The organism is Drouetiella sp. (genome assembly GCF_059504425.1).
Map to the genome: position 1 here is coordinate 1 of NZ_JCACIN010000022.1, position 57671 is coordinate 57671.

The 57671-nt window shown below is 50.6% G+C and carries 57 protein-coding genes (1 of these 57 running past the window's edge); 29 read left to right on the forward strand and 28 right to left on the reverse strand.

Annotated features, from left to right (window positions below; translation table 11 throughout):
- The first annotated feature begins 36 nt into the window (after positions 1-36).
- Complete coding sequence (locus AC5JMP_RS04665; RefSeq protein WP_495850270.1) at positions 37-1722, forward strand: GMC oxidoreductase; 1686 nt, start codon at positions 37-39, stop codon at positions 1720-1722.
- Between the two features lie 15 nt (positions 1723-1737).
- Complete coding sequence (locus AC5JMP_RS04670) at positions 1738-3018, forward strand: glycosyltransferase (protein WP_495850271.1); 1281 nt, start codon at positions 1738-1740, stop codon at positions 3016-3018.
- A gap of 118 nt (positions 3019-3136) precedes the next feature.
- Here AC5JMP_RS04670 and AC5JMP_RS04675 read toward each other — a convergent pair whose 3' ends face one another.
- Positions 3137-4021, reverse strand: coding sequence for an alpha/beta fold hydrolase (locus AC5JMP_RS04675; protein WP_495850272.1), 885 nt, complete (start codon positions 4019-4021; stop codon positions 3137-3139).
- Positions 4022-4027: 6 nt separating this feature from the next.
- Positions 4028-4879, reverse strand: a complete 852-nt coding sequence (ypfJ, locus tag AC5JMP_RS04680; RefSeq protein ID WP_495850273.1) for a KPN_02809 family neutral zinc metallopeptidase — start codon at positions 4877-4879, stop codon at positions 4028-4030.
- A gap of 121 nt (positions 4880-5000) precedes the next feature.
- Between ypfJ and AC5JMP_RS04685 the strand changes: the two genes are divergently transcribed.
- Complete coding sequence (locus AC5JMP_RS04685) at positions 5001-5435, forward strand: NUDIX domain-containing protein (protein WP_495850274.1); 435 nt, start codon at positions 5001-5003, stop codon at positions 5433-5435.
- Positions 5436-5470: 35 nt separating this feature from the next.
- A complete protein-coding gene (locus AC5JMP_RS04690) occupies positions 5471-5857 on the forward strand; it encodes a RidA family protein (RefSeq protein ID WP_495850275.1) in 387 nt (128 codons plus the stop codon).
- 17 nt (positions 5858-5874) lie between these two features.
- Here AC5JMP_RS04690 and AC5JMP_RS04695 read toward each other — a convergent pair whose 3' ends face one another.
- A complete protein-coding gene (locus tag AC5JMP_RS04695; RefSeq protein WP_495850276.1) occupies positions 5875-6243 on the reverse strand; it encodes a response regulator in 369 nt (122 codons plus the stop codon).
- 291 nt (positions 6244-6534) lie between these two features.
- Positions 6535-8688 (reverse strand): glycosyltransferase 61 family protein, encoded by a 2154-nt coding sequence (locus AC5JMP_RS04700; protein WP_495850277.1) that lies wholly within the window; start codon positions 8686-8688, stop codon positions 6535-6537.
- A gap of 189 nt (positions 8689-8877) precedes the next feature.
- Between AC5JMP_RS04700 and AC5JMP_RS04705 the strand changes: the two genes are divergently transcribed.
- Complete coding sequence (locus AC5JMP_RS04705) at positions 8878-9531, forward strand: chorismate lyase (protein ID WP_495850278.1); 654 nt, start codon at positions 8878-8880, stop codon at positions 9529-9531.
- 119 nt (positions 9532-9650) lie between these two features.
- On the opposite strand, the gene tkt is transcribed toward AC5JMP_RS04705, so the two are convergent.
- The 4 genes from tkt to AC5JMP_RS04725 form a co-directional block, all read right to left on the reverse strand.
- The gene (tkt, locus tag AC5JMP_RS04710; protein ID WP_495850279.1) at positions 9651-11663 is read right to left on the reverse strand and encodes a transketolase; all 2013 of its coding nucleotides are present in this window, start codon (positions 11661-11663) and stop codon (positions 9651-9653) included.
- Between the two features lie 329 nt (positions 11664-11992).
- Entirely contained in the window at positions 11993-13246 is a 1254-nt protein-coding gene (gene fabF / locus AC5JMP_RS04715; RefSeq protein WP_495850280.1) for a beta-ketoacyl-ACP synthase II, read from the reverse strand.
- A 193-nt stretch (positions 13247-13439) separates the two neighbouring features.
- Complete coding sequence (acpP, locus tag AC5JMP_RS04720) at positions 13440-13685, reverse strand: acyl carrier protein (protein ID WP_495850281.1); 246 nt, start codon at positions 13683-13685, stop codon at positions 13440-13442.
- A gap of 178 nt (positions 13686-13863) precedes the next feature.
- On the reverse strand, positions 13864-15060 hold the full coding sequence (locus AC5JMP_RS04725) for a homocysteine biosynthesis protein (RefSeq protein ID WP_495850282.1): 1197 nt from the start codon (positions 15058-15060) through the stop codon (positions 13864-13866).
- A gap of 753 nt (positions 15061-15813) precedes the next feature.
- Between AC5JMP_RS04725 and AC5JMP_RS04730 the strand changes: the two genes are divergently transcribed.
- The 9 genes from AC5JMP_RS04730 to AC5JMP_RS04770 all read left to right on the forward strand — a co-directional run bounded on the left by AC5JMP_RS04730 (position 15814) and on the right by AC5JMP_RS04770 (position 27021).
- On the forward strand, positions 15814-17076 hold the full coding sequence (locus tag AC5JMP_RS04730; RefSeq protein WP_495850283.1) for a glycosyltransferase family 2 protein: 1263 nt from the start codon (positions 15814-15816) through the stop codon (positions 17074-17076).
- A 139-nt stretch (positions 17077-17215) separates the two neighbouring features.
- Positions 17216-18463, forward strand: coding sequence for a DegT/DnrJ/EryC1/StrS family aminotransferase (locus AC5JMP_RS04735; protein ID WP_495850284.1), 1248 nt, complete (start codon positions 17216-17218; stop codon positions 18461-18463).
- Positions 18464-18560: 97 nt separating this feature from the next.
- The gene (locus tag AC5JMP_RS04740; RefSeq protein ID WP_495850285.1) at positions 18561-19610 is read left to right on the forward strand and encodes a Gfo/Idh/MocA family protein; all 1050 of its coding nucleotides are present in this window, start codon (positions 18561-18563) and stop codon (positions 19608-19610) included.
- Positions 19610-20233: an acyltransferase gene (locus tag AC5JMP_RS04745; RefSeq protein ID WP_495850286.1), complete on the forward strand. Its 624-nt coding sequence runs from the start codon at positions 19610-19612 to the stop codon at positions 20231-20233. The genes AC5JMP_RS04740 and AC5JMP_RS04745 overlap by 1 nt, the downstream gene beginning before the upstream one ends.
- Before the next feature lie 107 nt (positions 20234-20340).
- Complete coding sequence (locus tag AC5JMP_RS04750; RefSeq protein WP_495850287.1) at positions 20341-21705, forward strand: NAD(P)/FAD-dependent oxidoreductase; 1365 nt, start codon at positions 20341-20343, stop codon at positions 21703-21705.
- A 5-nt stretch (positions 21706-21710) separates the two neighbouring features.
- Positions 21711-22721, forward strand: a complete 1011-nt coding sequence (locus AC5JMP_RS04755; protein WP_495850288.1) for a polysaccharide deacetylase family protein — start codon at positions 21711-21713, stop codon at positions 22719-22721.
- A 91-nt stretch (positions 22722-22812) separates the two neighbouring features.
- A complete protein-coding gene (locus AC5JMP_RS04760; RefSeq protein WP_495850289.1) occupies positions 22813-23814 on the forward strand; it encodes a class I SAM-dependent methyltransferase in 1002 nt (333 codons plus the stop codon).
- Between the two features lie 65 nt (positions 23815-23879).
- Positions 23880-25241 carry a protoporphyrinogen/coproporphyrinogen oxidase gene (locus tag AC5JMP_RS04765; RefSeq protein ID WP_495850290.1) on the forward strand — a complete coding sequence of 454 codons (1362 nt, stop codon included), beginning with the start codon at positions 23880-23882 and terminating at the stop codon, positions 25239-25241.
- Positions 25242-25539: 298 nt separating this feature from the next.
- Positions 25540-27021, forward strand: a complete 1482-nt coding sequence (locus AC5JMP_RS04770) for a glycosyltransferase family 39 protein (RefSeq protein ID WP_495850291.1) — start codon at positions 25540-25542, stop codon at positions 27019-27021.
- A gap of 5 nt (positions 27022-27026) precedes the next feature.
- Here the strand turns inward: AC5JMP_RS04770 and AC5JMP_RS04775 are convergent, their stop codons facing one another.
- Positions 27027-28118, reverse strand: a complete 1092-nt coding sequence (locus AC5JMP_RS04775) for a glycosyltransferase family 2 protein (RefSeq protein ID WP_495850292.1) — start codon at positions 28116-28118, stop codon at positions 27027-27029.
- Between the two features lie 204 nt (positions 28119-28322).
- Complete coding sequence (gene selD, locus AC5JMP_RS04780; RefSeq protein ID WP_495850293.1) at positions 28323-30584, reverse strand: selenide, water dikinase SelD; 2262 nt, start codon at positions 30582-30584, stop codon at positions 28323-28325.
- Between the two features lie 134 nt (positions 30585-30718).
- Between selD and AC5JMP_RS04785 the strand changes: the two genes are divergently transcribed.
- From AC5JMP_RS04785 to AC5JMP_RS04805, 5 genes are all read left to right on the forward strand, one after another.
- Entirely contained in the window at positions 30719-31261 is a 543-nt protein-coding gene (locus tag AC5JMP_RS04785) for a thioredoxin family protein (RefSeq protein WP_495850294.1), read from the forward strand.
- A gap of 80 nt (positions 31262-31341) precedes the next feature.
- Positions 31342-32070 carry a UMP kinase gene (gene pyrH, locus AC5JMP_RS04790; RefSeq protein WP_495850295.1) on the forward strand — a complete coding sequence of 243 codons (729 nt, stop codon included), beginning with the start codon at positions 31342-31344 and terminating at the stop codon, positions 32068-32070.
- The gene (gene frr / locus AC5JMP_RS04795; protein WP_495850296.1) at positions 32057-32605 is read left to right on the forward strand and encodes a ribosome recycling factor; all 549 of its coding nucleotides are present in this window, start codon (positions 32057-32059) and stop codon (positions 32603-32605) included. Before pyrH ends, frr begins: the two co-directional genes overlap by 14 nt.
- Positions 32606-32671: 66 nt before the next feature.
- Entirely contained in the window at positions 32672-33817 is a 1146-nt protein-coding gene (locus tag AC5JMP_RS04800; protein ID WP_495850297.1) for a geranylgeranyl reductase family protein, read from the forward strand.
- Positions 33818-33871: 54 nt separating this feature from the next.
- Entirely contained in the window at positions 33872-34468 is a 597-nt protein-coding gene (locus tag AC5JMP_RS04805; RefSeq protein ID WP_495850298.1) for a chromophore lyase CpcT/CpeT, read from the forward strand.
- Between the two features lie 3 nt (positions 34469-34471).
- Here the strand turns inward: AC5JMP_RS04805 and AC5JMP_RS04810 are convergent, their stop codons facing one another.
- Positions 34472-35323, reverse strand: a complete 852-nt coding sequence (locus AC5JMP_RS04810; RefSeq protein WP_495850299.1) for a LysM peptidoglycan-binding domain-containing M23 family metallopeptidase — start codon at positions 35321-35323, stop codon at positions 34472-34474.
- Between the two features lie 311 nt (positions 35324-35634).
- On the opposite strand from AC5JMP_RS04810, the gene AC5JMP_RS04815 reads away from it, so the two are divergent.
- Positions 35635-36840 (forward strand): HhoA/HhoB/HtrA family serine endopeptidase, encoded by a 1206-nt coding sequence (locus tag AC5JMP_RS04815; protein ID WP_495850300.1) that lies wholly within the window; start codon positions 35635-35637, stop codon positions 36838-36840.
- 4 nt (positions 36841-36844) lie between these two features.
- Here the strand turns inward: AC5JMP_RS04815 and AC5JMP_RS04820 are convergent, their stop codons facing one another.
- The 3 genes from AC5JMP_RS04820 to AC5JMP_RS04830 form a co-directional block, all read right to left on the reverse strand.
- Positions 36845-37213 carry a DUF760 domain-containing protein gene (locus AC5JMP_RS04820; protein WP_495850301.1) on the reverse strand — a complete coding sequence of 123 codons (369 nt, stop codon included), beginning with the start codon at positions 37211-37213 and terminating at the stop codon, positions 36845-36847.
- Positions 37214-37323: 110 nt separating this feature from the next.
- Positions 37324-37803 (reverse strand): SMC-Scp complex subunit ScpB, encoded by a 480-nt coding sequence (gene scpB / locus AC5JMP_RS04825; protein WP_495850341.1) that lies wholly within the window; start codon positions 37801-37803, stop codon positions 37324-37326.
- Between the two features lie 190 nt (positions 37804-37993).
- The gene (locus tag AC5JMP_RS04830) at positions 37994-38869 is read right to left on the reverse strand and encodes an ABC transporter ATP-binding protein (RefSeq protein ID WP_495850302.1); all 876 of its coding nucleotides are present in this window, start codon (positions 38867-38869) and stop codon (positions 37994-37996) included.
- Positions 38870-38998: 129 nt separating this feature from the next.
- Between AC5JMP_RS04830 and cobO the strand changes: the two genes are divergently transcribed.
- The 5 genes from cobO (at position 38999) to AC5JMP_RS04855 (ending at position 43382) form a co-directional block, all read left to right on the forward strand.
- A complete protein-coding gene (cobO, locus tag AC5JMP_RS04835) occupies positions 38999-39670 on the forward strand; it encodes a cob(I)yrinic acid a,c-diamide adenosyltransferase (protein ID WP_495850303.1) in 672 nt (223 codons plus the stop codon).
- Between the two features lie 106 nt (positions 39671-39776).
- On the forward strand, positions 39777-40532 hold the full coding sequence (locus tag AC5JMP_RS04840) for a pyridoxine 5'-phosphate synthase (RefSeq protein WP_495850304.1): 756 nt from the start codon (positions 39777-39779) through the stop codon (positions 40530-40532).
- A 64-nt stretch (positions 40533-40596) separates the two neighbouring features.
- Positions 40597-41046 (forward strand): NUDIX domain-containing protein, encoded by a 450-nt coding sequence (locus tag AC5JMP_RS04845; protein ID WP_495850305.1) that lies wholly within the window; start codon positions 40597-40599, stop codon positions 41044-41046.
- 196 nt (positions 41047-41242) lie between these two features.
- A complete protein-coding gene (locus AC5JMP_RS04850) occupies positions 41243-42616 on the forward strand; it encodes a CRTAC1 family protein (protein ID WP_495850306.1) in 1374 nt (457 codons plus the stop codon).
- A 31-nt stretch (positions 42617-42647) separates the two neighbouring features.
- Positions 42648-43382 (forward strand): hypothetical protein, encoded by a 735-nt coding sequence (locus AC5JMP_RS04855; protein ID WP_495850307.1) that lies wholly within the window; start codon positions 42648-42650, stop codon positions 43380-43382.
- A 32-nt stretch (positions 43383-43414) separates the two neighbouring features.
- Here the strand turns inward: AC5JMP_RS04855 and AC5JMP_RS04860 are convergent, their stop codons facing one another.
- The 12 genes from AC5JMP_RS04860 to AC5JMP_RS04915 form a co-directional block, all read right to left on the reverse strand.
- Positions 43415-44503, reverse strand: coding sequence for a peptidoglycan-binding protein (locus AC5JMP_RS04860; RefSeq protein ID WP_495850308.1), 1089 nt, complete (start codon positions 44501-44503; stop codon positions 43415-43417).
- Positions 44481-44648, reverse strand: coding sequence for a hypothetical protein (locus AC5JMP_RS04865; RefSeq protein ID WP_495850309.1), 168 nt, complete (start codon positions 44646-44648; stop codon positions 44481-44483). Before AC5JMP_RS04865 ends, AC5JMP_RS04860 begins: the two co-directional genes overlap by 23 nt.
- A gap of 386 nt (positions 44649-45034) precedes the next feature.
- Complete coding sequence (locus AC5JMP_RS04870) at positions 45035-45358, reverse strand: hypothetical protein (protein ID WP_495850343.1); 324 nt, start codon at positions 45356-45358, stop codon at positions 45035-45037.
- Positions 45359-45411: 53 nt separating this feature from the next.
- Positions 45412-45840: an SH3 domain-containing protein gene (locus AC5JMP_RS04875; protein ID WP_495850310.1), complete on the reverse strand. Its 429-nt coding sequence runs from the start codon at positions 45838-45840 to the stop codon at positions 45412-45414.
- A gap of 101 nt (positions 45841-45941) precedes the next feature.
- Complete coding sequence (locus tag AC5JMP_RS04880) at positions 45942-47435, reverse strand: AAA family ATPase (protein ID WP_495850311.1); 1494 nt, start codon at positions 47433-47435, stop codon at positions 45942-45944.
- A 22-nt stretch (positions 47436-47457) separates the two neighbouring features.
- Positions 47458-47967, reverse strand: a complete 510-nt coding sequence (locus AC5JMP_RS04885) for a YceD family protein (RefSeq protein WP_495850312.1) — start codon at positions 47965-47967, stop codon at positions 47458-47460.
- A 46-nt stretch (positions 47968-48013) separates the two neighbouring features.
- A complete protein-coding gene (locus AC5JMP_RS04890; protein ID WP_495850313.1) occupies positions 48014-48502 on the reverse strand; it encodes a Jag family protein in 489 nt (162 codons plus the stop codon).
- An 8-nt stretch (positions 48503-48510) separates the two neighbouring features.
- Positions 48511-49737: a membrane protein insertase YidC gene (yidC, locus tag AC5JMP_RS04895; protein WP_495850314.1), complete on the reverse strand. Its 1227-nt coding sequence runs from the start codon at positions 49735-49737 to the stop codon at positions 48511-48513.
- A gap of 199 nt (positions 49738-49936) precedes the next feature.
- Positions 49937-50332 carry a PH domain-containing protein gene (locus tag AC5JMP_RS04900; protein WP_495850315.1) on the reverse strand — a complete coding sequence of 132 codons (396 nt, stop codon included), beginning with the start codon at positions 50330-50332 and terminating at the stop codon, positions 49937-49939.
- Positions 50322-50735, reverse strand: coding sequence for a ribonuclease P protein component (rnpA, locus tag AC5JMP_RS04905; RefSeq protein WP_495850316.1), 414 nt, complete (start codon positions 50733-50735; stop codon positions 50322-50324). Before rnpA ends, AC5JMP_RS04900 begins: the two co-directional genes overlap by 11 nt.
- Before the next feature lie 111 nt (positions 50736-50846).
- Positions 50847-50990: a 50S ribosomal protein L34 gene (gene rpmH, locus AC5JMP_RS04910; RefSeq protein WP_495850317.1), complete on the reverse strand. Its 144-nt coding sequence runs from the start codon at positions 50988-50990 to the stop codon at positions 50847-50849.
- A 165-nt stretch (positions 50991-51155) separates the two neighbouring features.
- Entirely contained in the window at positions 51156-51698 is a 543-nt protein-coding gene (locus AC5JMP_RS04915) for a DUF2808 domain-containing protein (RefSeq protein ID WP_495850318.1), read from the reverse strand.
- A 503-nt stretch (positions 51699-52201) separates the two neighbouring features.
- On the opposite strand from AC5JMP_RS04915, the gene AC5JMP_RS04920 reads away from it, so the two are divergent.
- A complete protein-coding gene (locus tag AC5JMP_RS04920; protein ID WP_495850319.1) occupies positions 52202-52990 on the forward strand; it encodes an SAM hydrolase/SAM-dependent halogenase family protein in 789 nt (262 codons plus the stop codon).
- Here the strand turns inward: AC5JMP_RS04920 and AC5JMP_RS04925 are convergent.
- Both AC5JMP_RS04925 and AC5JMP_RS04930 read right to left on the reverse strand, forming a co-directional pair.
- On the reverse strand, positions 52962-54008 hold the full coding sequence (locus AC5JMP_RS04925; RefSeq protein ID WP_495850320.1) for a glycerate kinase: 1047 nt from the start codon (positions 54006-54008) through the stop codon (positions 52962-52964). The two genes, AC5JMP_RS04920 and AC5JMP_RS04925, sit on opposite strands and share 29 nt — an antisense overlap.
- Positions 54009-54023: 15 nt before the next feature.
- Positions 54024-54374: a DUF565 domain-containing protein gene (locus AC5JMP_RS04930; RefSeq protein WP_495850321.1), complete on the reverse strand. Its 351-nt coding sequence runs from the start codon at positions 54372-54374 to the stop codon at positions 54024-54026.
- Between the two features lie 221 nt (positions 54375-54595).
- On the opposite strand from AC5JMP_RS04930, the gene AC5JMP_RS04935 reads away from it, so the two are divergent.
- The 3 genes from AC5JMP_RS04935 to nusB form a co-directional block, all read left to right on the forward strand.
- The gene (locus AC5JMP_RS04935; protein ID WP_495850322.1) at positions 54596-55195 is read left to right on the forward strand and encodes a hypothetical protein; all 600 of its coding nucleotides are present in this window, start codon (positions 54596-54598) and stop codon (positions 55193-55195) included.
- Positions 55196-55416: 221 nt separating this feature from the next.
- Positions 55417-57192: an ArnT family glycosyltransferase gene (locus AC5JMP_RS04940; protein ID WP_495850323.1), complete on the forward strand. Its 1776-nt coding sequence runs from the start codon at positions 55417-55419 to the stop codon at positions 57190-57192.
- 74 nt (positions 57193-57266) lie between these two features.
- Positions 57267-57671 carry the 5' portion of a transcription antitermination factor NusB gene (gene nusB, locus AC5JMP_RS04945; RefSeq protein ID WP_495850324.1) on the forward strand. Its footprint extends 276 nt past the window's final position, so 405 of the gene's 681 nt are visible here — the first part of the coding sequence; its start codon is at positions 57267-57269; its stop codon lies beyond the right edge, outside the window.

A 57671-nucleotide genomic window follows, 5' to 3' on the forward strand; every position in this document is an offset into this window, starting at 1 on the left:
CAAAATATTTAATAAAGATTCTAGGAGACGATTAAATTGAGATTTAATGATCTTAGGCAATTTGAAGACAACTTGTTAATCGAGACAGACATTTGTATTGTCGGCAGTGGACCTGCAGGGCTATCAATCGCTAAAGAGTTTGTTGGAACTCCTATCCAAGTCTGGATTATCGAAAGTGGGGGGTTAGAAGAAGAACCTGAAACTCAGGCACTTTATAACATTGAGAGTGTGGGCGCTCCTAGAGTCATGCAACAGGAGATTATCCGCTCCCGTATTTTCGGCGGTAGTTCACACATTTGGACAGGGCGATGCGCTCCATTCGATCGCATTGATTTTCAAGCTCGTCCTTGGATTCCCCACTCAGGGTGGCCCATCAGTCGTGAGCAGCTCGATCCCTATTTAGAGAGAGCTGGGATCAATCTAGGTTTAGGCCCTCATTGTTATGAGGAGCAACTATGGGAACTCTTTAAAGTTCCACGCCCTACGCCTTTACTAAATGAACAGATCCTTAAACCTGCTTTCTGGCAATTCAGCAAAAGCTCTAAAGAACCGGGACAGCCTACACGGTTTGGACGACATTTCATGTCAGGCAATGCGCCCAACGTAAATGTTTTGCTGCACGCAAACGTAACACACCTCAATACTAATGAGTCTGGAACGCGTCTGGAATCTATTGAAGTGAGTACGCTAGAGAACAAGCGAGGCTGTATTAAGGCAAAAGCAATCATCCTGTGCTGTGGTGGCATTGAAAATGCACGCTTGCTATTAGCTTCTAACCGAACTCTTCCAAACGGCGTTGGCAATGAACATGATACGGTAGGTCGCTTTTTGATGGATCATCCAGGTTGCGTTATTGGCAGTTTTGATCCTCAGCATTCCTCAAAGGCTCGGAGTCGGTTTGGTCAGTACTGGCTTGATGACGCTCAAGGACGACATGTCTACTTACACGGAGTAGGCTTAAGTCCAGAGGTGCAGGCTAGAGAAGGTCTGCTTAATTGTGCCGCCTTTTTAGAAGAGTATTCAGCCCAAGACGACCCTTGGATTGCATTAAAACGGCTCAGGAAATCCTTAAGAAAACAGTCTGAAACCTCATCTCCAACGATCGACCAAGCCATGTTTTGGCGACGCGACAATGCTTCAGAAACGGCTCTAGAATCATCACCTTATCAAGATGCTCTGGCAGTTCTGAGTCATCCTCAAATTGCCTTTGAGGGAATTTACCGTCGCTTTGTTAAACATCGTCCTCCTTTGCCCAAAGCTGAACGCCTTGATCTGTACTGTTTAGTAGAGCAGTTACCCGATCCTGAAAGCCGCATCACTCTCTCGGCTACCAAAGATGCGCTGGGGATGCCTATCTCCAAGATTGACTGGAAAATCAGCGATCGAGAAATGCAGACAGTCCGTAGGTTAAGCCAAGTCCTTTGTCAGGAGTTCCAACGCATGGGTCTCTCGCCGCCTACCCTCGCAGATTGGCTAGACACCAGAGAAGGCTGGCAGTCTAACTTTACAGATAGGGCGCACCCCATCGGCACAACTCGCATCGCAGAGAATCCTAGGGAGGGAGTCGTCAATTCTAGCTGTCAAGTTCACGGGGTAGAGGGGCTATTTGTTGCAGGAAGTTCTGTATTTCCGACAGCTGGTCATGCCAATCCCACATTAATGATTGTTGCCATGTCTATTCGGTTGGCGGATTGGTTAAAGGTCAGCTATTTTAATCAATAGGGGAGAGCCATACAGGTGATACAAAAAACAGCCTTGCATAACTTTACGACTTGCGTCACACCTGCCCCCAAAGGGATGCTTCTAGTTCTGCATCCCCCCCTACGCGTCCAGCACGGAAGGCTAATGTGGGATGCTCAAGCCTGCAATGGGCTAGAGCAATGGGCTGATAATTTTGGGTCAATTGTTGTGGCTGCACCCGCTATTCCTGAAGCCATTGCCGAACGAGACAAAACCATTGTCTGGCGAGACACTGCTACACTGCAAGACCTAGAAAGATTTCAGTTTGTTCAGTTGCCTTGGGCTTATTCGCTGCCAGAGTTCTTCAGAACCTACAACGCTACCCGAAAATTGTTTGCTGAGCTGATTGGGCAATGTCAATACTTGCAGTTTGCAATTGGTGGACTGGTGGGAGATTGGGCGGCGATTGCAGCCTTAGAAGCGCAAAGGCAGGGAAGAAATTACGCTATTCATGCCGATCGCGTTGAACACCAAGTGGTGCTGCAAGTGGCTAAAAAGGCGCAATTAAAATCTCGCTTGGTTGCCAACATCCGCTCTCCTTTGATGGCTCAGCTTGAGAAGTGTGTGATTAAACGTGCCAGCTTGGGATTATGGCATGGTCAAGATTGCTACACTGCCTACAGTCCGTTGTGTCTGAACAGCCATGTTGTTCATGATGTTCATACCAAAGTGAATGACGCGATTGCACCCGCAGCCTTGGCAGCAAAAGTGAAAGCGGCTCTGAGTGATCCAGTTCTGCGGATTTGCTACGCTGGAAGAATCTCAGCGATGAAAGCTCCTCTAGAGTGGGTACGAGCGCTGGGGGTAGCCAGAGATTTGGGCGTGAATCTACAGGCAATTTGGTTTGGCAATGGCGACCTGATTGAGGAGATGAGTGCTTTAATCTCTGCGTTGAATCTGGACTCCTGTGTCGAGCTATATGGGCTAGAGCGCGATCGAGGAAGGCTGCTGCAAAAGATTCGGGAGGCGCACCTGATGCCCTTCACGCACATTACGCCTGAGTCGCCTCGTTGTCTGATTGAATCGCTTGTCAGCGGTACGCCAATTGTGGGTTATGAAAGTCAGTATGTGGAAGAGTTGACGGAGAATTATGGGGGAGGCGCATTTGTTCCCGTTCACGGCTGGCAGCCCTTAGGGGAGTTGATTGCGGCACTGTATCACGATCGATCTCGCCTTGCCCAGTTGATTCAAGAAGCAGGCACCAATGGCGCTCGATTCAATGATGAAGCGGTGTTTCGAGAGCGTAGCCAGCTGATCAGACGGCATTTAGCCCATTAGTGAAGCTTGGAAGCAGAGCGTTCCCAAATAATTCATTGATTTAGAGCAATGGAGGAATGGAAGATCAATTGCCCAAGCTGCTCAGATATCGAAAGGTGATTGAGACCTGCCTGTTTTTCTACTTAACAGCGCTGTCTGCCAAAAACTCTCGCATGTACTGATTCACCAACTGCGGCTGTTCCTGCTGCACCCAGTGGCTACAGTTGGGAATATAGCGAATGGTCAGATTCTCAACATATTCTTCAGTGCCGTAGGTCAACTCAATGCCCAGAGCCATGTCTTGCTCACCCCAAATCAGTAGGGTAGGCACTTTCAGAATCCCCCACTGACGATCGCCTCCAGACTGAAGGGCATTGCGATAGTAATTCACCATCGCAGTCAATGCACCTCGCTTGGCAGCAGCATCTTTGTAGGCTTCTAAATCAGCGGGACTAAAGGCGGTTTTGTCGATCGCCATTCCCTTGAAAGCCTCAGCAATTAACCGATAGTCGTTGGCTTGTAGAAGAAGCTCAGGCAGTACCGGAATCTGAAAAAAGAAAATGTACCAGCTTTTGAGCAGCTGTTGCGGGGTCATTAGACCCGACGCAAACTTTGCTGGATGGGGCAGATTCAGCACAATCAGCTGATCGCATAGCTCAGGATGGGCATAGGCAAAACTCCAGGCAATTGCGCCTCCCCAGTCATGCCCGACAAGGATACAGCGATCGTAGCCTAGCCCTCGAATCACACCCTCGACATCGGCAACCAGATGACTCATGCCATAGGCTTTGGGGTCAGCAGGCTTATCGCTGTCATTGTAGCCGCGCAGATCGATCGCCACAACCTTATAGTTTTGAGCAAATTCTGGAATCTGATGCCGCCAGGAATACCAAAACTCTGGAAACCCGTGCAAGAACAACATCAGCTCCCCTTCACCCTGAGTCACGTAATGTAGCCGCACACCCTTCGTCGTGATGTAGTTATGCTGCCATGGCAGGTTTTTAGAGTCTGTTACAAGTTTCATGAAGGACTAAAGGCTCTTGGTATCAAAGGTATTGCACTGATTGATGTCACCCGTCTGAATGCCCTTCTTAAACCAGCGGACGCGCTGAGCCGAAGATCCGTGGGTAAAAGACTCTGGCACCACATAGCCCCTAGATTGAGACTGGAGGCGATCGTCCCCGATGGCAGTTGCCGCATTTAGAGCCTCCTCAACGTCACCCTCCTGCAAAACCTGGCGCGATCGTTGGGCATCATTTCCCCAGATTCCGGCAAAACAGTCGGCTTGTAGCTCTAGCCTCACGGAAAGCTGGTTTGCCTGAGCTTTGCTAACCCGCTGCTGCAAGGACTGCACCTGACCAGAAATACCCAGCAAATTTTGCACATGATGCCCGATTTCATGGGCAATCACATAGGCTTGAGCAAAGTCTCCGGGCGCATTCAGCTCATACTTCATCTGTTCATAAAAACTCAGGTCGATATAGACCTTTTGGTCACGGGGACAATAAAATGGCCCCGTAGAAGCTCCTGCATTACCACAAGCTGACTGTACAGAACCTGAAAACAGCACCAGCTTTGGCTCTACGTAGCGCTCACCCATTTGCTGAAAAATTCCGTTCCAGGTGTCTTCAGTGTCTGCCAACACGACCGAAACAAATTGCGACATTTGGTCATCTGCTTGAACTTGGCTTACCTGACCCGGACGAGAATACTGATCTCCCGGAGCTGCCTGATTCAGGATCGCCGACGGATCGCCGCCCAGCAGCGTCACAATGACCGCCATAATGACCAGCCCAATGCCACCTCCCACTACAGGAGCAGATCCGCCCATACCCCGACGATCTTCAACGTTTCGGCTTCTTCGACCAAATTCCCAACGCATGACAACCCCCCAATCTGGGCTAGGAAACTCAAGATGACTTTACCACAGGTAAACTTGCTCCGGGTCTACATCTAGATAGGCTCTATTCTAGATAAGGAGCAAATTTGAGCCAGAATCTCCCATGACCTATCGAAATCCTGCGCCCACTGTAGATATTATTATTGAGCTGATTGATCGCCCGCAGCCCTCGATCGTGCTGATTGAACGGCTAAATCTGCCCTACGGCTGGGCAATTCCTGGCGGCTTTGTGGATTATGGCGAATCGGTGGAGACAGCGGCTAGGCGTGAAGCTGCCGAAGAAACAGGCTTGCAGGTGGAGCTAATTGAGCAATTCCAGGTCTACTCTGATCCCGATCGCGATTCCCGTCAGCACACAATCAGCATTGTATTTCTCGCCACTGCCAAAGGCGAACCCCAAGCAGGCGATGATGCTAAAAACTTAGGCACGTTTGAACTCTGGAATCTGCCTACTAATCTATGCTTTGATCACGATCGCATCTTGCGCGACTATTGGTACTATCGGCAGTACGGTCTTAGACCCAGAAGCTTCAGCTAGTTCCTCCTCATCTCAGTCCCTACTCCTTCTTCTCCATGACCCGTCAAATCATCCGCACCGAAAACGCCCCTGCTCCCGTTGGGCCTTATAACCAGGCGATCGCCGCCACAGGACAATTCATTTTTGTTGCCGGACAAATTCCGCTTCATCCCCAAACAGGCGAAATTGTGGGCGAAGACGTAGCTCAACAAACCGAGCAGGCGATCGCCAACCTGATGGCAATCCTGACTGCCGCTGGGGTGACGCTAGAAGACGTCGTTAAAACGACAGTTTTTCTTAAAGACATGAATGACTTCACGGCGATGAATGCTGTTTATGGCAAATATTTTCAGGAGGCGATTGCCCCTGCTCGTGCCTGCGTAGAAGTGTCTCGCTTACCTAAGGATGTCCGAGTTGAAATTGAGTGTATTGCGGTCAAATAGGTGGATCATTCCTTAGCCTAACGACCTCGGAGCAGTTGCTTCACCGTTTTTAGCAGCTCCGGTGGATGAAACGGCTTGGTAATGTAAGCATCTGCCCCTTGCTTCATGCCCCAGTAGCGATCGAATTCCTCACTTTTAGTCGAGCAAATTAGCACAGGAATAGTTTGCTTCGCAGGATCATTCTTAATCCATCGACAAAGCTCGTAGCCATTCATTTCTGGCATGATCAAGTCCGTAATCACCAGATCGGGGCTTTTTGCCTGAATTTTCTCTTTGGCCTCAACGCCGTTAGTGGCTTCAACGACTCGAATGCCGACACCCTCCAACAGTTCTGAAAGCATCGTCCGCAGTGTTTGACTATCATCGACAATTAGAACCGTACTCATGTCTCTCTTGCCCCACAGATCTTAAACAAAATTGCTAGCGATTGAGTCTTGCACTGCTCGTACCCCTTGTCAGCAGTATTCCCAGAACTCATTCTTCCTACAACGCCAAACGTGATTCCATCAGGAATCCCAGGAGCAGTTCTCAGTATCTTTGCGGCACAAAGAATTTATCTGTAGTTTTAGTGAATAGTGAGTATATTTTGAGACAAAAAGAAGAAGAGTGGGTACTGCTTGTCAACTTTCTCCTCTAAATTACCGTCTTCCTCTAAGGTTTAGTTTGATAGGGTCTTCCTATGAACTGAGCAAAAGAGCATGTAAGAGCGATCGCAGTTCCTCTAAATCAATCCAGATATCCTCTGTCCGCACATCGGCATAGAGGAGTCGATGCAGACCTCCCGCAGGGGTTTTGCCCACTAAATAAGCGTACCTTAACCCGCCTAAATTGCTGATAAACCAATAGCAAGGATAGACGTAGTGAGGGGCAAATAGCTCAATCACTTGAGTGCCTGATTGACAAAACACTAGGTTGGTCAATCCGCCGCCGTGAGGAGAAATCACCACTTCTGCGTTAGCTAGCAGCTCGGCTTGGGCACGGACTGAGAGTGACTCTAGCGTCACAGACTGAAAGCCCAAAGGCTCCAGCAGGTTCATCACTTCTGATTCGTTGATCAAGCGGCGGTGGGTCGCCTGACTGCGGCTAATGTAGAGGCGCGATCGCGTTTGTGAGGAGGGACGATGGCCAGCATTAATTGACAAAAGCCGCTGTAACCATGGGCAAACCCATGGCGGCATCCAGGCAGGGCTACCCGGATAGGAGGGAACAACGAGCCGATCTGCCTGAATGTGCTGTCCAGTGACGATTTTTTTAGCCGGGATGCCCAAAATTGCCAGGGTCTCCGCTTGAAAAGAGAGGCGATCGCTCACCACAAAGCCATCGATTTCATCTAGATCAATACCGCTCCGTTGTAGCAATGCCCATCTTGGCAAGACATCTAGCATCCAGTGAAAGTAAAGATCGTTTGCTAGACCCGATAAAACCGCCACGGTGCCGCTGATTTTCTGCACAGGCGGAAGATAGGGCAGAGCCAAAGCTGAATGACCGGAATAGCGATCGGGATGGTTTGGACTCAGCAACGGAAATTCGGCAGATAGATCGCCCAAGACACCATCTGACGCAATCACGGCACTACTCGTCTGATCGACACTAAGCCAAAACCGTCCCTGTGGGATTTCAGCCACAAAGGTTTCGGGGAGGACAATCGCCTCTCCAAACCGGAAGCTAAAGTGAATTTCGTCATCCAGGGTTTGGGGTGGCGTAAGCGAAACCTGGTGCGGCTGATCGAGCGAGATATATTTACTGCTGTCAGAGTGATTAGAGCCAGGGTGATCGGAGCCAGCAATCCAGCCGCAAGTCGTCTGATGAAATCTACTGGGCAGTGGCGGCTGAGTTGCAGAGACTGCCTCGGCAGATACGATCGGAGAAGTCAAGCTAGAGAAAGATTCAGCGATCGTCCCATTTTGATCCTCATGAAGATTTGCCCGCAGCAAATTTTCTAAAGCCTGGGAAAGCTCTACGGATCGAGACTCAGGATTGAGCAGATCAGGATTGAGCAGCGCCAGAAATCGAGCATTGAACACTCGTGTCATGTTGGGTTGCTCTAGGGAATCGACCCAGTAACAGTAGGTTTGGGCAAAGCGAGATTTAAGCCAAACAGCCTGTTGAAAAGAGGCGATCGCTTCTCCCCATTTTTTTTGCTGGAGGAGTGCCCAACCCAAGTCTCCGTAGAAGCCAGAATTCTCTGGATCAAGAGTGAGGGCTTGTCGAAACTGAGCTTCAGCAGTCTGCCAGTCTTCCTGCTGTCCTAGACACCAGCCGATGGCGCTGTGCACCTGCCCAGTAGACTGCCCAGTCGGATGCCAATGAATAGCTTGGGTGTAAGCTGCGATCGCTTCCTGCCACTGCCCTAGTTTCTGCCAGACTTCTGCCTGCCGCCTGTAGGTTTCCGCTAGATAAGGCTGAAGAGGATTCAGCGGGAGATCAATTGCGGTTTGCCAGTGAGCGATCGCTTCTTCGTATCTGCCCTGTTGCGACACTGCGCTTCCTAGGTTCAAAACTGGCTCTGCTGTCGCGTCGATCTCCAGCATTTGTAAATAAATCTGCTCGGCGGTGAAAAATTTGCCAAGCTGGAGGTATTCTTTGGCAGCGATCGCCAGGATGTCAAGCAACTCTGTCATCCCAGCTTCCATATCCCCTGGAGCGATCGCCGTTATTGTCGAAAACCAGATCGTTTGCGCTTCGATCGCGTCGCCCAAGACCAGCCAAGCCAGACCCAAATGCCAATAATTTGACAGAACTTCTGGGTAAGCTTCAATCTGATGACTGTAATGGGCGATCGGGTCAGCCAGAGCGAGAGAGTTTTGAGAACTTAGCGATCGATTAGACATAATATCCACTCCAAGAGCGGTGGCAGATATGATTCAATCATTCCCTCCATGAGGGTTTATGGAGCAGCGGACTATTCTTTTCTAGACCTCAGCTTCCCTCCGATCCCCAACCTTTCGCTGCTATGATCCAAAGAGAAACTTAAAGTTTTGTAACTAACCTTGACTTCAGCAAATCCAGCTTACGAATCTATGAATCTGGTACTGCCCACAGAGGCACTGCCCGCAGAGGGACTGCCTACAGCGTGGCATTCTCTGCATCCTCTCTGGCAAGCAGGTGAGGAAGTGATTCAGCTTGGCTTACCCCATCCGCAATTGGCTCCTCCGTGGCAAATGCTGCTTTTAGGAGACGGCTCTCCTACTCGACATATGCAGCTTCTCACGGGCGAAGCGATCGAGGTAGATGTGATTGATATGTCGCTGATTGGCAAAGGCTCAGATGGCGCTCCAGAAGCAATTTGTGCGCTGTCGGGAGCGTTACTGCGCCGACAGGTTTGGCTGCGAACCGCCTCTGGACAGAGAACTGCTTACGCCACCTCTTGGTGGGAGGCAAACCATGTGGACGAGTATCTGCAAAATCGATCGATACCGATCTGGGCGAACTTGGCGCGATCGCGTACTGAGCTGTATCGAGATATTCAGGGCGTGCAGTATGGTCATTCTCCAGCACTAGAGCTTGCCTTCGGACAATCTGGGCCTTTCTGGGGACGGCACTATTTATTCTGGCATCATGGTCGCCCGATTACGCTCATTTATGAAGTATTTTCGCCCTATCTAACGAAATATCTAGGCTCCACAGGATTGGAATGCCTGGAACAGACTAGGCTCACCTCAGCTCACCAATAGCTAAAATTGCAGCTCTGACGATAAAAAGCCCTCCACTTGGAGGGCTTTTTGTGCTGGCTCAAAATGTACTAGCTCAAACAGAGGGTCAGCAATGTACGCCTCTGCTCAGAATCAGCTCACTAGCCGAGCAACGCCTTCGCTTTCGCCAATACGTTGTCTACCGTAAAGCCAAACTTCTCCATGCACACGCCGCCAGGAGCCGATGCCCCGAAGCGATCGATGCTGACACAATCCCCTTCGGTGCCGACATACTTTGTCCAGCCAAAGCTGGTTCCAGCTTCCACGGACAAACGTTTGGTAACAGCTTTGGGCAGCACAGACTCTCTGTAGACTGCATCCTGCTCCTCAAATAGCTCCCAGGAAGGCATTGAAACCACCCGAACTTTCTTGCCTTCACCAGTAAGCGTTTCGGCAGCTTTGACGCAAAGACTTAGCTCAGAGCCTGTACCAATCAGGATGATATCGGGCGTACCCTCACAATCCACCACAGCATAAGCGCCCTTTGCCACACCCTCGATCGAGGTAGTGGAATAGTTGGGCAGGTTTTGCCGCGAGAACGCCATCAGGGTTGGACGAGCTTGGTGGGCATATTCGATCGCCATCTTATAAGCGCCCGAACACTCGGTACCATCCGCCGGACGAATCACCGTCAGGTTAGGAATGGCGCGGAGGGATGCGATCGTTTCGATCGGCTGGTGAGTTGGGCCATCTTCGCCCTGACCGATCGAATCATGGGTCATTACCCAAATACTACCCGCCTGGGAGAGCGCCGAAAGACGAATGGCAGCACGCATATAATCCGTAAAGATTAAGAAGGTTGCGCCGTAAGGAATCAGACCGGAACCATGCAGGGCAATACCGTTGCAAATTGCCCCCATGCCATGTTCCCGCACGCCAAAGTGGATATTGCGGTTTTGGTATTGACCTTTCTGAAAGTCACCAAAGCCCTTGATTTCCGTCAGGTTAGAGTGGGTGAGGTCGGCAGAGCCACCAATCAGCTCAGGCAGAACCGGAGCTAGCTTGTTCAAGCAGGTTTCAGAATGCTTACGAGTCGCCAGCGCTTTATCTTCAGCGGTGTAGGTGGGCAGCACCTTGTCCCAACCCTCCGGCAGTTTGCCTGAAATCAGCCGCTCGAATTCAGCCGCATCTTCAGGATATTTGGTTTTGTACTGTGCCCAAGTCGTTTCCCACTCGGCTTCATAGCTAGCGCCCCGCTCGATCGCCTTGCGCATATGGCTCAGCGCGTCATCGGGAATCTCGAAAGGCTCGTGGTTCCAGCCGAGGTTTTCGCGAGTGAGCTTAATTTCGTCGCCCCCCAGAGCCGCGCCGTGAATTCCCGCGGTGTTGGCTTTGTTGGGAGAGCCATAGCCAATCGTCGTCGTCACCTTAATCATCGTCGGCTTATCGGTCACGGCTTTTGCGGATTCGATCGCCTGAGCAATGGCATCTAGATCCGTGTTGCCATTTTCTACATGCAGCACATGCCAGCCGTAGGCTTCAAATCGCTTGGAGACATCTTCGGTGAAGGCAACATCTGTGGAGCCGTCGATAGAAATGTGATTGTCGTCATAGAGAACGATCAGCTTGCCCAAGCCCCAGTGCCCAGCGATCGAGGCTGCTTCACCCGAAACGCCCTCCATGTTGCAGCCATCACCGACAATGACGTAGGTGTAGTGATCCACTAGCGTCAGGTCGGGCTTGTTAAAGCGAGCTGCTAGATGAGCCTCAGCAACTGCCAGACCTACTCCGTTGGCAATGCCCTGTCCTAGAGGTCCTGTTGTCACCTCAACGCCGGAAGTCTCAAAGTTTTCGGGATGTCCGGGCGTTCTTGATCCCCACTGACGGAATTGCTTGATTTCCTCAATGGAGACGCTGTCATAGCCCGTTAAATATAGCAAGGCATACTGCAACATGCAGCCATGCCCTGCTGAGAGAACGAAACGATCGCGGTTAAACCACTTGGGGTTCTTGGGGTTGAACCGCATGAACTTGTCCCAAAGGACATACGCCATCGGTGCAGCGCCCATCGGCAGACCGGGATGACCTGACTTTGCTTTTTCAATGGCATCGATCGCCAGAAAACGAATCGAATTAATACAGAGTTCTTCGAGGGATTGGGTTGCAACAGCCATGGCTTCCTCTAAATCTAACGACGGTTTAATGCTCAGGTGTGACGGAGAAACTGATCGAAACAGTAAGTAACTATACCTACTGCGTATTGCTATTAGTCTATAACTTAAGCTGCGGTAGATCTATACTGCCGCTGCCTGAATTTAATAGATATTTTCAATGCCACCCTGCCAAGTCACCCCAAATTAGGCTTAGCCACAGAGAGGGAGCGCAGAGGCAGAGCAGCAAAAACAGACGCAACCAGAATTGCTCCACTTATAAAGCCTACCGCTTATGGGTAACGCTGAGCAAAGGGCGATACGCCCAGAGCCATTAGACAAACGTCATGCTCTCAAGGCCTGTATTTTCTGAAAGCCAACGTCACGTTGTGACCGCCAAAGCCAAAAGAATTAGACAACGCCACTTCTACCGGGTGCGATCGGCTGTGGTGGGGCACATAGTCTAAATCACAAGCTGGATCTGGGTTTTGCAAGTTAATTGTAGGCGGCACCCGATCATTAGCCACCGCCATCACTGCGGCAACGCCCTCAATGCCACCTGACCCTCCCAACAGATGCCCTGTCATTGATTTTGTAGAGCTGACGGCAACGCGGTAAGCCTGTTCTCCCAGAACGGTTTTAATGGCAGCTGTCTCGTTGGGATCATTCACAGGCGTACTGGTACCATGGGCATTGATGTAGCTAACCTGGTCTGGCGTAATTTCAGCATCCTTGAGGCACAGAGACATCGCTCTAGCTGCCCCCTCACCTTGAGGAGCAATATTAGTCATGTGGTAAGCATCGCAGGTCATGCCATAGCCCACCATCTCGGCATAGATTTTAGCTCCTCGGCTGAGAGCATGTTCTAGCTCTTCCAGGATTAGCACCCCCGCTCCTTCACCCATCACAAAACCATCGCGATCGCGATCGAAAGGACGAGAGGCATGCAGAGGGTCTTCGTTACGGGTTGACATCGCTCTACAGGAAGTAAACCCAGCAAACGACAAAGGCGTGACAGCTGCTTCCGTGCCGCCACAAATCATTGCCTGAGCATAGCCCCGCTGCACCAGACGAAACGCATCGCCGATCGCATTGGAACCCGCCGCGCAAGCCGTCACTGTGCAGACATTCGGTCCTTTTGCGCCCGTGTGGATGGCGGTTAGACCTGCCGCCATGTTGGCAATCATCATGGGTACCATAAACGGACTACAGCGGTTCGGACCGCGATCGAGGTAGATCGTTTGCTGATCTTCCATCACCTTTAAGCCGCCGATCCCTGTGCCCAGAATCACGCCTACCTGTTCGGCATTCAAATCATTGATGACAAACTTGGCATCCGCTAGCGCCTGTTGGCTGGCACAAACTCCAAACTGAGAAAAGCGATCCATCCGCTTTGCCTCTTTGCGATCGAGATAGTCATGCGGATCAAACCCTTTGACCTCTCCTGCAATTCGGCAGTCATGCTGAGAAGCATCGAATAGCGTTATGGGCGCAATCCCATTGCGCCCGCTCACTAACCCTTCCCAATACTCGGTCAATGTGTTACCCAGAGGCGTGATTGCGCCCAGCCCTGTAACCACGACGCGCTTTAATTCATAACTTTTCATGACGGCAACTTTGATGGGGTGAAATACCCAGAAACCACGATGTCAGCGCCCAGCGCTAAAAACACAAGCTAGACTGTGGCGCTAGTCTTAAGAGATAGGCGTAGGCAGGCATTCAGTATCGACCTCTGCCCAGCTTACTCAACTCCACTAGACCACAGTCTATTGAAATTACGGTCTAGAGAGCCTAATGAATTTAGGCTGCTGCTTTCTCTTGAATGTAGTTGACTGCGGCCTGCACGGTTGCAATGCCTTCAGCCGCTTCATCTGGAATTTCAATATCAAACTCTTCTTCTAGTGCCATGACTAACTCAACGGTATCGAGAGAATCAGCGCCTAGATCATTAGCAAAGCTAGCTTCGGGTGTAACCTCGCCTGGATCAACGCTCAGCTGATCGGTCACGATTTTCTTTACCCGTTGAAAAATTTCTTCCTGGCTCATACTGTCTCCCTTGCTTGTATCGACACAATAGCTATCTAAACTCATTTAACCCGACTGTGAACTTAGCTAACAGACAGTCGCAACTTTGTCACGCTGAGACTTGACCGAAAACCCGATCGCTATTTAGGCATTCCTTCATACTATCTGAAAGAGGATCAGGTTTGATCTCGGCAAGCTGCTACTCCAAACTAATCTGAGTGCCCCATCGATCCTGCGCCACAAGCAATCGATCCATGGGAATCGCTGCCACAGGTTCCGTTAGGGTAAATTGTCCTGCCTCAATCCACTGTTTTAGCTCTTGCGCCACCTGCCGTGACAAATAAATACTGGCGAGAGGAGCCACCCGTACTGCTTTACCATCGATCGCAATCTTGCCCGACTTAAGCTGAGCATAGCTAACCAAGCCAAAAGTGGGACGCACCCGGCGCGGAATTGAAAAATCCATGACAGGAGCCACTAGGTCTTGATCCTGCACGGCACAATGGACCACGACCTCCTCTTGCAAAACTGGAAAGGGTACGCCTACCCCTAGCATTAGAGAAGACCCGTAGCTTTTGAAATAGCAGCCGCGCACCCAGCGAGACTGCATTTGTTTAGCATCGCCAATCAGCGCCAAAGTTGCTGCCGGACCGATCGGCGTGTGGTTTGGTAAACGCTTTTGCATTGGGAAGTGCTGGGTCCCTTCCCAAGCAACGTAGCCGACGCCGCCCCCTAGAAATATTTTTGTACCAATGCCAACTAGCTGAAGATCGGGATCGTTCATCAGAGGCGAAATGGCCCCCGGATTGGAGTAAACCGCATTGCCGAGCTGCGGCTGTAGCGAACCCAGGTAGGTGTAGATGGGTCGATCGCCTCCATTCACGCCCACTATAAAATTCTGGTGAAGATTGCGAGGGTTAAACAAATAGAACTGATTAATCGTGTTGCGGCTGATAGTCGTCTCAAACGAGGCGCGAGGATAGCAGTCGGTAACTTGACCGATCGCCCGCAGATGCACGGGTTTTCCGGCAATCAAGTCAGCAATTACGTGCCCACCTCCCCGATCGCGCAGGTCTTGTCCATCGTTATCGCCAACGCCCCCATAGTCTACCGTCTGAGTTGCTCCTAAATAGAGATCAACGGCTCCAAACCCTGAATATGCCGGAACGCCATCAAGCCAGCACTGACGAATCTTGATCGGTGGATCGGTATGTCCAATATTGAGAATGGCTCCCGAAGACTCCATTGGCTCAAAGGTTCCTGTGGTAATCACATCCACCTGCTTTGCCGCCTGAGTCACGCCAATGTCCTGCACTTTAGCCTTCAGTTCTTCAACTGTCCAAACCACAGCTTTTTTGCGCTGAATTTTGTCGTTAATTTCGGCGATCGATCGCATGGGGCAATTAGGCTCGGCTTCGTTTCTGGTTTGCGAACTGTCCTGCTAATTGTAGTGAGATGTGCCTCAAGCCTGCAAAGGTTTGTGAGCCGTACAAAATCCTAACGGAATCGCGCTCAGGTAACATGTCAAAAAAATTAGCTTTTAGTGAAGATACTACGGATAGACCAAAGATGAAGCTCGATAGAACTCATACTCATATCCTTGGAAGATGTACTGAACGATCGCAGAAAAATGAGCCCAGCAGAAAAGAGGACTCGCTGTTTCTCCTATGAATCCGGATGTATTTCTCGTAAATTAGGCTGAATTTATATGAAATTTGCGTGAACTATGCTTAAAATTTCCATTGACTACTATAAGATTCATAATTAGTCAAACTCTATTGGTATAGTATATTTACAGAAATTCAGAAGTTTGTTTGATCTTTAATAAATGTGCAGTCGAGTCTTTATGTTCCATAACGATTCGGTAAAGTCCTCAGAATTACTGATGGATACTTTTTAGTCTTTAAGTATAAATAATCACTAGATGATTGATAGTTTTTGAGGCATATACTTAGCCGCTGAACGTTAGCTGTTTGATTGACATGTCTAGTGGGTCAGGCACAGAGCGATGCGATCGAGGTTTTGATTCAGGGCTTCTCTCTACTGGTGACTTGGCTGCAAGAAAGAATTTTGTGGGTTAGAAGATGTTTTCTCAGCTGAAATCGTCAGGCGTCAGCAGTCAGGTACTTCCCAAAACGAGGTTTGTGAAATGGTTTCAGATTCTACTCAATGGTCGGGTCAGTGGGCGGGGCAGTCCCCACTTGGTGGAGAGCCAAATGGGGGCGCGGACGCTCAGGTTCCCAGAAAACAGGGACTTAAAAATCAGGGATTTGATGAAGAAGTCAGATTGATGACCGCGCCGCTACATCAACCTGATTTATATCAGCCTGGTTCGACAGAGCAGATTGACAGGCGATCGTTCATTTCTGTGGTTGCCCCAGCGTATAATGAGGCCGCAATTCTTGAACGAAATCTAGGAATTCTCTATCAGTACCTAGAGCATCTGCATGAATATCGCTGGGAAATAATTCTGGTCAATGACGGCAGTAAAGATAATACAGGTGAAATTGCCGATAGCTTTGCCCAAAGCCATGCCAATGTCCGAGTCATTCATCACTTGGTGAATTCTGGCTTAGGGCAAGCCTTAAGAACGGGCTTTGAACAGGCTCAAGGAGAATTCATCGTCACATTAGATATTGACCTAAGCTATGCCCCTGAGCACATTGCAATGCTCTTGGCGAAAATAACGGAGGGTGGAGCAGACGTTGTCTTGACTTCCCCCTACATGACAGGGGGTCAAGTCTCTAATGTACCCTGGCTTCGTTTAGCGCTGAGTGTCTGGGCTAATCGCTTCCTCTCAACTGCGGCTCGCCGAAATGTTTCAACATTAACTGGCATGGTGCGTGCCTATCGGACGAGTTTTGTTCGCAGTCTCAACCTCAAGTCTTATGGCATGGAGATCAATCCTGAAGTAATCCACAAGGGTCTAGTCTTGGGAGCCAAGATTGAGGAAATTCCTGCTCATTTGAACTGGAGAACTCAACAGGTAAGTCGGCAGGTAAGCCAAGATCGTCCCAAGGCAAACAGACGCAAGTCGAGTATGAAAATTTTGCGTCATACCTGGGATGTTTTTTACTTTGGGTTTGTTTTTAGACCCGTGATGTTTTTTATTATTCCCAGCTTTCTATTTTTTTTACTCGCCGCCTTCTCTGGGTTTTGGGCATTCGTTCATGTTTGGACAAACTATCAACAGATGATTCAACCTGTTGTTGATCCCACTGAAGCCGTTGCAGCTGCCTTTCAACAGGCTCCTCATACCTTTATCTTAGGCGGTATGTTTCTGATGCTCGCTATCCAACTCTTTAGCTTGGGCATACTGTCTATGCAAAGTAAACGGTATTTTGAAGAGGTTTTTTATCTGGGTAGTGCTGTCTACAAAGCTTCACGGTCAGAACAAAAGCTAGATAGATAGACAGCCTCCTTTCAACTTTTCTCACTGTTGGGAAAAAATAGCTCTCAGTTTTCATTAAAACGCTTGAGCTAGGTCACTTGTTGAGTATTCAACTCATTGTAATCACTATCTAACTCATCTAATCAGGAGAAATAAACGCATGGTCAACACCCTTTCCGCTGCTCAAGCAGTTTCTCAAGCCCTGCTGAAATTGCCATCTGATCAGGATACTTCAGGGCGGACTCTAGGCGCAGAAGAAATTGCCCTTGTCACTGAAGCAATCCGTAGCGGTACTCTGACCAGTACCAAAGGCACTTTTGTCAAAGCGCTGGAGCAAAAGTTTGCTGACCTGCTGGGCGTGAAATATGCCTATGCCTGCACTTCCGGTTCTGCTGCGGTACACACAGCAATCGCCGCTATTGACCCTGAACCGGGTGACGAAATTATCACTACATCCATTACCGATATGGGTGCCCTGACCCCTATCCTCTATCAGGGTGCAATTCCGCGATTTGCAGATGTTGATCCGTGCACTTGGAACGTGACCGCAGAAACGATCGCTAAATGTATCACAGAGCGCACAAAAGCCATCATTGTTACGCATCTATTTGGTAATCCCTGTAATATGACAGAGATTATGGCGCTTGCCAACTCACGGAACATTCCGGTGATTGAAGATACGGCTCAGGCGTTTCTGGCAAGACATGGCGATCAGTATGTGGGAGCGATCGGGGCGATCGGTTGTTTTAGTCTTCAGCAGGGCAAGCATATTACCACAGGCGAAGGCGGCATTGTGGCTACGAACGATGATGCGCTGGCACGTCGGCTTTTCTTGTACATTAACAAAGCTTTTGGCTATGGCGATCCTAAGCCCGATCACTACTTCATTGCGCTGAACTATCGCATGAATGAACTAACGGGTGCAGTGGCGCTAGCTCAGTTAGGCAAACTGGAAGGCGTGGTGGAACGACGTTGGATAGCTGCTGTGAAGCTAACAGAAAAGCTGCAAGATATTCCTGGCATTGAGACTCCACACATTGATTCAAATAACGTGCATGTCTATTGGAAATACTGCCTACGAGTGGATGGCAGCGTTATCAAAGATGGAGCCGTGGGTCTAGCGAAGAAGCTGAAAGAAGAGAAAGGCATCTTCTCTGCGCCTCGCTATATTCAAAAGCCCGCTTTCCAATGCGAAATCTTTGAAAAACAGCGCACCTTTGGCAATTCCCGCTTCCCCTTTACTCTGGCACAGCCCGAAGCTGTGGACTACTCGCCTGCCCTCTTTCCTGGTACCTTTGAAGGCTTAGAAAAAGTCTTGGTACTGCCCTGGAATGAGGCTTACACCGACGAGCATATTGACTATATTGCGGATGCCATTAAGGGGGCGATCGCTCAGCTTCAGGCTTAGCTTCAATAGAGTTTCTCTCGCAAAAAACTTCTTTCAAATTCTGCTGCCAAGTCGTGGTTCCCTAATTCATCCATCCTCAGTTTTTAGGAAAATCGTCATGTCAGATTACGCTAATTCAAAAGTTAGATTTGGGCTGATCGGCGCAGGTGGCATTGCCCAAGCCTATGCCCAAGCCTTTGAAACTTCCACCACTGCCCAACTTGTAGCCGTTGCTGATGTCCGAACTGAAGCGGCAAAAGCCATGGCAGAAAAAGCTAAATGCCAAAGCTTTGATTCCTATCAGAGCATGTTAGAGGGCGCTCAACTGGATGCTGTGATTGTTTGTACACCGCCTTCCACCCATCCTGAGATCTGTGTTCATTTGCTAGAGCGAAAGATTCACGTTCTTTGCGAGAAGCCAATGAGCATCACGGCAAAAAGCGCCAGAGAAATGAAGGCGGCTGCCGATGAGCATGGGGTGATTTTGACCATGGCTTCTAAGTTCCGCTTTGCTGAAGATGTAGTGAAAGCAAAGAGCATTGTGGCATCTGGGATCTTGGGCGATATCGTTTTGTTTGAGAACGCCTTCACGGCTCGCGTCGATATGTCTACGCGCTGGAACTCCAATGCTGCCATCAGCGGTGGCGGTGTGCTAATTGACAACGGCACACACTCCGTAGACATCATGCGCTACTTTTTGGGGCCGATCGCTGAAGTTCAGGTCGTAGAGGGCAGGCGAATTCAAGGGCTATCGGTTGAAGATACGGTGCGTATCTTTGTCAAGAGTATGAGCGGCGTTGTCGGCAATATCGATTTGTCTTGGAGCATCAACAAAGAGCTGGATTATTACATCCGCATCTACGGCTCTCAGGGGACGATTTCGGTGGGCTGGAAGGAGTCCAAATATCGTCAGGCAACCAGTCAGGACTGGATTGTCTTTGGCAATGGCTATAACAAGGTGCAGTCTTTCCGTAGCCAAATCGACAACTTTGCTAAAGCCATCCGCAACCAGGAATCGCTGGTGATTACTGCTGAGGACGGCGTGGCTTCAGTTGAGGTCATTGAGGCAGCATATGCTGCCCTCAAACAAAATAACTGGGTACCGATCGCCCTAGCTCAAAACGGTGCTCAGTCTACAACCAAGATGGCTGTGGGAGGGAAAGCCTAGTGAACGCCCGCATTCACCCCACGGCAATCGTCGAGGATAATGTGGCGATCGGGTCAGGTACATCGGTTTGGGATAGCGTTCACATTCGTCACTCTGCCCGCATTGGCGAACAGTGCATCATTGGCGAGAAGACTTATATCGCTTACGGCGTAGCGATCGGCGATCGAGTCAAGATTAATGCTTTCGTCTATGTCTGCAATGCTGTGACGATCGAAGATGGGGTGATGATTAGCGCCGGGACGATCTTTACCAACGATCGCTTTCCCAGAGCTACGACCGTCGATCTTAAGCAACTCCGCCCTTCTGACCCAGACGAGCATACCTTACCGACTCTAGTACGGGAAGGCGCAACCATTGGCGCAGGCTGCACGATCGGCAACGACTTGTCCATCGGTCGATTTGCCATGGTAGGCATGGGTTCGCTAATCACCAAATCTGTCCCTGACTTTCACTTGGCGATCGGGCATCCGGCTAAGTCGATCGGTTGTGTCTGCCGCTGTGGGCAATTGCTGATGCGGTTCCCTGAGGTTGAGACGTTTGAGGAGCAGATAGCCTGTCCTGCCTGCGACTTGAAGTATGCCGTCAAAAACCGCGAAGTGATTGAGCTTACGCCTCCGATTTAGCTTGAAGCAGAGGCGCGATCGCGTCTCTGCTTCGCTCTTTCTGGTCTTGTCCAGTTCTTGTCCAGTTCTTGTCCAGCTCTTGTTTAACTTGTGCGTCTCACAAACCTATGGTTATTTCATCATCTCGCTCATCGTCGGCACAGGGTGAAGAACGTTATGCGATCGTCGGGGGCGGCATTCTGGGCATGACCTTGGCTCATCGTCTTGCCCAAGCCGGGAAACAGGTGACGTTATTCGAAGCCTCTCCAGAGCTAGGCGGGTTGGCAAGCGCCTGGATGCTGGGGGATATCACCTGGGATCGCCACTACCATGTCACCTTGCTGTCTGATCTCTGCCTACGCAACTTGCTGAAAGAGCTGAGGCTAGAGCAAGATATGCAGTGGGTGGAAACTAAGACGGGTTGCTATATGGATGGCAACTTATATTCAGTTTCTAACGCGATCGAATTTCTTCGCTTCCCGCCGCTGGGTCTGATTGACAAAATTCGGCTGGGGTTTACCATCCTTTACGCCTCCAAAATCAGAGACTGGAAGCAACTCGAAAAAATCTCGGTAGTGGATTGGCTCAGCCGCTGGTCGGGTAAGCATACTTTTCAAAAGTTTTGGCTGCCGTTGCTGCGAGCAAAGCTGGGTGAGAATTACAAGAAAGCCTCAGCCGCGTTTATTTGGGCAATCATCGCTCGCCTCTATGCGGCTAGACGGACGGGATTGAAGAAAGAAATGTTTGGCTATCTGCCGGGTGGCTACGCGCGGCTATTGGAACGCTTTGCGGAAGTTCTGACTGAGGAAGGAGTCGAGATTCGACTGGGGGCTGTTGTCCAGCAGGTGCAATCTGCGGAGGGGCAGGTCAAACTTCAAACGGCAGGCTGGGAAAGCTTCGATCGCGTCATCCTCACGACCGCCGCCCCAATTGCCGCCCAAGTCTGTCCGCAGCTTGATTCAGAAGAACGCGATCGCCTCAAAAATATTCAGTACCAAGGCATCATCTGCGCTTCGCTCCTGCTCAAACAGCCGCTCTCGCCCTACTACGTTACCAATATCACCGATACCTGGGTGCCGTTTACCGGAGTGATTGAGATGACCACTCTGGTGGAACCCGACTATTTTCACGGCAATACTCTGGTTTATTTACCTAAATATATTGCCCCAGACGATCCAGCATTCTCGCTGTCTGACTCAGAACTACAGGAAAAGTTTGTCAGCGCCCTCGAACGGATGTATTCTCACTTCGATCGTAGTGATGTCCTCAGCTTCAAAGTTTCGCGGGTGAAATATGTGCTGGCGATTTCTACGCTCAACTATTCTGAGCATTTGCCGCCGATGCACACCTCCATTCCAGGCGTTCACATTATTAACTCAGCGCATATTCTCAACGGTACGCTGAACGTCAACGAAACGGTGCAGCTTGCCGAGAGTGCTGCTGCCGAACTGCTGACCTTATCCAAGTCTTCCCTTGCCGTATCTACCCGCTAAACCTCATGAAGTTTAAGAAAAAACCGATCGCCAGTCTTTCTCTCGATCTAGACAATCAGTGGTCGTATATGAAAATTCATGGCGATCCAGGTTGGGAGGAGTTTCCCTCCTACTTAAATGTCGTCATTCCCCGCGCCTTGGACTTTTTGAAAGACCTCAATCTGACCATTACCTTCTTCATTGTCGGTCAGGATGCAGCTTTGGAAAAAAATCAGGAAGCGATCGCCTCTATATCGGCAGCAGGTCACGAAATCGGCAATCACTCTTTCCATCATGAGTCCTGGCTGCACCTCTATAGCGAGGAGGAAATTGAGCAGGAGATCGCGAGGGCAGAGGGTCATCTGAAGCGAGTCACCGGACAGCATCCCGTCGGATTCCGAGGTCCCGGATACAGCTTTTCATCCTCTGTCCTGCGAGTGCTGGCAAAGCGCGGCTACAAATATGATGCCTCTACGTTTCCTACCTATTTGGGACCGCTAGCACGGGCTTACTACTTCATGACCAGCAATCTTACCCCCGAAGAGCGAGAAAAGCGGAAGGCGCTATTCGGCGGTTTTAAAGAAGGCTTTCAGCCCCTCAAGCCCTATCGCTGGAGCCTAAAGTCTGACCAGCTAACGGAAATTCCCGTTACGACGATGCCGATCTTCAAAGTTCCTATTCATTTTAGCTATGTGCTATTCATTAGCGTGTTTTCGTCCACCGCAGCGCTGCTGTATTTCCGATTTGCACTTTGGCTCTGTAAACTGACGAAAACACCGCCCTCGTTGCTGCTTCATCCTCTGGATTTTCTAGGAGCTGAAGATGTGCCGGAGCTGGCGTTTTTTCCTGGCATGAGCTTATCCCACACTAAAAAGCTAGCGGTTCTCGGTAAAGCTCTCAAGATGCTCTCCAATCAGTTCACGGTGGTTCCTGTAGGACAACATGCTGAACTCGTTTCTAGTACCTACAATCTGCCGCTCGTTGAACCGAAAGTGAATCCTTTAAGCGCAGAGTTTAGTGTCCATTCGCAAGTCTAAGGCTTCTAATTTAAGTTCTAGCTTAATTCTTTGTACTTAAGCGCAGTGGTTCTCGGCGTTCTCTAGTTTTAGGATTTAGAAGGAAATTCGAATGGTTAAACAACCCATAACTAAGCTTGGCGCACCCTGCCGTGCGGGCGCAAATGCACCGCTCTCTCTCGTCTCTGTGAATTGCTGCATCTGCGATTTAAATGATGTTGAGCCAGTGGGAGTGGGAGAGGATTTCGAGTATCGTACCAGCCCAGATACATTCTTAGCGGTGCGTTGTCGCAACTGTGGGTTAATTTACACGAACCCACGCCCTGCGATGCAAGATCTATCCCGCATTTATCCGCCGGACTATCACGCCTTCGAGTTTTCTGCGGAGCGGTATGGGTTTGTTTATCAAGTTCGGCAAAAACTAGAAGCTCGTCGCCTTCTGTCTTGCTGCAAGGGGCTGGGAAAAGATGCTCGAATTATTGATGTCGGCTGTGGTGACGGATTTCACCTGAATCTACTCAAAAAGTTTGGTCAGCCGAGCTGGCAGCTTGAAGGCGTTGATCCCAGCGATCGCGCAGTCGAGGCAGGCACTCGAAAAGGACTCAAAATCCATCACGGCATTGTGCAAGATCTTGTCGAAGATTTTGTTCTACCGCAAGCCAGCTATGACTTGGCGTTTATGATTGCCACCATTGAGCATGTGGATGACCCATCTGCTGTATTGACAACGGTGCGATCGCTCCTCAAACCGGGCGGTAAAGTCATCATCGTGACAGATAACACTGATACTCTTGACTTCCAGCTTTTCAAAACCCGGCATTGGGGCGGGTATCACTTTCCCAGACACTGGAATCTTTTCAATCCCAATACCATTCGCGCCTTGGCTCAAAAAACGCTGATGGAGGTGGATACGCTGACTACAGTAGTTAGCCCTGTGAATTGGGTTTACTCTATTCGCAACACGCTGGTGGATTGGCAGGCTCCCAAATGGCTTGTCGAGCGCTTTAGTCTCAACTCCACCTTTTCTCTGGGGATTTTCACCCTGTTCGATATGCTCCATCAGTGGATGGGCAGAGGGGCACTGATACGGGCAACGCTGCGAAGACCCTTGTGATCAAAATACGGGTTGAGATCACGCGTCGAAAGTACTGTGTCAAAAACTGTTAACGAGGTGTAATCATGCAAAGTGATATCAGAGAATCCGAGACTATAGAATTTGACTCTAGAAAACCTGTGGCGATCGTCGGTGCAGGATTAGCAGGTCTTACTGCCGCATACTTTCTCCGCAGACAGAACGTTCCGGTTGTTCTCTATGAGGCAGGTCAGAAAATTGCGGGTCTGGCTACAAGCTTTCATGACCAAGATGGCTTCACCTACGACTTTGGCGCACACTTTCTTACCAATCGCTTAGCCGCCGCGACTGGCATTGGGGCACATTGCCGGACTGTCAAATATTATGGCGAGACAGTGTTATTGCGGGGACGTACCTATAGCTATCCTTTCGGACTTTTGCAGGTGCCTCGATTTTTGGCAGGCGGTCTGGCTAGCCGCATTCAGCCTGTCGATGAGAAGCGCAAAAATAGCTCTGCTGCGGAGTGGTTTCGGGCTAGCTATGGCAGAGAACTTGCGGACGAGGTCGCTCTACCTCTGTTAGAAGCTTGGTCGGGTGCAGCGGCTTCTGATTTGTCGGCATCCGTTGGAAACAAGCTGCAAAACAGCATTGGGCAGACGCTTTCGCTCAAGCTTGCTAGCCGTTTAACGGGACGTGCGGTTGCCTGTGGCTATAGCCATGAGATGCCTGAAAATCCTTCCGTTTGGCATGTCTACCCAGATGGGGGGCTAGGGCTACTGTGCCAGAAACTCGCCGATGAGTTGGAGAATGCTATTCAGCTAGAGTCTCCTGTAGAGGAAATTCTAGTAGATTCTGGACGAGTACAAGCAATCCGTGTCAAGGGGCGTGAACAGGCGGTGTCGGCAGTGATTAGCACTGCGCCTTGTAACATTTTGCCTAAGCTCGTAAAAGGCACAAATGTTTTGCAGCCGCTTTCGCGCTTTCGCTTTCGTCCGATGGTGTTTGTCAACATGCGGTTTCAAGGACGCGGACTTTTGCCGGATACCGTCCTTTGGACACCTGAGAACGAGTTTCCTTTCTTTCGCTTGACTGAAACGCCGCTCTCAATGCCTTGGCTGGCTCCATCAGACAAAACATTAATCACCGTTGATATTGGATGCAATGTTGGGGACGAAATTTGGCAGATGGAAGAAGAACGGCTGGGTCAGTATTGCCTTGAGCATCTCAAGCCGATCGTTCCTGATGCAAATCAAAGATATTTAGGATGTCGAGTGTTACGAACTCCGATCGCCTATCCTGTTTTTCTGAACGAGTATGAGGCAGAGCGCCAGAAGTTTGAGCGTTCTACAGGGGTTGAGGGGCTGTATAGCATTGGGCGCAACGGCGAGTTCGATCATATTCTGATGGAGGATATTTACTGGCAGACCTTGAAGAAGGTTCGCGGCATTGTAGGGGCACTCCAGCACTAGCAGCATTAGTTTTCCTGATTAATTAGCATCGAATATGCCTGATTGAGCAGCATAATATCTGAGGGAATTATCCTTCAGATATTGTGTTGCTTTGACAGTATTACTAGGTCAATGTTAATTATTAGATTAAATTCGGGAAAACTTAGAAATGCAATGACTAGAGTTGCTGATTAAAATGAAAGTATTGCAAAATTTTTATTCGGATTGGCGAAAGCTCCCATTCTGGGAAAGTTTACAGAATAATTGGCGGCTCACTAATTTATTTTTGATTGTTCTCAATCTCTGTGTAACAGTCCCTTTGGCAGCAAGCCTTAATATTTGGGTCGATGAAGCCTATTCATTAAATACTTCTAGTAAAGACATTGGATATGCAATTACGCAGGCAATCTATTTTGAAGAACAATCGCCTCCTTATTTTGTCTTGCTAACGCTGTGGCGTAACGTCAATGAATCCATATTTTTTGCTAGGCTTCTATCGATTATTTGTATTGCCCTAACTATTTATTTGTCTGCGCTAATCTCTAAACGATTTTTTGAAGAGCTAAATCCCAACTGGTTGGCTGCGATCGTGGCGTTTAGTCCCTACACTATTGCAGCAGCGGTAGAAATTAGGTTATATGCTCTTTCTACTCTATTTGCAGCTTTATTGCTCATTCTATTCTTCGATGGATATCTTAGTGATCAGCATCGTCCCCTAGCCAGAAAACTCTACGTGGCGATCGCTATAATCTCTATTTATACGCACTATTTTTTAGCATTTCTACTAATTGCAAACGGTTTTGTCTTGCTGGGATTAAAACGCACTCGTGCATTGCGCTGCTACCTGCTTGATATGGTGATTGCTGGCGCTTTATTTTTGCCCATGGCTATTATCGTCATTCAGCAAATGGGAGTTCTATCTGATAATCCAATTGAGGGTGAACGTTCCGCTCCGCTAATTGATGCTCTGAAAGGCTCTTTCTCTGGCCTCTTACGATATATCGTTCCTGCTACACTCACTGAATCTAGCTTGAGTTTTTGGAGAGTTACTCGATTAGTGATTTTTGCTGGATTGATTGCTTCTATTGTTAAAAACTATCGATCGATCAACAAGAATCATCTGGCAGTTTGGCTATTGGCGATCGCGCTTTTCTCGCTTTATTTCTGTGTATTTTTTGCAACAGACACCATTAGCTTCAGGCACACGAGCATTCAATTTTTCCCTACTCTACTCGTTCTATTTTCTGCCTTATCGCTGGTCAAATACGCTAGCAGAAAAAGAGCTTTACCTATATTTTGCTCAACGCTAATCTTCCTTTACTTGATTTCCCTAGGTGCTCAGTATTCACCTTTGGCAAAGGGAGGGGATTACATTCGAGTAGCGGAATATCTTATGGCTCACGAGCAGCCTAACCAACCTATCTTAGTCTTTAATCCAGAAGATGCGATGACTCTTGAGCATTACTATAAGGGTGTTAATCGTCTGATGGCATTGCCCAAGCCAGAAGACTTTAAAGCTTTTAGCTGGCGCGATCTCGTCTTACAGAATCAGCAAGATGTTTTGGCTGCTCTGTCACGTACGCCGGGAGACTACCGTTCGATCTGGCTAGTAACCACTGAAGAGACTGACCCAAATGGCTCATCCTCGCCTGACTCTACCTACTACGCGCCCAGTCGCCAAGTGCTAGATGACTTTGTGGCTCAATACTACTCTGTTGAGAACAGTCAGAATTTTTTTGGCTCTAACGTTAAGTCTCTGAGTCAAAAGCGCAATTTTCCTAGCTTGCTTCAAGGCGAATAATGTTTTTACGCAGCTTTTTTGGGAAGGGGTTTCATCGAGAAGGTGGACAGCGATCGCACTTGCTTAAACAGACGATCGACTCCGGCAGGGCGAGAGCTAGGAACCATCAGCCAACTGACTGCCAAGGTGCCCAGATAGCGAGGCATAAAGCCTACCCATAGGAACCAGCCGCTTAAAACTAGCTTTCTTTTCCAGCCCACATTTGCATACCTCAAAACCGATCGCCAGCCTTTGAGTCCTAGGTCTGTTAATGAATCAGAAGCAACAGGATGCTGATCGGGTTCCATCCGAAGAGACGCAATCCGAGCGGTGAGATGGTTGTAGTCTCGAAACCCTAAGTCGGGAGCGATCGCGTAGCTCAACTCGTTCGCCCTGGCGCGTAAAAAATCGTATCGGTGAAAATCATGGGCGATCGACTTGCGAAATTTCTCAGCCTGATTGGTGCCTTTTGTACGGGTCCACCAGCTATTGCCGTGAATGCGATAGGCTCCTAGAGGCTGCTCGATCGAAGCAACTTTGCCGTAAAAAGGAATCAGCGTCATCAGGTATCCATCCGCAGAAATGCGAAATTCAGCTTCGGGGATGGGCATGATTTGACTCAATGCCTCCCGACTCAAAGCATTGCCGCTAGTCACGGTAGTTTGTTGCCGCCCTCTTGCCAGGAGAATTGGATATACGTCACCGCTATCAAACTTCGTCTTCGCCGTGGGAAACAGATCAATAAACTGTCCTGCTTCATCGACTAACTCCAGACGATACTGCACCTGTGCAATACCTGGCTTCCAAACCGAAACAACTTGCTCTACTGCCTCATGAGACAAGTAATCATCTGCATCGACAAAGACAATCAACTCGCTCTGGCTGGCTAAAAATCCTGCGTTGAATGCCGAAGCCTGTCCGCCGTTTGCCTTAAAGACGGGTACGATGCGATCGCCATAGCTATGGATAATGTCGTGAGAGTCGTCAGTTGAGCCGTCGTCAACCACAATCACTTCAACATTTGGATAGCTTTGATTGAGGCAGGAGTCGATCGCCTGCTTCAAAAATCGACCGTAGTTGTAATTATCAATAATGAGGCTAACGAAAGGCTGTCTCATAGCAGTCTACTTGAGTGTAAACACTTAAAATTAATAATATTCTATGACTTAAATAATACATCAAAATATTGATTGGATGAAGATATAGCAACCGCCAAGGCGGTTAGGACGGGGACATTTAGGGTGGGGCGCGAAGCGCCCCACCCTAAATGTCCTAAGCAAACTGGCGACAGCCATAGCGTTGAGCAAGAATCGGGCTGAGATTTAGAACAGTAGATTGAGAGGTCGGCGATCGGTTCGATGCACCACTTGACCGATCGCTCGACTCTGGTAATACCCCGATCGCTTTAGCGCTGCTAGACAAGACTCGACTTGTTCCATAGGCAGAGTCGCTGCCAGACCTCCCGAAGTTTGGGGATCGAACAACAGCGGATAGAGCGGATGGCTGATTACTTGGTCAAGATTGTGAATTTGACGAGCCGCAGCTAAGTTCTGGGGATAGAGCGAGCTAAAGATGTTTTGTTGCAGGCTTTCTTTGGCTCCGGTCAGAACTGGAATCGCCTGAAGGTCAAGTTCGACAGCGACTTGAGAAGCCTGCACCATTTCTAGCAGGTGTCCCAACAGCCCAAAGCCCGTGATGTCGGTACAAGCCGTTGCGCCATGTTGCCGCAAGCAGTGGGCGGCAGCCTGGTTAGAGAGCAGCATGGAAGCGATCGCCTCCTCGATCCAGTCGCCTTTTGCCTTGAGCCGCATCTGTGCCGCAAACAGCGTCCCTGTCCCTAGAGCTTTGGTAAGGACGATCGCCTGGTCGGGCTTCATGCCGCTCTTGCGCCATAGCTGATCGAAGTGCGCTATGCCGTTACAGGTCAACCCAAAGGCAAGATCGGCTCCTTCGGTTGTGTGTCCGCCAATCAGAGGCGCACCTGCCTGATGCAGTGCTTGAGTCGCGCCTGAGAGCAGTTGATAGAGCCGTTCTTCTTGCTTAGATTCTGAGGCGAAAGGCAGAGTGGCGAGTGCCAGTGCGCTTTGCGGCGTTGCTCCCATGGCAAAAATGTCGCTGAGGCAGTGATTGGCGCAAATTTGCCCAAACAGAAACGGATCATCCACCAGCGCCGGGAAATAATCGATCGTTTGCACCATGACCTGCCCCGTCGGAATAGAGATAACCGCCGCATCATCTGGAGCGTCTAAGCCTACGAGAATGTCTGGGCGATCGTCCCTATCGGGCTGCTCCTGCCGAACCCGATCCAGAACTTTGCTCAGAACAGAGCTGCCAATTTTGGAGCCACAGCCTGCGCAGCGCATGGGTGCCGCCTGAGATTTTTTAGTGTCATCATCGGCTGCCATCATTGGCTTCAAATCAGTGAACTGCTGCATAAATTGCCGATCGATTCGATCTTTCCAGCGCCAAAGCAGCGAATTAGCACCCCAGCCCCAGGAGCCACGGGAAGCGATCGCCCGTTTATCGCCTGTGCCCAGCAGAATTAGAAACTCTCTTTGGGGCGTGAAGGATTGTAAGGGCTGATGGAGCAGCGATCGCCGCAAGTTGTTGACCAACGGCTTGCCCTGGCGCACGGCGAAGACTCCAGCCTTGGGGCGAGGATGGTTCACCATTGTGGCAATATCACCTGCCGCAAAAACTTGAGGATGGGAGAGAGATTGCAGCTTGTCATTAACCTGGATAAAGCCTTCTGAATCGGTAGACAAGCCTGACTGCCGAAGCCAAGGAGCTGCCGAAGCACGCGTCACCCAAAAGACGCGATCGCACTTCACCATTAATCCTGATTGACAGCCGATGATTTTTTGTTTGCCAGAAGACTGAATAGAAGCGACAGACTGCCCCAGATGGACGATCGCCCCTCGTTCCGTCAGAATTTGCTTAACCCGATGCCCAACCCAAGGACTGCGTTCGGGCAGGAGGCGATCGCCGCGATGAAATAAATGCAGCTCCAGATGGCTACTTGGCTGCTGTGTGCCTTTGTAAATTCGCTGAAGCCTTGCCTGAATAGAAAGCGCCAGTTCGACCCCGCCTGCGCCTCCTCCGACAATCGCCAAACAGAGGGGCTGAGGATTTTGGGCGATTTCTGCGACTAGCCGATCCCAATATTGCAGAAACTGCGAGATCGGTTTGACGGGAATGGCATATTCTTTGGCTCCGGGGATATCTAGTACGGCAGGCGTGCTGCCAACATCGATCGAGAGCCAGTCAAAAGCGATCGGCGGACGGTTAGCCAGCAAGATGCGATTGTTTTCTAAATCCAGACCTATGGCGCGATCGCGTACCATCTGCACTTGAGCAAACTGGCTGAGGGGACGCAAGTCAATATGGCACTCCTCAAAGCTGTATAGACCTGCCACGTACCCCGGCAACATTCCAGAATAAGGGGTATGCAGCACGTCAGTAATTAGCGTCAGCTTTACGCCTGGAACGGGATTCATGCCAAACTTTTTGAGGGCGATTGCGTGGCTGTGTCCACCCCCGATCAGCACCAAATCTTGCGTGATAGGCAGCTCGGCACCCTGCATATTAGTTCCTTTAGGTAGTAAAAAACGCAAGCAGAAAATGGCTGGCGCTGTGATTCTACCAATTCCATTTGCAGCCGCTGAGTCTAGAATGATGTCGAGTTCTGTTGCAGTCGGGTCGAACTAAGATGACAAGTATGGACATCAGCACACCGATTGGTCGTTATGCACCTGATTTTGAGCTGCCGGGAACCGATCATTCAGTTCATCACCTAACCCGCTACTTGGAAAAGTTTCGGTCGGTTGGCGTGGTGATGATGAGCAACCGCTCTCCTTGTGTCCGGCTGTACCTCGATCGCCTCAAGCAAATTCAGGCAGATTTTCAGGATCAGGAGTTTACGCTGGTCGCCATTAACGGCAATGACGACCAGCGCTATCCAGAGGAAGGCTTTGAAGCCATGAAGGCTTTTGCTGCTGAGCATCAGCTCAATTTTCCCTATCTGCGCGATTTGACGCAGGATGTGATGCGTAGCTTTGGCGCAGAGCGCACGCCCGAAGTTTACTTACTCGATCGCCCGAGCATCATTCGATACCGAGGAGCCATTGATGATAATCCGCAAAATCCACAGGATATTCATGCCCATTATTTAAGAGAAGCGATCGCACAGCTCTTGGCAGAGCAGGAAATTCCTGTCAGCTCAACTCCTCCCGTTGGCTGTTCCGTTAAATGGCGTATGTAAAAACCGATGCTCCGGAGGTTACAGAAGACAATTCTGCTGCTATCTTAGGGTGGAAGCACCTTAAAACTGAAAAACCGTTCATGGGACTAATATACCAGCGCGTTCTGCTGAAGTTGAGCGGCGAAGCTTTGATGGGCGATCTGTCCTACGGAATCGACCCGGCGATCGTTCAAAGCATTGCTCTAGAGCTGAAGGAAATTGTAGCGGAAGGGGTTGAGGTGGCGATCGTCGTGGGCGGCGGCAACATCTTTCGCGGCGTTAAGGGTGCGGCAGCTGGAATGGATCGGGCAACGGCCGACTATATCGGCATGATCGCTACGGTAATGAACGCAATGACGCTCCAAGACGCTTTGGAGCAAATCGAGATTCCCACTCGCCTGCTGACGGCGATCGAGATTCAGGAGGTTGCAGAACCCTACATCCGTCGCCGTGCTATTCGCCATCTTGAGAAAGGGCGCGTGGTTATCTTTGGTGCTGGTTCTGGCAATCCGTTTTTCACGACCGATACCACGGCTGCCCTCAGAGCTGCTGAAATTGATGCCGAAGTGGTGTTTAAGGCAACTAAGGTGGATGGAGTCTATGACTCTGATCCTAAGAAAAATACCGATGCCCGCCGTTTCCAGAGCCTGACTTATACTCACGTCATCACCCAAGACTTGAAAGTCATGGACACGACGGCGATCGCTCTGTGTAAAGATAACAATATTCCAATTATCGTCTTTGACCTTTCGGTGCCAGGTAACATTCGCCGCGCTGTCATGGGAGAATCAATTGGCACAATTGTGGGAGAATCCTGTGAAATTATCTGAAGTCGAAAGTCAGATGCAGAAAGCGATTGAGTCTACTCAGCGCAACTTCAACACCATCCGCACCGGACGCGCCAATGCCGCCCTGCTCGATCGGGTGCAGGTCGAATACTACGGCACGCCAACCGCCCTTAAGTCGCTGGCGAACATCAGCACGCCTGACTCTTCAACGGTGCTGATCCAACCCTACGATCGCGGTTCGCTCAACATTGTTGAAAAAGCGATCTCGCTGTCAGATATTGGTCTGACCCCCAGCAATGACGGCTCTGTGATTCGGCTCAACATTCCGCCGCTGACGAGCGATCGCCGTAAAGAGCTGGTCAAAACGGCTGCTAAGTACGCCGAAGAAGGAAAAGTCTCAGTGCGCAGCGTTCGCCGAGATGCGGTGGATGCCGTGCGCAAGCAGGAGAAAAACAGCGAAGTCTCTGAAGACGAAGCTCGCGATTTGCAGGACAGCATTCAGAAGCTCACCGACAAGTACGTCAGCAAAATCGACCAGCTTCTAGGGGAAAAAGAAACCGACATCATGACCCTATAGACGAATCGAGGTCAAAAAGAACTTTGAACAAGACACTGGCGTACTCAGGAGTGCAATTCTAGACTTATGTATGACTGCATTGTTGTCGGAGCGGGACCGGCAGGAGGCGCTGCTGCCTACCATTTGGCAAAGCGAGGGCGCTCGGTCTTAATCCTAGAGAAAGAGTCTCTGCCGCGCTACAAACCCTGCGGAGGTGGCGTTTCACCCCAGGTTGCCCAGTGGTTTGACTTCGACTTTTCTCCGGCAATCTCGCTCAAGGTCAATGCTCTACGCTTCACCTGGAAGATGGACGACCCGGTAGAAGCGACGCTCAACGACATCGATCCGATTTGGATGGTGCGACGTGATGTGTTTGACCACTTTTTGGTGCAGCAGGCCCAGAAGCAGGGGGCAGAGCTACGAGACAGCACGACAGTCTCTGGAATTGAGTTTAAGGGCGATCGCTGGCAGGTCAATACCGTTACCGAATCCGGGATTGTGCCCGTTGAAGGACGCTATCTCATCGCTGCCGATGGAGCCAAAGGCTCGATGGCAAAATGGCTCGGCTTCAAGGATCGCAAACGCCGTCTGGCGGGAGCCTTGGAGGCAGAAGCTCCGGCCAGCAACCCCGATACCCAGGTTCATTTTGAATTTGGCATGGTGAAAAACGGCTATATCTGGAATTTTCCTAAAGCCGATGGCTATTCGATCGGCATTGGCACCTTTCGGGGTAATGGCGGACAGCAAGATTTTAAAGGTATTCTTGCCGAGTATGCGGCTTCCTTCAACATTGATTTCAAGTCTGCCAAACAGTTTGGACATCCGCTCTGTCTGTGGGACGGTCATCAAAACCTGCATACACAAAATGCCCTGCTGGCTGGAGAAGCGGCTTGCGTCGTTGACCCTATGACAGCAGAAGGTATTCGTCCCTCGATCTTCAGCGGCATGAAGGCGGCAGAAGCGATCGATCAGGCGATCGGTGGCAATGCCAATGCCCTAGAGCAATACACCGAGGTCATCATCAAAGAATGGGGGAATGACATGGTGTGGGCACAGCGTCTCGCGGCAGTGTTTTACAGCGTTCCGGGCATTGGCTACAAAGTAGGGGTAAAGCGCCCTTCAGCACCCACGAGAATGGGGCAGATTCTTGTCGGTCAGATGGGCTATGGCGATGTAGCCGGTCGGGCATTGAAGCGGCTCAGCACAGGTTTGATTCCTGGCATGGGCGGTTAGCAATCCCGTATTCTCGTAAAATAATAAAACTGCTCCTCAACCTCGATCGCTTTCATGACCCACGCTACCGACATCACCACTCTGGCGCGCTGGATGGCAGCCGACTTTAGCAACCAGGAACAGGCGTTTGAAAACCCGCCTTTCTTTGCCCATATTCGGGTGTGTATGCGTCCTTTGCCGATAGAACTGCTCTCAGGGGTCAGCCTGTTCCTTGAGCAAGCCTACGACTATATGCTAAATCAGCCCTATCGGCTGCGGGTGCTGAAGCTAGTGACGCAAGAGAATCAAGCCCCCATTCTGATTGAAAACTACACCGTCAAGAATGAGGAAGAGTTTTATGGGGCGGCACGAGCTCCTCAGCGGTTGGCAATGTTATCAGCCGATCGTCTGGAAAAAATGTCGGGCTGCGACATGATTGTGGAATGGACAGGGCACAGCTTCAAGGGGCGTGTAGAGCCAGGTAAAGCTTGTATTGTGGTGCGCAATGGACAGACGACTTATCTAGATAACGAATTTGAAGTCAGCGACACGGCTTTCACTAGCTTCGATCGCGGTCGAGATCCACAAACCGATGAGCATCTGTGGGGTTCGGTGGCAGGAGCGTTTGAGTTTATCCGTCGAGCCAGCTTTGCCGATGAAGTGAGGGGCTAGAATTTACCTTGTGCCGCGATCGCTTCGCTTCAGTGCCGGGATGTAGTTCCCTGGATCTTGGGCAACCCAGCCGAGGCTAGAGTTAGACCGCACTTCAAAGTGCAGCCCACCTGTAGAACCGCCAGGAGCATCGCTAGCAGCGCTAACCTTACCAATGCGATCGCCCGTCTGCACCTGCTGTCCCACCTGAACTGAAATCTCGCCAAGCTGGGCGTATCGGGTTTGCAGCCCTTGGCTGTGGTTAATCACCACCATTTTGCCGTACTCGTCCTGCGTTCCGGCAAAGGCAACCGTTCCGGCTCCTGCGCTCAGGACATTTGTCCCGGCGGCGGCTTCCAGATCCACGCCGCTGTTAAACACGACTTTGCTAGAAGCATCCAACTGCCAGCCGTAGTTTCGCAAGATAGCTGCCGTACCGGGTAAAGGCGATCGGCTCAAGGCGTTGGCAACTGTCGCCTGGGCAGTACCGGGTGGCGACCAGTTCACGCCAGGGACAAACACGACGCTAGGGGCTTCTTGACAGCCGTTAATCTCAAACAGCACATCGGCTCTAACTCCGTAGGATTTAGCAATCTCTCGCCAGTTCCTACCTGCGGGCACATCCACCCGTACGCCGTTGTAGGGCGGAATCACCAGCTCTGTGCCCACGGGCGCACTGCCGCTGCGGATGTCGGGATTAAACCCTAGCAGCGTTGCCGGGATGAGGTTGTACTGCTGGGCAATGCTGGCGATCGTCTCCCCAGAAGCAACTCGGTGACGGGTCAGACGAGACAGTGCGGGTTGAGGACAGCCTGTGGCAGGCGCGTTGGCAGATTGGGCAGAGACGGGAAGAGCCAGTAAACCTAGTAAAGCCACAGAGCCGAGTGATGAAGACTTAAAATATGAACGCTTAAAATGTTGAGGCAGCTTCATGGGGAGTAGAAAGTTGAAGTCTCAGGGCGATCGCAGTCGTTAAATTTCGTCTCAAGCTTTAGCTTCAAGTTTGTTTGTGGTGCCTCCAATTCTGTAAGAAACTTGGTTAGAGTGATGGTATACCTACCCGCAAAGTAGTCTGACCTCAAAACTTCCTGACCGAGAGGGAACATGAGAAGTTCCATGAGTTCTCCGAAAAATCAGCAACGCCTCTTATCTTTACACTGCGCATCTTTCGTGACGAAAGAGAAACAATGAGTTTATTTGTATTCAGGCAGCTCGCAATTTGTGCAGGGTTACTGGCACTTGGAGGAGGAGTGGGCTGGGTTGGCAATACTTACCTGAAGCACTCTGATCCTAGCGTGACAGCCAATGAGTCTGCGGCAACCTCGCTGAATACGCCAGTGGTGTATCGCGTCGCGCCTCTTCAACAATCTCATGCTAACCACAATTTTATTGCCACAGCTGTTGATAAAGTTGGACCAGCCGTTGTGCGAATTGATTCTGCTAGAACTGTCTCTAATAGAGGAAACGGTTTTAGCAGCCCTCCATTCAAGCGGTTTTTTGGGGAGGAAACGCCCTCTCCTCAAGAACGTGTTGAGCAGGGCACGGGTTCAGGATTTATCACCAGTGTCGATGGACACATTATCACAAACGCTCATGTTGTCGAAGGCAGCGATAACGTGACGGTGACGCTCAAAGATGGACGAATTTTTGAAGGGAAAGTAGTGGGCGTTGACCCTATTACTGACGTGGCGGCTGTGAAAATTGAGGCTTCAAGCCTCCCCGTCGTTGTTTTGGGTCGTTCTGAAGATTTGCTGCCGGGACAGTGGGCGATCGCCATTGGCAACCCTTTAGGATTAGACAACACCGTTACGGCAGGCATCATCAGCGCTCTGGGTCGGTCTAGCTCTCAGGTGGGCATTCCCGATCGGCGCGTCCGATTTATCCAAACCGATGCTGCGATTAATCCAGGCAACTCTGGCGGGCCGTTGCTCAACGATCGCGGTGAGGTGATTGGCATCAATACTGCCATCCGAGCTAATGCCCAGGGGTTAGGGTTTGCCATTCCCATTGAAACGGGACAGCGCGTTGCTCAGCAGCTTTTCGCCACCGGAAAGGCGACGCATCCCTACTTGGGCATTCAGATGGTGGATTTGACCCCTGAAATGCGCGATCGGATTAATCAAGATCCGGCATCAAAGCTTAAGGTGACAGTCGAACGCGGCATTTTAGTCGTAGATGTGATGCCTAGCGCCCCAGCCGCCGCCGCAGGTCTGCGTCCTGGGGACATTATCCTCAAGGTGAATGAAACGGTCGTAACGAGCGCTTCTGATGTGCAAAATCAGGTAGAGGATAGCCGTGTAGGTGAAATGCTTGCTGTGGAAGTTCAGCGGCAAGGGGAATCTCTGATTTTTCAGGTCAGACCTAGCGCTTTTCCCATAGAAGAAGTGGGCTAAGTTCTCACCCTTCTGTAGACGAAGATTTATCTTCATCCTCACCCCAAGAAAAAGAACCTCTAACACTGGATTCTAGTTCCATGCGTTGCTCCATCCGTCGTAAGAAATAGCCTGTCATCATTGCCGATGCAAGTAAGCTAGCAAGATTTTCTCGATCGGTGGTCACCTGAACGCTAAACGCTTCTGAAGGCAGAAAGCCAACTAAACCTTGAACATTTTGCGAAATAATTTGTCTGATCTCAGGACTCACAGATTTTGCTACCGTTGCCAAAATTTCTGGAGATTGGTGCTGGAGATATTTCAACAATTGATTCACCTGACCTTCTTCGACCTCACTGCCGGAGAAATCCAAATTGTCAGGGTTAAACGCCATAGAGTCTACAGTCCTACACTAATTGCGGTCAGTTTACCCCATTGTGCCATTTATATCTTCTACTGTGACCCGTATTTCCTGGGTGGCAGGGGGGGTATCCAGAAAAACGGCTAGGGGTCTGACGGCTGCGGTAGCTTGTCTACCTGGAAATATTGGTGAAACTTATCGGTAATTTGCAACCAGTACGATCGCCCCTCTGGCTGGCGGCGTTTACGAATAAAGCCTAGCTCTACCAGCTCTTTAACGTGATCGTAAGCTCCCGATCCTCGTAGCTCTACTAGGTCAGTCTGCGTTATGGAGCCTTTGAGGGCGATCGCCGCCAAGGTTCGCAATGCGCCTACGCCTAAATCTACCGGAATCAGCGTCTGCACTAAGTCTTGAAAGGTTTCTCGCAGCTGAAGGCAGTAGCCATCTGGAGTTTCCACTACTTCGAGGGCGCTGTCTCGATGGGCATAGTCCTGCATCAGCTCAATCAGACCTGCCTCAAGAGCTTGCCGATCGCATCCGGCGTATTCTGCCAACTTGCCGATCGTCAATGGCTGAGCCTTGAGGTATAAAATAGCTTCAATTTTGCAGGCTAACGACGACATTGCAAAAGACAAAAGGGGAGGACTGGCGATCGGCATAGAATTTATTCAGCTTAGGCGACTAGATAGACTAGGCAAATACAGGCGGATACAAATACAAGCGGATACAAATACAGGCGAATAGAGAGAGAGTATAGCCCAGTTCTCACAAATGGCTGCTACTTCCTGAACTGAATCCAGATTTAATCCCGATCTAGTCTAGATTTCTGCCCGTCAAATCCACAAAGATGTCTTCTAAATTAGAAGGGCGGGTCATCATACCCGTTTTGTCAGGCTGCTGATCGAGATAGGCTTTAGCATCTGCCATGGTTGGGAAAAATTGATAGTCCCAGCGTTCGGCTTGCCCGTCTTGTAGAGAATCGCCCTTCTGTTTCATCACCAGACCTTCACCATGGCTCTGGCGCAGCTCTTGCAGCGTGCCTAACGCAATCAATTTGCCGCTGTCCATAATGCCAATGCGATCGCAGAGATATTCCACCTCTTCCATGTAGTGAGTCGTCAGCACAATCGTCATGCCCTGCTGATTTAAGCCTTTGATGATTTCCCAGAGACGGCGGCGAGTTTGAGGGTCAAGCCCGACGGTAGGTTCGTCTAAGAATAGAATTTGCGGCTGATGCAGCAGCGCTCTGGCAATTTGCAGCCGCCGCTTCATGCCGCCCGACAGAGTTTTGACTAGCTCTTTGCGGCGATCGCCCAATTCCACATAGTCCAGCCAGCGGTCAATCTCCTTCTGGCGATCGGCATCGGGAATGTGGTGCATTCGTCCATGAAATTCCATGTTCTCCCATACGGACAGATCCAGATCCACGCTGGTTTGCTGAAGCACTACGCCAATTTGCTGCTTGACGCGAAACGGCTGCTTAACCACGTCATAGCCTGCTACAACCACTTGCCCTTGGGTAGGCTGCGTCAGCGTAGTTAACATCCGAATGGTGGTAGATTTGCCAGCGCCATTTGGTCCTAGCAGCCCGAAAATTTCGCCCGGTTGAATCACGAGAGTTAGATCGTTGACAACGGCAGTGTTGTTGTAAACCTTGTGAACACTTTGAATACAAACCGCAGGGATCATAGGGCGCTCTAAAACTTAAATGGCAAGAAAACTCAAGTAGCATCAACTTCAAGTTATACCAGCTTGCTTGGGTTCTTCCGCTGAATAAGTCATGCTGAAAGGGTCAAATGTGTCCAAAGGGTAACTTTTATGGATCTCACTCACTCCACCCCTGCTGATCAGGAAGCCGATCGCCTTGACCGGGAAGCGACTGTGCCAACGCTCACCGAAGATCAGTATCGCCGCAAAATGGAGCGCCGTAAGGAAGTCCAAGAAAAGCGTTTGGCCGATCGCACCCAAGAAAAAGGGCTAATCATTGTCCATACGGGCAACGGCAAAGGCAAAACCACCGCCGCCCTGGGCATGGTGCTGCGATCGCTAGGGCATGGCTACCGGGTGGCGATCGTCCAGTTTATCAAAGGCGGCTGGGAACCTGCTGAAAAAAAGGCGTTTAGCTTTTGGGAAGATCAGCTTGAATTTCACGCCATGGGCGAAGGCTTCACTTGGGAAACTCAAGATCGGGAGCGGGATATTCAAAAAGCTCAGCTTGCCTGGGAAACTGCCCTCAGCTTCATCATCAATCCTGAATTTAAGCTGGTGCTGCTTGACGAAGTCAATATTGCCCTGAAGTTGGGCTACTTACAGGTGGAAGATGTCTTGAAAGGGCTGGCGCAAAAGCCTGAAGATTCCCACATCATTTTGACGGGTCGGGGCGCGCCGACTGAGCTGATCGATCGCGCCGATTTAGTTACAGAAATGACTTTAGTCAAGCACCCCTTTCGAGAGCAAGGCATCAAAGCCCAAGCAGGGATTGAATATTGATCGGGGATTGAATATTGATAAAGTAAATGGGGATCAGTCCCAAAATCTTCTCAATTCAACTTCTAATTCAACCCTTCCAAATTCAAATAAAGCAAGCCTTGAGTTCATGACCTATTCCTCTCCGACGCATTCTTCTACGCATCTCAGCGTCAATTTAAACCGAGTTGCGCTGCTGAGAAACTCCCGAAATATAGGTATCCCCAGTGTCCTAGATGCTGCCCGAACGGTTCTCAATGCTGGAGCCTATGGCGTAACAGTACATCCTCGCCCTGACCAGCGCCATATCAAACCTGCGGACGTTTATGAGCTGGCAGTCATGCTGAAAGCAGAATATCCGGCTGCTGAATATAACATCGAAGGGAATCCCTTTGAGGCAAAGTTCATGGACTTGGTGAGCGCAGTCCGACCGACGCAGTGTACGCTCGTGCCTGACTCTCCAGAAGCTTTTACCTCTGATCACGGCTGGGACTTGTCGAGCGATCGCCTTCGGCTCATCCCCATTATTGAGCAGCTCAAGGATTTAGGCATTCGGGTAAGCCTGTTTATGGATGCCTTTCCAGAGCCGATGGCAGAGGTTAAGGTCATCGGAGCCGATCGCGTTGAGCTATACACTGAACCTTATGCTGCCGCCTATCGAGAAGGGCGAGATGTACTGGCACAGTATGCGATCGCGGCTGAAGCGGCTCAGAGCGCAGGGCTAGGGGTCAATGCTGGACATGATCTGAACTTACAAAATCTAGCGAAGTTTTGCACTATTCCGGGCATCTTAGAAGTGTCGATCGGTCACGCGCTGATGGCAGAAGCGCTAGAAATTGGGCTATTCAGCACGGTCAAAGCTTACTTGGAAATCCTGTCCTCCTAATCTTTGAAAGTCAACCTAATCCATACAACTTATATCTAGAGAGGTCAATCTATGCGATCCACCTATGCAGCCCGACTCTAAATCCGATTTCAAGCTGAGAGTCAGCGTCTTGGGTCTGATCCTCGATGCTGGCGACGTGCTCTTGATTCACCAAACTAGCCTCCCAGAAGCCGACCTCTGGGATTTGCCAGGGGGCGGACTGGAGCCTTGGGAGAGCTTGATGGAAGGCTTGACCCGTGAAGTGCGCGAAGAAACAGGACTCATTGACTTTCAGGTTGAGGGGGTTTTGACGATCGCTGAGACGTTTTTTCCAAAAGAAACGGGTAAAACCTCGCATCTGCTCAACCTGATCTACCGATGCTCAGTGCCCGATCGCTCTGCGGTGCTGAGCAGTGAGGAGCCGGAAGTCGGAGAGCGAGGAATTCAATGGCTGGCGATCGGTGAACTAACTGCCGAAACCTGCACCACGCGCACCTGGAAAGCTTTGCTGGCGGCGGGTTTGGTTGACCCTTAAGCTTAGGTTTTACAGCTAGTTTTGTGAAGAGCATTGCATTGCCCCTCACAAAACGGTAGTCCTCAAAGGGTAGGGATGTTTTGTTGCATGGGCTTTGCCCATGCAACAAAACATCCCTACCTAAATACCACTACTCCCAAAACTAGCTGTAAAACATTGCGCCGTATGTTTACTCTAAAAATCGTCTGAAAATCCCATGTTCACTGACAAAAGCGTTCTCTTGACAGATAACCCTGCACAGCTCAGATACGGTATTGCCGTTACAGATATCGATGGTGATGGTGCATTTGAGCTGTTTGTTGCTGGATTTGGTGGGCAAAATTTGGTTTTAAAGTGGCAAGGTGCAGGCTTCGCAGATGTCGCAGACTCCGTACTAGCCGATTTTGGACGGCAGGCGATCGGGGTGGCGGCAGGCGATTTAGACGGCGACGGACGCGAAGAAATCTATGTCCTCAACACAGATACATTTGGCGGGCGCAAGCAATTTGGCGATCGCCTATTCGATTGGCAAGAGGGCGGCTGGCACGACCTATTTTCCCTACCCCAAAATCAGGATGCCCTTAACCTAACGGCAGGGCGATCGGTTGCCTGGATCGACCGCCACGGCACCGGAAAATATGGCTGTCTAGTTGCCAACTATGGCGGAGCCATTCGGCTGTATGAGCTAAACGCTGATAACATGATCGCCGATGTGGCTGTTGCGGCGGGGTTGGCAAAGGTTGCGAGCGGGCGAGGGATTGTCTCACTGCCCCTGGTTTCTGAGCGCATGGATATTTTTATGGCGAATGAAAACGGCTCTAACTTCCTGTTTCGCAATCAGGGAGATGGCACCTTTATGGATATTGCGGCGATCGCCCATATCAGCGATCCCTATGAGCATGGTCGAGGCATTGCGATCTTAGATGCTAACGGCGACGGACGCTTTGACCTGGTTTATGGCAATTGGGAAGGCGCGCATCGGCTATTTATTCAGCAGGAGCCGGGTAAGTTCAGGGATATCGCCTCCCAATCCATGGCAATGCCCTCTCGCATCCGCACCGTTATTGCCGCAGATTTTGACAATGACGGCTATGAGGAGCTGTTTTTTAACAACATTGGACAACCCAACCGCCTGTTTGGCTGGCGCGAGGGTAAATGGGTGGCACTAGAAATGGGCGATGCGCTAGAGCCGCGTGGACTAGGCACAGGGGCAGCAATTGGTGATTTCGATGGCGACGGCAGATTAGAGCTAGTGATTGCTCACGGCGAGTCGGGTGCCCAGCCGCTATCGCTCTACCACACGACTGCCAACACAAATTCTTGGCTGCGAATTCTGCCCCTGACTGCCCAAGGTGCTCCAGCAAGAGGGGCGATCGTTACCCTCACGGCAGCAGGCAGGCGGCAAATGCGGGCGATCGACGCGGGGAGTGGCTATCTCTGTCAAATGGAGCCTGTTGCGCACTTTGGTTTGGGCAAAGAGACACAGATTGACTTTGTGGAAGTTCGGTGGCTTGACGGCAAGACGACCCGATTAACCGCTCCAGCCGCCAATCAGTTGATTCAAGTTAGCTACCCCATCTCAGAGGCATAATGTCTAGAAAGCACGCAAATCATTGGCGATCGTGACGACACGACTGATCGGCACATTTCTGCTGCAACTTTCTGTAGGGCTACTGCTCGGCGTATTTGCCGTTCCGTGGTGGGTATGGGGAAGTGCGATCGTCCTGATTACAGCAACAGCGGATTTAAACACAGATCATTCATCAGGAAAAACCACAGGAGGAACTCTATCCCTCGTGTTTTTCCTGGCGATGATGCCATTAATGATCTTGGCGATCGGCATGTTGCTGCTTAATATGCTGGCACTGGTTTGGCTGACTAGGCTCTCCCACGATTATTTGCCAGGAGGTGTAACGCTCTCTACTGTTTTCTACTTGATGCTTATGGCAGGAATCGGGGATTGGATTGTTCGTGCAGGAGTCAGCGGTGTGGCAGATTGGCTCTGGCTTCCCTCGGTTGGCATCGCAAACCTGTGGGCTTTGAAGCTGACTAGCTGGCAGACGACACCAGAATGGGTGCTTACTGCTGAATCCACCCTCAGATGGGCAAGGATTTCATTGGAAGGCGCCAGCCTGCAAGGCGCACTCTCTTTTCTGTACCAAAGCGCATGGTTTTACACGGTTGCAGACCTGAGCGCTGCTTTTTGCCTAGCGTGGGTTGCCAGCATCTTCGCCACTATTCCCCCTGCTAAGCGATCGCTGCTTCAGAGATGGAATCTCCAGCAAACGACCCTGACTTTGTTAGCAATCTCATATGCAGGGGTAGGAGCAGGATGGCTGCTTGGGAGAGTCGTATGAGGGTAGTTTTACCAGCAGAAATTGACAGATCTCTAGGGCAATATGTTTCCAAATAGATCGGTATCGCTTAGTCCGTAGCGTTGCTGTGCTTCTGTAATAGCACTCCGAGTTTCTGGAGTTAGCGATCCGTTGATGTCGCCTGGATTGTAGCCATTCGATCGCAGATAGCGCTGCAATTCGGCAACACTATAGCGCCCTTCCTGAAGATTTTGAGTCAGCACTAGGCGGGACTGCTCAGCCTCTAGACGCGCCTGCTCCGCCTCTCGTTTTGCCTCCTCCGCCAGGATTCTAGCTTGCTGTGCTTCAGTCCTTGCCTGCTGAATTTCTTGCCAAGACTGCGTAGGGCTACCGCTGATGCTGCCGCTAGTGCTATTTCCGCCAGGTACACTAGGCAAACCTAGTGCAGCAGTAACTTGGGGGCCAGCAATACCATCTGGCACAAGACCACGCGATCGCTGAAGGGCAACAACAGCAGCCTGAGTTTGGGCATCATAGTTGCCTGTAATCGCACCCTGATAAAGCCCTAGAGTGGTCAGTCGGGTTTGTAGCTCGGAGACACTAGCACCCGTACTACCTAACCGCAGCAGATTAGAGACAGTTGGATTTGAAGCTGAGTTCGTCGGTGAGTTAAAGACAGTTGGGCTAGGGGCGGGGTTAGTAGTTTGAAAAGATTGTCCAGCTGGCTGACGTAGCGCTGTTTCGGTTGCAGCTCCCACAATGCCATCCGCAGGTAAACCATTGTCGCGCTGAAAGCGGGTTACGGCATCTTCAGTGATTTGATCAAACGTGCCGGAGATAGAGGCGTTATAGTATCCCAACTCCGCCAAGCGCTTTTGCAGTTCTGAAATCTGTGAGCCGCTATCTCCTCGGCGCACGAGCGATCGGGGTGTAGAAGGATCTTGAGCAGATGAGCCAGACGGACTGTATAGCGCCGTTACAGTAGCGCTACCCACCACTCCATCCGCCGCTAGCCCCATATCTTGCTGAAAGCGCATTACCGCCTCCTGAGTCAGAGAGCCATAGAATCCCGTAATCTCGCCGTTGTAATAGCCTAAATCCGTGAGCCGCTGCTGAAGGTCTGTTACGGCTTGTCCGCTATCATTCATTTGCACTGCGGACATTGACTGCGCCATGGCAGGTGATGCACCCAAACCCGCCGCTGTTGCTAAAAGCATCAAAGCTAATCTCCACCCAAGTCTCGATCGCAGGTGCAGCAGCGACGAGCTTAACCATCGGGAAGTAGAGGAATAAAGTTTCATATTGCATGTTCTCCTTAAATCAACCTGGCTCAGAGATGACCACCCATAGAGTCAGACCTCTATAAAGAACTATATATTATGTCACCTATAGCGGTTTAGGGTTGCTGGGCGATCGCCTACGTTTAGGCAATAATCTTAGGCGATTTCTATCTTTTTGGCGCAGTGGATTTAGCCTAATGCAATAAATTGAGTCGGGTGGCATTAGGCCAGGTGCAACTCAGCAAAATTGCTCATTAGCTGCTCATTAAGCAAACTGCCAGTCCTTGAAGAGAATCAAGGACTGGCAGTTTGAAGATATTGATAAAGACAGAGCTTAGAGAACAGGGCTTCTAAGCTATCCATTGGCTAAGGCATTCACTGGCTAAAGCATCCATTGGCTAAAGCATCCATTGGCTAAGGCATGAAGTGATCAAATAACAGCGTTGCTGCCACTGCAAAGCCTGTAATTCCAAATGCCATTAAAGGATGCTGACCTTGGCTAATAGCAAAAGTTGTGACAATGCCCGCTCCCAATGCTGCCGTTACAGCTGAACCTAGCCAATCCTTCTTTGAATTCTTATCGTACATTTTTATTCTAAGGTAGATTGAAACGTGTGACCTAAACCATGTGATTTTGATCAACCTACCATCCATCAATGTATCCCTGAATGCAAATCCTGGATCTTGTAACCAAGGTTTAGATTCGCTTAACTTTCTTAATAACGGCTCTCCTGACACGCTTTCCTGACGCTCCTAATAGCCAACGATCCGCAGGCTGCTCGATCGCTTCTCTAATTCACCTTTTCTGTGTTGCTGCCCTTAATCCATCCCTCCGTGCCATCGGCAAGGCGAACACGTTGCCATGCTCCATCAGGTGCTTCTTCCAAAACCGTGAGTTCTTGGTTAAAGTCAACGCCGCCTACTTGTGCTGCATCGCCACTCGGCTCTTGGCGCAAGATTAGGCCGATCGGCTGCGTGACGCGAGCCAGATAACCTTCAGCAACAGAGATTGGAGTTGGGCTAGGGCTAGGGCTGGGGCTGGGCGAGGACTTAGGTGGGGCACCGGGAGTCGGAGAAGGATCGTTGGGAAAAACAGGTCTAACGGGAGGGGTGGCAAGTTGCGTTAAGACATAGCGTGTTGCGCCATAGCCAGCCATCGCTAGGAGAGCGATCGCCAATAATAAACCAAGGATGAACTTGCTAATTCCAGACAAACTCATAGCAGTCCGCCGAAAAAGTGATGACGCTCTATTCTAAGGGTTGATGGTAAGTCCAGACAGTTAGATTCGTCTAGATTCGTCTAGATTCGTCAGAGCCAAATCTAATTACCTAAGCCGCTTTGCCGAGAAGCTAACCGCACTCTGCCATTGGTTGCCCAATCTTGCAAAAGTCGAATCTGATCTTGAGCGGTTTTGGCTAACGGAATCATTTGGCTAGCGGCTTCCAAGATATCCTCAGTTGTGAAGTCTCGATTTTGGCTAAAGCCAATATGCATCGCCTCCACCAGAATTTGCTCAATCTCAGCTCCTGAAAAATCAGGCGTTTCGTAGGCCAGACGATCGAGATTGTAAACGTTGAGGTTATGCGGACGCAGCCGTGACAGATGCACCGCAAAAATCGCTCGCCGCTCTTCCTGGGTGGGCAAATTCACAAAGAAAATTTCGTCGAACCGACCGCGTCTCAGCATTTCTGGCGGCAAAGCCTGGATATTATTGGCAGTCGCCACGACAAAGACCGGAGAGGATTTTTCAGCAAGCCAGGTAATGAATGTGCCAAAAACGCGGCTAGTGGTGCCCGAATCTCCCCTGCTGTCAAATCCGGCAAAGGCTTTATCAATTTCATCGATCCACAGAATGCAGGGCGCTAACGCCTCGGCAAGCTGGATCATTTGGCGCGTTCGAGACTCAGATTCACCCACCAAACCTGCAAACAGGCGACCTACATCTAGCCTTAACAGCGGCAAATGCCAGTGATGGGCGATCGCCTTTGCCGTCAGAGACTTGCCTGTGCCCTGAATACCTACAAGCAGCAGTCCACGCGGATGGGGTAGCCCATACTGGCGGGCGCGTTCGGAAAACGCGCCGCCCCGGCGCAGCAGCCAGTCTTTGAGATTGTCCAAACCGCCGATATCTGAGATCTTTTCGGTAGCCGGATAGAAGTCGAGGATCTGGGTCTGGCGAATCGTTTGGCGCTTCTCTTCCAAAATCAGCTCTACATCTTCGGGCTGAAGGTTGCCGTGAGTGGCGATCGCCTTTGCCAGAACTCGCCGAATTCGCTCCATCGACAGACCTTGGCAAGAGCGAACAACTTCATCCAGCACTCGTGGCTCCAGACTTTGCCCCAGGGCAGACAGTAGCCGTTCTAGCTCAGCTCGAATTTCAGGTAGGTGGGGCAGCGGAAACTCTAGCACCGTCAACACTTCACCCAGGTCGTCTGGAACGTTGATCTGTGGCGAAAGAATCACAATATTCTTAGGCTGAGCCTGAAGCAAACGCGATAAATTTCTGAGCTTACGGGCAACGGCAACGTCTTCAAGAAATCGATGAAAGTCCCGCAGGATAAAAATCGCAGCAACGCTTGCAGGCAGCTTTTCCACAAACTCTAGCGCCTGTAGTGGATTGCGTCGTCCAAAGTTCGCGTCATTGGGATTGCCTTGATAGCCATCCACAAAATCCCAGATATAAAGGCTCCGGTTCCCCTGCCGTTTTGCAGAATGCGCGATCGCCGTCTCTACCCGCTCTTCTTCTTGGGTCGGGATATAAATGATCGGATAGCGGGCGCGCAGCAATAACTCAAAATCTTCGTTGAAGCCCATGAAAGCAGCTCATGAAGGAAACCTACAGCAATTGATCCTTAAAGGCTTCTAGGGAAGCCCAACGCCGATCGACGGGTGGATTGTTAGCGGGCGAACTGGACTCGCCCGTCAAAATCCCCTGGCAGTCCTGACTGCAAAGCTGTCTCTGAGGAATTTCTAGACAAAACTGCTGATAAAGCCACTCGTCTGGGTGAAAGTGACCCTGAGGATGCAAACTCTCTACCAAGTCTTCGTAGGCAATTTCTCGCTCCACATCTTCCTCGATCGCTTCCTCTGGGGATTCTTGCAGCCAAATCAGCTCAGAAACCTCAACCTTAATGCGCTGATTGTATTGTTGCAGACAGCGATCGCAGGTTAGGGTCATGATCGTTTCAGCCTGTGCCGAAACTTCCAGATAGTTACCTCGATGCGCCACCTCCATCATTCCCTGCACAAGCGTCAGAGTTTTAAGATCTGGCAGATAGGTCTGTACCTCGATCGCTTCAGTTTGCTCTGGCGCTCTGACCAATTGTGGAATGTGGATCGCTTCCATAACAGGTGTTCTCTCGTTTCTAAAAAAATCCGGTGGGCGTAAGCTCCTAGCTGAGGGCTAATCGTACGACCAAACGGCGATCGGGTTCTCGTCCTCGGCTCTCAGTTTCCAAGTCCCCAAAGGTTTTCAGATAGGTATGTACCTGACGACGCTCTGCGGCAGAGAGCGCCTTCATTTCATACTCATTGCCTGTTTCACGAACCTGTTGAGCAGCCTGGTCAGCGATCGCCTGAAGCTCTGCCTGTCGGCGCACACGGTAGCCAGCTAGCTCAATCGTGTAGGCTTGCTGAGAACCTTCAGCCTGACCTAAATTCAGCGTGGTGTTAGCGAGATACTGAATAGCATCAAGAACAGCACCATCTTTGCCAATAATGGACTGCGTTTGCTCAGGGGTGAACGATGTGTCGCTGATCGTCAGCCAATAGCTACCTTCAGCTTCCACCCTGTCATGAACATCTACCTGCGTCGGCAGACTCATGAGCTGCATCAAATCCTCTAGCCACTGCTTACCCCGTTGAACCAAGGCTTCATTCATTGCTCACCTCAGCTTTTCTTCTTTGTGCGACCCGAACTCTTCTTTGTTTCTTTAGCGCTTTCCTCTTTGCTACCCTCTTCCAGTTCTTTCTTCGATACGGGTTCAAAAGGAAGAGCCGCCCTTATGGTTTCACCCGCTTTTTCAGTAGAGGCTTTCTTCTCCTGCTCAGCGACAATCTTTTGGAGATTTTCAGGCAGCGGCTCTCTAGATAGAATGTAGGTCTGCAACGTCTGAAAAATGTTGGCAATCACCATATACATCAGCACGCCAGCAGGCAGCGGAAAGAACAGGAACATACCAGAGAAAATCACGGGAGTTAGCTTGTTGACCGTGGCTTGCTGAGGATTATCGCCGCTAGCGGAACCCTGTCCTGAGAGCTGTTGACTGACGTACAAACTAATGCCGAAGAACAGAATCATGGACAAGACATCCCAGTTGATTTTGCCCGTTTCCTGATCCATTGCTCCCACGCGCCCTAGGGCTTTGATGAACAAGAATCCTTTGTTGGCAGCAAGACCTGGAACTTTGCCCTGAAGTGTTACATCGCCTGGGCTGAGAGCCTCCAGGTTTCCGGCTGCGTCCAGCTTAACCAGATCTGCGCCCTTTGTAACGCTCCAGAATGGCTTGATCTCGGTATCAGGATACTCAGCCAGAAGCTGGCTCAGCGGCTTCCCTTCTGTGGTCTGAAACTCGACGCTGGTTTTCTCACCTACGGTAAGGCGATTACCTCCCGGAAGAATCGCAGCAACTGGGACGTGAACGCCATCTGCAACATAGACATTTTGCGGATTGGTGGCAAAGGCTTGAGGCTGCACTTGCTCAATCTGTTCACGTGGCAAGACTTGCAGATTAATGTTGTAGGGAATGTCAGAGAATGGCGAACCGCGCAGTGTGGCGAAGAGCGCAAACAAAATCGGCATTTGAGCAACGACAGGAAGACAGCCCGCTAAGGGATTGCCAAATTCCTTGTAAACCTTACTCATTTCCTCCTGCTGCTTGGCAGGGTCGCTCTTATACTGCTCCTGGATTTCCTTTACTCGCTTTTGCATCAGCGGCTGAGTCACCTTCATCCGTCGCATGTTTCGGATAGAGCCAGCGCTGAGGGGATAAACTGCGAAACGAACCACGAGCGTTAAGGCAACGATCGCCAAACCATAGCTAGGCACAATCCCATAGAAGAAATCTAGGATTGGCAGCATTACATTATTTGAGAGAAAACCGACACCAAAATCCATGCGTTGTGTCTACCTGCGTCTCTGAGCGTCTGTCTAAATCTAACTTATCCAACCTAGAAAACTGTGTAGTGAATACCCGCCGATTGAATGCGGTTACCCAATTTATGGTCTACTCAGCGCTTATATCTCAACACTTGCTATCTCAGCACTGATCACTTGCTATCTCAGCACTAATTACCATCCCAGGCTTATTCAGCACCTATTTAGTGCCGATCGCTCCACTGGCATCCTGTGCCTTGGTCGAAATCTTGCTGGTGATAAAGGTGTAGACCTCTCGAAATCGGGGCATTGCTCTCAGCTCCAGACGGCTACCGTCCTTTAAGGTAATCACCATATCGCCCCAAGCGCCCAGCCCGCGTGGCACAGTGACCACCTTAGCAATTTCGGAGTAGATGATGTCTGAACGCTCACGTCCCATCCATCCACCAATGACAGAAAGACGGCGATCGGTAATGCGATAGCGCAACCAAACAGCACGGGCGATTGCCCCAAAGGTGAGAGGCAGGCAAATGACCGTGAACCCTAGCAAGATATTAGTGATTAAATCGCCCCAATGAGGACCACCCTCGTAGTACACCTCTTCATTAACTGCCATTCATCACCTCAGCCTTGATCAACAACTGTTTTAATTCTTGCAGAAATTGCCCGTAATCGCACTCAGCCGCACCTGGCTTTACGACAATGACAACCTGCCAGCCCGACGACATTTGGGGTAACAGAGAAAAAAAGGCGACTCGCAACCTTCGCTTAATAAGGTTTCTCACCACTGCTCTTTTACTAACCTTTTGGCTGACTGAGATGCCCAACTGAGTTGGGTAGCCCTGAGTTAAGCTATAGCCATCTAAATCGATCGCCTGATCAGAAGTCACTACGGGATTGAGGTCGGTTCGCCGCAACGCTCTTAAAGTCAGGTGTGCCGTTGAGCGACGCAGCCCAGATTTATAGATTGCGTTAAAGTCCTGTCGTTTTCGCAGCCTGTGGGGCTTGGGCAGAGCCACTGTCAGCGACCCACGCGAAAGCGCCCATAACCTGGGTAGTGCACAACATGGAGCCTACAGGGAGATGGGTGAGTTGGGTAACTGTACATGACTGGGGCTACTAGACCAAAACTATTGAGAAACTGATAACCGTACCCGACCTCTGCTCCGACGTGCCCTAATTACTCGTCTGCCTGTGGCAGTCCGCATCCGCGCTCTAAAGCCAGACTTTCTTCTCCGCTTACGGCTTGTTCCTTCTAGGGTGCGCTTAGTCATGAGTGCCCTGCTCCATTACCAAAAGTTAAAAACTCACAGTCCATCATATTAGCACTCTGAAGCTGCAACCGCTGTCCTTTTATCCTAGAAATTGCTCGACTGCAAATCGAGCAATTTCTAAACTTCTCAAAAAAAAGTAGGGGATAGCTGGCGCGGGATGTGGGCTTAGTTATCGCTACCAATGTTGATGATCCAAGTGCCCACGTAGCGGGTCAAAGGCAGATCGCCAGGAGACTGAATGGACGCATTGAAATAGTGCGTACCGAGCCGAGTAGGGTTGTAGACGTTAGACAACACAACCTCTACCCGCTTACCTGCTGGAATTGGTTCTTGAGGATAGATATCGATCGCCCGGTTTTCCCGATCCCACGACACATCTTCTAGCGCCACCCTATCGCCAGCCACCTCAACTCGTACCGCTTCGGGATCAAAGGTGCCTTCGTAGGTATCGGGATAGTTGATCACCAGCCGCGAAACCGCAAATTCCATCTTGCGAGAAGGGATACGGAGATGGTAGCGATCGCGTGCGCCCAGCTTTCCTTCGTAGTCTAGCTTGTAGCCTAACTGGTTTTCGCTCCGAACTCCGCTAAAAATGGTGAGACCTGGGGTGCCCTGTGCCTGTGTCACTGCGGCTAGACCTGTCACGAGGCAAGCTGTCACAGCCAAAATGGAAACTAGGCGAAGCCTTGAGGATTTCTTATGCAACATAGGAACGGTTTTGGATTTTAGATTTTGGATTTTAGATTTTGAAAGCTTGGTGATGCTAGCGGCTTACAGAATCACTTGCCCTTACAAGATTCCAGATATGATTCTAGACTGACGTAGATCTGATGAGTAAAGTGCCTTAGCTTCCTAAAAGGAGGTTTTGAGGTTGGCTAAAACTTGGACAATCATTATAGAGCTTACTAATTTTCCGAGGGCGGTGGAAATGCTATTGGGTCAGTCTCGTGCTTTGCATCAGAATGTCACAGTATCATAGCGTCCTGTTTTACAGCGCTACGCGCTTAAGATCTAATAAGTTATTTTTTGAGAGCCGCGCGGAGCGCGGCTCTCAAAAAATAACTCGTCCTAACTCAATTCGTAATGCCATGCACTCATGACGGCTGGGCGATCGCTCCTACCCAATGCTGCCATAACACTCAAGTCAACTGCATGACTGCATTAAAGTTAAAGTCACATTACACCCCTTCCTCTCTATTTTTTGTCATCCTATGTTTATTTCTTTAATCGCCGATTATGGGACGGGTGATCCAGCCTTTGCCGAAGTCAAACAGCGGCTACTGCTGGCGCTGCCCCAGGCTCAAATTCATGAGCTTTCCGTGCCGCCTTTTAGCACCCTAGCGACCGGATTTTGGATTGCGCAACTCGGCTTAAACCCAGGGACGAGCGATCGCTTGATCTATCACAACTGCGCTCCGCGTCAAGATGACCCTGAAGCCCGTCGAGACAACGAAGGAGAAGGCTTGACCTATGCCTTGTTACCCAACGGAGTCCAGGTCGTGGGCGTGAACGCGGGCTATACGCTGTCGTTCATTAAGCACCATGCTAAAGCGCTGCACACGATTAATGTGTCGAGGGGCGGCTCCCAATTTCGATCGCGGGATGTCTTTCCCCCGGCGGCGGGAGCGATCGCTCAAGCAGACCTCAGCGTGTTAGGAGAGGCGATCGACCCTAGTCAAATTCCTGATGCGCCCACCGATCGGATTGCTTGGATTGATGGCTATGGCAATATCAAAACGACGATTCCGGCGGATACGCTGTCTCTGCAACCGGAAACCAAAATTGTGATTCGCATCGGCGATGTGGTCAGCGATGCGATCTATTCTGACGGCAGTTTCAGGGTTTCTGAAGGAACGCTTGCCTTTGCCCCCGGCAGCTCTGGCTGGCTCGACTCTAACGGCAAACCTATTCGCTGGATGGAGCTATTCCTCAGAGGCGGCAGCGCCTGGTCGCGTTTTGGCAACCCCCGCATCAATCAGCAGGTGACGCGGATTGGGTAGGGCGATCCGGTTGGGTAGGGCTATACAGCCGGGTAGGGCAATGATTGGCATCTATTTCAATTACGTAATCGGCTGAGCTGGTTTCGCTCAAATTTGATTTGCCCAGTAGCGGGGCAATGAACAGCTCTGGGTGGAGCGATCGCCAAAAATACTCCACAAATCGATCTATCTCGCCATCGGTCATGCCCGGTTTGCCTGCCGCAATCATCCGATGTTCGGCTTCACGTCGCCACTGCTTGCTGTAGCGATAGTCGGTGGGTGCCAGCACAATGAGGCGATCGAGCAGATCCCACAGAGGCAAGTAGTCTTGGAGGCGATCGTTGACCTCACGGGCAAAGGCGCGATCGGCAGCAGTGACAATTGGCGGTGGAGCCGTGTCAAAGGCGATTGGGTCTACTGGGCGCACTCCGACAAACCAGCCTTCTAAAAACACAATGTCTGCCTGAGCGATAGGTTCAGGTAGAGCGCGATCGCCCATTCCCCCATGCGCTGACTTGTCAAACCGAGGTAACTCGACGGGCTGAGACTGACGTAGGCGTTGCAGTACGGCAATGCCTAACTCAACATCATGGGTGCCTGGAGGCCCTCGCCAGCAAAAGCGGGGATCAGCCTGCTGGAGCTGTTGGCGATCGCTATAGGTTTTGTAGAGGTCGTCAATTGAGAGTTGACACACCTGCAATCCCAGGAGGTTGAGAATTTGCGTCAGAATTGCCGCCAGGGTCGTTTTTCCGGTGCCTTGTCCACCCAAAATCCCTTGAATTAGAGGACGCTGTGACTGATCCCAAGCCTGCCGTTGCCAAACCTGTAGCTGCATTGCCAGCGGCAGCCACAAATCTCGCAGGATCTCGATCGGGCAGGTTTGCCAGCCCAAAGTATGAATACAAAATTCTTGCAGAGAGGGATAGATGGCTTGAAGCAGGCGCGATCGCTCTTCTGGGAAAGAGCCTAGAGGGTTAATTGCCCCATGACCCATGCTCCAGTTCATAGTCCAGTTTGAGTCCCAGATGCGCCTGCTCACGGTCGGTTTAACCCTTTAGCTGCCGAGTTTAAAAGCCTCTACAAATAAGCCGTAGGTCAATCCCAGCTTAGTGCCGTTAAACAGCTCTAAAACTACAGAATTTGCTCTATCTGCTGCATTGTTTTCTCTGCGGCGATTCCGATACACCCACCAGCTGGTGCCCTCTGTCAACAAAACCAGCAAAATTGCGATCGCCACATCCGGCTCAGCCTTTTGTCCAGCGATCGTCGAGATCGTTGTTGCCAGAAAGTTACCCAGCAGCAGACTAATCAACAGCAGCGAAGTCCGTCGCCAGGGGTTGCGTAGCCAGCGCCCAAACTGTCCTAGGACATCATCGAATAATGTGTTGAGCCGAGTATTCTGCATAGCCTGCGCCGCGCCTCAAATAGCCATGAAAAATGCTAATGCCCTGAAGCCTATCACGCCAGGGAATTTTTAAGAAAGCGATCGCCTCAAATATCCAAAGCCTTAAATCTTCTAGAAAATATGCTGAGAAGAGCGCTAAATTGTCCGCAAGACTGAAACGAATAACTAGAGTAGAGAAGGAGAGCAGTGACTAAACGTCAAGAGTCATTTAAGAGACGGGTATGCTGACCGACAATCTAAAGCTGAAGCTTTATCCAGCCATTATTGGAGTGATGGGAGTGTGTTTGACTGCGTTGCTCTTCTCTAGGTTTGAGGTACAAGTTTTGACTGAACCCGCTCCCCCAGAGCAGAGTGCAGCAAACTCTGAATCATTTGAGCGATCGCCCGTTGCCTCGCCCGTCTCGCCTGCCGCAGCACCCAGCGTTGCTCCTACGCCTGCCTCGCCCTCAGTCCCGGATACTTCTCAAAAGCCGGAGGCATCCAGCGCCCAAAACCTGCGCGTTAGCAACCAAACTGAGTATCCTGTGCGGGTGGCTCTACTGTCCCAAAAACCCGGCACGGTCGAAGAAGGTGCAGTAGACTCTGAAAACCGCAGTTACGAACAGCCCGTTCACTGGGATTTTGCTCCGGGCGAAGGTAAATCTAAGGGGTTAAAGCTTTCACTCCCAGATGGCACATTGCAGCTTCAGACTGGAGACGTACTAATGGCATTTGCTCAGGATGGCTCTCGTCGCTACTGGGGGCCTTACGTTGTGGGAAAAACTGCGCTGCCCACTTGGAACTTGACCGCACAGGAATGGCTGCTGAATTTGCAGCCCTGAGCAGATTTTCAGGGGCAGATTTTCAGGGGCAGATTTTTCCGAAGGCAAATTTCCAGTAAAGTAAGGTCTGAATGCGATCGTGGAGGCACCCAGCGTCACTGGATTAGTCTAAGGTTTTGAGCACTGACTTGCTTACTGATCTTCTTTAGGTAAACTTCTTTGGGTAATTTGTTCGATAGAGGCGGCAGACATTGGAACGCGACAATTGGATTCAATCTAGGGTGACAAGGTTCGAAAAGCAGCCTCGGTTTGCCTGGATCTGCTCTATTGCCTGGGTTGCCCTAGTCACCTTTGTTGCCTTTTGGCTACATCTCGGCAGCATTGGGCTAGTGGATGAGACAGAGCCATTGTTTGCAGAAGCGGCGCGTCAAATGAACGTTACCGGAGATTGGGTTACGCCTTATTTTAACGGAGTCACCCGCTTTGATAAGCCCGCTCTTGTCTATTGGATCGCGGCGATCGCCTACAAAATCTTCGGCGTCAACGAGTGGTCGGCTCGGTTTCCATCGGCGATCGCGGCAACGGCGCTAACTGGGCTAGGATTCTATACCCTACGGCGATTTGGCTATGCCAGTCCGGCTGCGCTAGATTCCTTTCCTTCTCAGCCTGCTGCTACTCAGACTTCGCTCCAGCTTTGGCTGTCGGCGGCGATCGGCTCGGCTCTCATTGCCCTTAATCCGCAGACGATCGTTTGGGGCAGAACGGGCGTGTCGGATATGCTGCTGAATGGCTGCATCGGTTCGGCACTGCTTGCCTTTTTCGTCGCCTATGCCCAGCCCGATCGCCCAAAAGCTCAGGGACGGTGGTATCTGGCTTTCTATGTCCTAACCGCCCTAGCCGTACTGACCAAAGGCCCTGTAGGAGCGATTATTCCAGGGCTGATCGTTCTGGTTTTCCTGCTGTACGTGGGCAAGTTACGCCCTGTCTTAAGGGAAATGCGGCTGCTGTGGGGGGGGCTACTGTTTGCGGCGATCGCTCTTCCCTGGTTTGTGCTGGTCATTCAGGCGAATGGTGAAGCCTATATCAACGCATTTTTTGGCTATCACAACTTTGAGCGGTTTACTCAAGTCGTGAATCGCCACTCGGCTCCCTGGTATTTCTACTTTCTGGTCGTGCCCATCGGATTTTTGCCCTGGTCAATTCATCTGCCTATTGCGATCGCCCGACTGCAATTTTGGCAACGCCGTTACTGGCAGCAGCAGCCTCGCTCAGCGCAGTTGGGGCTGTTTGCCTGGGTCTGGTTTGGGGTGATCTTTGGCTTCTTTACGATCGCTGTCACTAAGCTACCCAGCTATACGATTCCGCTGCTGCCCGCTGCGGCAATTCTGACGGCGCTATTCTGGAGTGACCAGATGACGCGATCGCGCCCTAATCGTGCGACGGCGATCAGCCATTGGGCGAATGTCGGTCTATTGGTTAGCTTAGCAGGAGCCATTCTCTACTGCACCCGCTGGATGGGGGATGATCCTGAGATGCCCAAGCTGCCGGAATTGCTAGAGCAGTCGGGTATTTTAATCGTCGGAGCCGTCATCTGGGGAAGTGCTGCGATCGTTGCCCTAGCTCTGCAAATTCGCCGTCAGGGGCGCTGGCTCTGGGGCGTGAATTTAGTTGGCTTTACCGCCTTTGTTTTGCTGGTGCTGATGCCCGCCACAGCGATTATGGACTCGCAAAGACAGCTGCCTCTACGGCAAATGGCAGTCGCGATCGTCCAAGCACAGCAGCCTGCGGAGCCTGCCGTCATGGTGGGCTTTGCCAAACCCTCAATGGTGTTCTATACTCAGCGTCCGATTACCTACATCGAAGAATTAGACGATGTGCCTCGGCGTTTGGTCAAACTTGCCGCCCAAAGACCTAAACCACCCTCTATCCTGGTATTGGGTCGCACCCGCAAGCTCAAAGAATCGGGTTTGCTAGATGCCGATCGCTATCGTTATGAGACGATCGCCAACTTCTCGGTCTATCAACTTTTGCGAATCAATTTGCCCCTAAAGCGTTAAACCCAGTGTTAAACCCACTGCTTAAACGCATCTTTCCCACTCTCTAATCTTCCTATTCCCCATTTTCTTCCCCCATGCAAGCCCGTCACGTCTCCCGCGAACTCGCCCTTCTCAGCATTGGTCAGCTACCCAGCAAGCCCGAAAAGATTCAGGCACAGCAGCTTCAAGATGTGCTTTTAGCCGCCATTCGGACGCTGAGTACCGAAGTGCAGGATACCCTAGAAACGGCATCTGCCGAAGTGGCGCGGGGCAATGAACGGTTGCTCAGCAGCGAAACTAGGGCGATCGATGTGCAGAGCGCTAGAGCAATGGTGAACGAGGCGCTAGAGCTAGCGCAAACGGCAATTAATCGGGTGGGGGCAGCGCTAGAAATACCTGAATTCATCCAGCTTGCCAACCAAAAAGAAGTAAGAGCTTACGTCATGGAGCTACTGACCAATGTGCAGGCAAACCGCGTAGAGGTTGACCAGCTGATCAAT

What these genes read in the sequence shown, in the direction of transcription:
- AC5JMP_RS04675 (WP_495850272.1), bottom strand. Translation starts at nt 4,021, where the DNA reads ATGAAACTTGTAACAGACTCTAAAAACCTGCCATGGCAGCATAACTAC.
- ypfJ (WP_495850273.1), bottom strand. Translation starts at nt 4,879, where the DNA reads ATGCGTTGGGAATTTGGTCGAAGAAGCCGAAACGTTGAAGATCGTCGG.
- AC5JMP_RS04685 (WP_495850274.1), top strand. Translation starts at nt 5,001, where the DNA reads ATGACCTATCGAAATCCTGCGCCCACTGTAGATATTATTATTGAGCTG.
- AC5JMP_RS04690 (WP_495850275.1), top strand. Translation starts at nt 5,471, where the DNA reads ATGACCCGTCAAATCATCCGCACCGAAAACGCCCCTGCTCCCGTTGGG.
- AC5JMP_RS04695 (WP_495850276.1), bottom strand. Translation starts at nt 6,243, where the DNA reads ATGAGTACGGTTCTAATTGTCGATGATAGTCAAACACTGCGGACGATG.
- AC5JMP_RS04700 (WP_495850277.1), bottom strand. Translation starts at nt 8,688, where the DNA reads ATGTCTAATCGATCGCTAAGTTCTCAAAACTCTCTCGCTCTGGCTGAC.
- AC5JMP_RS04705 (WP_495850278.1), top strand. Translation starts at nt 8,878, where the DNA reads ATGAATCTGGTACTGCCCACAGAGGCACTGCCCGCAGAGGGACTGCCT.
- tkt (WP_495850279.1), bottom strand. Translation starts at nt 11,663, where the DNA reads ATGGCTGTTGCAACCCAATCCCTCGAAGAACTCTGTATTAATTCGATT.
- fabF (WP_495850280.1), bottom strand. Translation starts at nt 13,246, where the DNA reads ATGAAAAGTTATGAATTAAAGCGCGTCGTGGTTACAGGGCTGGGCGCA.
- acpP (WP_495850281.1), bottom strand. Translation starts at nt 13,685, where the DNA reads ATGAGCCAGGAAGAAATTTTTCAACGGGTAAAGAAAATCGTGACCGAT.
- AC5JMP_RS04725 (WP_495850282.1), bottom strand. Translation starts at nt 15,060, where the DNA reads ATGCGATCGATCGCCGAAATTAACGACAAAATTCAGCGCAAAAAAGCT.
- AC5JMP_RS04730 (WP_495850283.1), top strand. Translation starts at nt 15,814, where the DNA reads ATGGTTTCAGATTCTACTCAATGGTCGGGTCAGTGGGCGGGGCAGTCC.
- AC5JMP_RS04735 (WP_495850284.1), top strand. Translation starts at nt 17,216, where the DNA reads ATGGTCAACACCCTTTCCGCTGCTCAAGCAGTTTCTCAAGCCCTGCTG.
- AC5JMP_RS04740 (WP_495850285.1), top strand. Translation starts at nt 18,561, where the DNA reads ATGTCAGATTACGCTAATTCAAAAGTTAGATTTGGGCTGATCGGCGCA.
- AC5JMP_RS04750 (WP_495850287.1), top strand. Translation starts at nt 20,341, where the DNA reads ATGGTTATTTCATCATCTCGCTCATCGTCGGCACAGGGTGAAGAACGT.
- AC5JMP_RS04755 (WP_495850288.1), top strand. Translation starts at nt 21,711, where the DNA reads ATGAAGTTTAAGAAAAAACCGATCGCCAGTCTTTCTCTCGATCTAGAC.
- AC5JMP_RS04760 (WP_495850289.1), top strand. Translation starts at nt 22,813, where the DNA reads ATGGTTAAACAACCCATAACTAAGCTTGGCGCACCCTGCCGTGCGGGC.
- AC5JMP_RS04765 (WP_495850290.1), top strand. Translation starts at nt 23,880, where the DNA reads ATGCAAAGTGATATCAGAGAATCCGAGACTATAGAATTTGACTCTAGA.
- AC5JMP_RS04775 (WP_495850292.1), bottom strand. Translation starts at nt 28,118, where the DNA reads ATGAGACAGCCTTTCGTTAGCCTCATTATTGATAATTACAACTACGGT.
- selD (WP_495850293.1), bottom strand. Translation starts at nt 30,584, where the DNA reads ATGCAGGGTGCCGAGCTGCCTATCACGCAAGATTTGGTGCTGATCGGG.
- AC5JMP_RS04785 (WP_495850294.1), top strand. Translation starts at nt 30,719, where the DNA reads ATGGACATCAGCACACCGATTGGTCGTTATGCACCTGATTTTGAGCTG.
- pyrH (WP_495850295.1), top strand. Translation starts at nt 31,342, where the DNA reads ATGGGACTAATATACCAGCGCGTTCTGCTGAAGTTGAGCGGCGAAGCT.
- AC5JMP_RS04800 (WP_495850297.1), top strand. Translation starts at nt 32,672, where the DNA reads ATGTATGACTGCATTGTTGTCGGAGCGGGACCGGCAGGAGGCGCTGCT.
- AC5JMP_RS04805 (WP_495850298.1), top strand. Translation starts at nt 33,872, where the DNA reads ATGACCCACGCTACCGACATCACCACTCTGGCGCGCTGGATGGCAGCC.
- AC5JMP_RS04815 (WP_495850300.1), top strand. Translation starts at nt 35,635, where the DNA reads ATGAGTTTATTTGTATTCAGGCAGCTCGCAATTTGTGCAGGGTTACTG.
- AC5JMP_RS04820 (WP_495850301.1), bottom strand. Translation starts at nt 37,213, where the DNA reads ATGGCGTTTAACCCTGACAATTTGGATTTCTCCGGCAGTGAGGTCGAA.
- scpB (WP_495850341.1), bottom strand. Translation starts at nt 37,803, where the DNA reads ATGTCGTCGTTAGCCTGCAAAATTGAAGCTATTTTATACCTCAAGGCT.
- AC5JMP_RS04830 (WP_495850302.1), bottom strand. Translation starts at nt 38,869, where the DNA reads ATGATCCCTGCGGTTTGTATTCAAAGTGTTCACAAGGTTTACAACAAC.
- cobO (WP_495850303.1), top strand. Translation starts at nt 38,999, where the DNA reads ATGGATCTCACTCACTCCACCCCTGCTGATCAGGAAGCCGATCGCCTT.
- AC5JMP_RS04840 (WP_495850304.1), top strand. Translation starts at nt 39,777, where the DNA reads ATGACCTATTCCTCTCCGACGCATTCTTCTACGCATCTCAGCGTCAAT.
- AC5JMP_RS04845 (WP_495850305.1), top strand. Translation starts at nt 40,597, where the DNA reads ATGCAGCCCGACTCTAAATCCGATTTCAAGCTGAGAGTCAGCGTCTTG.
- AC5JMP_RS04850 (WP_495850306.1), top strand. Translation starts at nt 41,243, where the DNA reads ATGTTCACTGACAAAAGCGTTCTCTTGACAGATAACCCTGCACAGCTC.
- AC5JMP_RS04860 (WP_495850308.1), bottom strand. Translation starts at nt 44,503, where the DNA reads ATGTCCGCAGTGCAAATGAATGATAGCGGACAAGCCGTAACAGACCTT.
- AC5JMP_RS04865 (WP_495850309.1), bottom strand. Translation starts at nt 44,648, where the DNA reads ATGCAATATGAAACTTTATTCCTCTACTTCCCGATGGTTAAGCTCGTC.
- AC5JMP_RS04875 (WP_495850310.1), bottom strand. Translation starts at nt 45,840, where the DNA reads ATGAGTTTGTCTGGAATTAGCAAGTTCATCCTTGGTTTATTATTGGCG.
- AC5JMP_RS04880 (WP_495850311.1), bottom strand. Translation starts at nt 47,435, where the DNA reads ATGGGCTTCAACGAAGATTTTGAGTTATTGCTGCGCGCCCGCTATCCG.
- AC5JMP_RS04885 (WP_495850312.1), bottom strand. Translation starts at nt 47,967, where the DNA reads ATGGAAGCGATCCACATTCCACAATTGGTCAGAGCGCCAGAGCAAACT.
- AC5JMP_RS04890 (WP_495850313.1), bottom strand. Translation starts at nt 48,502, where the DNA reads ATGAATGAAGCCTTGGTTCAACGGGGTAAGCAGTGGCTAGAGGATTTG.
- yidC (WP_495850314.1), bottom strand. Translation starts at nt 49,737, where the DNA reads ATGGATTTTGGTGTCGGTTTTCTCTCAAATAATGTAATGCTGCCAATC.
- AC5JMP_RS04900 (WP_495850315.1), bottom strand. Translation starts at nt 50,332, where the DNA reads ATGGCAGTTAATGAAGAGGTGTACTACGAGGGTGGTCCTCATTGGGGC.
- rpmH (WP_495850317.1), bottom strand. Translation starts at nt 50,990, where the DNA reads ATGACTAAGCGCACCCTAGAAGGAACAAGCCGTAAGCGGAGAAGAAAG.
- AC5JMP_RS04915 (WP_495850318.1), bottom strand. Translation starts at nt 51,698, where the DNA reads ATGTTGCATAAGAAATCCTCAAGGCTTCGCCTAGTTTCCATTTTGGCT.
- AC5JMP_RS04920 (WP_495850319.1), top strand. Translation starts at nt 52,202, where the DNA reads ATGTTTATTTCTTTAATCGCCGATTATGGGACGGGTGATCCAGCCTTT.
- AC5JMP_RS04930 (WP_495850321.1), bottom strand. Translation starts at nt 54,374, where the DNA reads ATGCAGAATACTCGGCTCAACACATTATTCGATGATGTCCTAGGACAG.
- AC5JMP_RS04935 (WP_495850322.1), top strand. Translation starts at nt 54,596, where the DNA reads ATGCTGACCGACAATCTAAAGCTGAAGCTTTATCCAGCCATTATTGGA.